A 57,671-nucleotide genomic window follows, 5' to 3' on the forward strand; every position below is an offset into this window, starting at 1 on the left:
GCCGGAATCTCGATACCAAGTCCCATCCGTGAAAATCGCGCCTCAGGCGTGTGGCCATTGGGATCCGCAATCTCAAGCATGACTTCAGGCTCCGCCAAAGGGGCAACCAGACCAGCCAGCGAAACCTCCGTACTGTCCACGCTGACCTCTGTTATATTTAACGGTCCAACAAACACTTCTTGGTTATTAAAAACGGCGCGCGACCAAGGGTTTGCGCCGCCGATTTTCCATGCTCCGAAGGCCTCAACCTGTGCGCAGGCAATGCGATAAGCCTGCGCTGGATCCACGGCCAAATCCACTTGGACCAGTTCTGCAGGACAGCCCTTTGCACGCGCAGCGCGCAAGGCCAAAGCCACCCGATCCAGTTTTGGTTCCATCCCATCTGTCATCGTCATGTCACACTTCTAATCATTGCCGAGAAAATCAACTCAAAGCTTTGTTTATTATAGCTTTATCCGCAGATCGCCGTCGTTTTTCCTCGGTTGGGTCGTTTCATAGTTTCGAACCGACGGCTTAGAGCTTGCACCCTCAATAGGGGACCTTTAAGCTCGCCGCAATTCTGGTCCTTTCGGGAAATCACGGCTGTGGCCAGGGCGCAAGACAATATGGCGCAGTCAGATCCGCGCCTCAATAAAGAGTATTCAGCGATGACATTGCGAACCGCAATTATCGGCTATGGCAAAATGGGTCGCATCCGCCACAACGCGATGGAACGCCACGGCGGTTTTGACGTGGTTGTGGCCTGCGACACAGCCGTCGACCCAAACGCCCGCGTGCCCATGGTCACCGACCCGATGGCCGTCTATGACTATGACCCCGATGTTATCGTCTGCAGCGTTCCCAACATGATGATCCCGGATGTGGTCTGTACCGCATTGGCACGCGGCAAACATGTGTTCTCGGAAAAACCGCCGGGCCGCAACTCACAAGATGTACGCCGTATGATGAAGGCCGAAGCAGCGGCCCCGAATTTGGTGTTGAAGTTTGGCTTCAACCACCGCGTGCATGACGCCATCGAAGAAGCACACAAGCTTATTCAGGCGGGCACCATGGGTGACCTCTATTTCATGCGCGGCGTATACGGCAAAGCGGGCGGGCCGAATTATGCCCAAAACTGGCGCAACGACCCCGAGCAATCCGGCGGCGGTATCCTGATTGACCAAGGCATCCACATGCTGGATTTGTTCCAGATGTTTGCCGGGCGTTTCAACAAGGTGCAAAGCTTTGTGCAGCGGAACTTCTGGACAGATGTACCGGTCGAAGACAACGCATTCGCACTGATGAAAAATGAAGACGGCATTGTCGCCTCGGTGCATTCGTCGGCGACCCAGTGGCAACATACCTTCCGGTTAGAGCTTTATATGCGCAACGGGTTTATCTCGGTGGATGGCATCCTGTCGGCCTCAGGCAGCTATGGCACCGAGGTGCTGACCGTCGCGCTCAACCGTCTGGACCCAACCGGCAACCCGATCCCCAATCCCGAAAGCCAAGAAATCCGCTTTACCGAAGATCACTCCTGGGACAAGGAAATTGCCGAGTTCCACGCCGCCGTTGCCGAAGGTCAGCCGCTGAAATGCGGCACCTCGCAGCAGGCGCTGGATGTGATGGAGCTGGTCGAGGCGATCTATGCCGCCGACGAAGACTGGAGCGCGGCGCTGCGCAAAGACACCCTTAAAGTGATCGGGTAACGACAATGCAAACACCTGTTTTTCTGGATCACCTGCCGGATATTGATACGGTTACAGGCCAAAAGCCTGCGCAATACCGTTTGATGCGCAACAAGGCGCTGCTGGATCTGATGCTGGATGATCAAATATCCTGGCAGACCCGCAGCACCTGCCCGGCCTGCGGCGAACCTCTGGCCAAAAGCCGCAGTTTTTCCCAGTCCATGCTGGAATTCCAACGCTGCTCGGGCTGTAATACAATTTACGCCACCCGTGTGCCCGATCAGGCGACGCTGGACCGGGTGCGTCTGGGGCAAGTGGTTGAAGAGTCCGATCGCGAGTTTGAATTCACCTCTCTGCTCAATTGGGTCAGTTTGACCGAAGCCCGGCTCGAGCGGCGCCTCGACAAGGTGCTTGACGTCCGGTTTGCAACCCAAGCACTGGGCTTTGTCGAGGCCACCAAACGGCTCAGCCATAATCGTGACTGGTCTTTCCTGGCCCTGACCCCGGACAGCGATGATTTTATAGCTCTCCAGGCTGAAATTGCAGTTGCCGCCCCCAAAGCAGTGTTGCTGCCGACAGAACTGGACCGGGTCGCCGATCCGGCTGCCCTACTGCGCGCGGTCAAAGCGGCAGTGTCCCCTGGCACCGTTATTTTTGCCGCAAGCTCCTGCGCAGATGGGCTGGAGTATGAAATCCTTGGGGCGGATTCGCCAAGCTTTGTGCCGCTGGACCGGCTGACGGTCTTCTCGATCCAAGGGTTTGAGACTCTGGCCAAAAACCTCGGCTTCAAAACCCTCGAAGTCTCCACTCCGGGGCGGCGTGACGCGGTGATCCTGGAACGCTATTTCAAATCTGCAGAAAACAGCGATATCCCATTTTGGTCCAGCTTCTTCCGAGAGGCCGACAAAAACCGCCTGCGTGACCTGCAGATCCTGCTGCAGCGCAGTCTGAAATCCGGCGTTCTGCGTTTCGTGCTGGAAACCTGACTATTTATCTTGATCTAAAGGCCCCGAACACATGAGTGATTTTTTCCCAACCGTCCCCTACGACAGCTGCGCCAGCTTTGCTGGGGACTATTTTGCCACCCTGGCCAAAGCTACACAGGTCAGCGACTTGAGCGCTCTGGACAAAGTCGCCACCCTGCTGCGCGACACCATTGCAGCGGGCAATTTCATCTATATCTGCGGCAATGGCGGGTCGGCTGGCATTGCCAACCATTCGCTGTGTGACTTCCTGAAATGCGTGCGCACCGACACCGCTCTGATGCCGCGTTTCATGTCGCTGTCCGCCCATACCGAGATGAACTCGGCGCTGGCCAATGACATCTCCTATGATGAAGTCTTTGCCTATCAGCTGCAGTCCATGGCCCGCCCCGGTGATCTGGTCTGGACCGTCAGCTCCTCGGGCGACAGCCAAAATGTGGTGCGCGCTCTGGAAGTGGCCAAGGAGATCGGACTGAAATCCATTTCCTTCACCGGCTTCTCCGGCGGCCGTTCCAAGGATCTGGCGGATGTCAACGCCCATGTAAACGCCAACAACTATGGCGTGGTCGAAGACATCCACATGGCGTTCATCCACATTCTCACCCAATATCTGCGCATGACCAATATGGATGCGGGTCTGATTGCTGACCGGAAGTTCTGATATGGCATCTGGCCTGCCCGCAGATCTGCATAGCCGACTGTGTGACCTCCTGCCCCAACTGGTGCAGGAGGTTTTTGCACAAGGTTTTGACACCCTGGACAAGGGTGACGACGGGCTGGATCTGGTCACCTCGGTGGATCTGGCCATGCAGGCACGGCTCGAACAGGAGCTGTCTGCGCTGCTGCCCGGCTCGGTTGTGATGGGCGAAGAGGATTTTGCCGCCCATGACGGTGCAGGCCCGGCCTGGCTGGTGGATCCCCTGGATGGCACGGTCAATTTTGTGGCGGGCCTTCCGGCCTATGCGGTTGCTGTGGTGCTCCTGGAGGCAGGCCAGCCTGTGCTGGCGGCAGTCTATGACATCCCCCAGGGGGATCTTTATTCTGCAAAAGCCGGGGGCGGGGCGCGGCTCAATGGTCACCCCCTCACCCCCACCACCCATAAGGCACGGCTGGCGATTGTCTCCTCCGGGCTGCTCAAGGATCTGGCCGGGACCGCCCCCGCGGCGCTGGTGGATCTGCTGGGAGCCTTCAAACTGCGTAACTTCGGCAGCCAGGCCCTGCACCTGTGTTATGCGGCGGCGGGACGCGCCAGCTTGGTTGCCAGCCGTGAGGCCAAGGGATGGGATGATCTGGCCGGTGCGCTGATCGCTCAGGAAGCGGGACTGGCCTATGGCAGCTATGCGCCCTCTGCGACCCCGCGCCCCTTGGATGAAAACCAACTGAGCCTCTGCGCTGTGCCAGAGCTGTTTAAAACATATGCGCCGCTGTTTGCCCGTTCGCGCGGATAATAACAGCCGCCCCGACAAAGGACGATGAGATGAAAACCGTTGCAATGATCCCCGCGCGCATGGGCAGCCAGCGCCTGAAGAAAAAGAACCTGGCACCCCTGGCTGGTCAGCCGCTGATCACCCATGCCATCGAGAAATGCCAGGCCAGCGGGTTGTTTGACGAGATCTACATCAATTCGGAAAACGCCGAATTTGGCCAGTTCGCCCAAGAATACGGTATCAAATTCTACCAACGTCCCGAAGAGCTGGGCAATTCGGTCGCCACCTCCGAACAGTTTGTTTATGACTTCCTGAAAAATGTAGACTGCGATCTGATCATCCAGGTCCACTCCATCGCACCTTTGCTGACCGCCGCAGAGGTCAAAGCCTTTGCAGAGGCGTTTATTGCCTCAGACGCGGATGTGATGCTGTCCTGCATCGAAGACCAGATCGAAGTCGCCTATGAAGATCAGCCGGTCAACTTTACCTTTGCCGAAAAGACCAATTCCCAAGATCTGAAACCCACCCAGCGGGTCACCTGGTCGATCACGGGCTGGCGCGCCAAATCCTATATCGAGGCGGTCGAGTCAGGCTCTATTGGGACTTATAATGGCAAAATCGCCTTTTACCCCGTGGGTGCCATTTCTGGCCATGTGATCAAGACCCAGGAAGATCTGGATATTGCAGAAGCGCTCCTGAGCGTACTGGCCAAACACAAAACCGCCTGAGGATCTGGGTCATGAATGTACTTGTCTCCAACATTATGATGATCAACGAGCGCGACCGGTTTGATGCGATCCTGCGCGACAAAGGACTGACGCCGATCTGGCCCGAGGTGAACCAGTTTATGGATGCGGCCCAATGTCTGGAGTATGCTGGCCAGATCGACGGCTGGCTTGCCGGTGATGACCAGATCACCCGCCCTGTGCTTGAGGCGTTCCTGCCGCGCCTCAAGGTGATCTCCAAATGGGGCACAGGTATCGACAGTATCGATCTGGATGCGGCCAAGGACCTGGGCGTGCCGGTGTGCAACTCCCCCGGTGCCTTCCGCGATGCGGTGAGCGAATATGCCATCGGCCTTCTGCTGGCCGCAACCCGCCGTCTCGCGCGCACCGATCGGATGATCCGCCAAGGCGAATGGCCCAAAGGACGGTTTCCCGGCATGACCGGCAAAACCATGGGCATTGTCGGCTATGGTGCCATCGGCCAGGGTGTGGGCCAGCGCGCCCGCGGACTGGGCATGGAGGTGGTCGCCAATGATCCCTTTATGGCCAAAACCCTGGACCAGGCCCCGGATGGCGCACCGCTGGTAACTTTTGATGCGCTGCTGGAACAGGCCGATGTAATTTGCCTCTGCTGTAACCAGACCGAAGAGAATTATCACCTGATCAACGCCGACACATTGGCCCGCGCCCGCGACGGGGTGATCCTGTGCAACGTCGCGCGCGGCGGTCTGGTGGATGAGGCGGCTCTGGTGGCCGCACTGACCAGCGGCAAAGTGGCCGCCGCCGCGCTGGATGTGTTTGAGGTGGAACCACTGCCCGCAGATCATCCGCTGTTCGGCTTTGAAAACGTGGCCCTGTCAAGCCACAACGCCAATTCCACCGTTCAGGCGATCGAATATGTGCACGGCAACACATTGGACAATCTGTTCAAACACCTTGGGCTATAGAAAACCTCCATGTTAGCACGCGGCATGCATTACCGGTTGCAAAGCATCCGGGCTGAGGGCGGGCCAGAGGCGGATGCCTTTGACCTCGCCTTCTGGCGCGACGCCACTCATCTGGCGTTTTTTGGTGTGGAACTTCTGGTAACCCAAGGGGCCGCAACCCTGAGCCTGCGCCATCGCCTGCCCGATGGTCAGGACCACGAAATTGCGCTGCTCGAATGCCCCTATCCAGGGTCCAGCTTTAGCCCGCCGCTGGATCTTGCGGCCTTGGCCAGCCAGGGCGGCAGCCTGGTGCCGATGCTCGTCAGCCAGTCCGAAGACGCCACGTTTGACGCCTGTTTTGGCACCAACGACCAGGCTCCCTGCCCCAACGGCCATGCAAGTTTTGTCACCGAAGACGCAACACAGCGGCCCGGGCTGCGCGATGTCTGCCACACTCTGGCCTATGGTCTGGGCCTGTCTGCCGTCCGTTCCGACGCAGCAGCGCGGATCCCAACCCATCTGGCGCTCAGCAGCGGCGCGGCCGCCGAGACCGAGGAATGCCGGATCCGCGCAGATGCTCTGGCCTGCTTCCAGCGTCAGAATGTGGTGCTGCACGGTGCCGCAATGCCGCCGGACTGGCCGGTTGCGCTATTTGATCTGCGCCATGTCTACTTACATGGGCTGCCGGTTGGGGAGCTGACCGCATATATGTCGCGCTTTGCCGATCAGGGCGTGGTGCGGCTGGCCCCTTTTGGATCCGCTCCTAAAGTGCCACCCTGGCGTCCCCGCGCCGCCCGACTGGCGCGCCTACGCCTGGGTCTGCGCGCGGTCCGCACCCCATCCCGCGAGATTGTGCGCATCAAGCTGGAACAGATCCAACAGACCCGCCAATTGCACCAACAGCTGATCCAAAGCCAGCGCCAGCTGGAACAGCGCCTGCGTGACACCAACCTGTGGGAACCCGCCCAGATCGACGCAGACCTAACCCGGGCCAGTCGCACGGCTTTGTCCCTGCTGCGCAACCGCCACAAAGGTGCGCGCGCCGTGATCATCGGCAATGGCCCCAGCCTGCGTCCCAGCGATCTGGACCGGCTACAGGACGTGGTGACTTTTGGCTCTAACAAGATCTTTCTTGCCTATGAGGACACGGATTGGCGCCCGACTTATTATTCGGTCGAAGATCACCTGGTGCTGAACAACAACCGCGATCGCATCGAAGCACTGAGCGGCAGCATCAAGCTGTTTCCCGCCAACACCCGCAACTTTGGCTACCACGCAGGCGATACGATCTTTGCGCCTTTTCTGCCGCCGGCCAGTTTTGAAGACCCATTGTCAGATCCTGATTTCCCCGCCTTCAGTCAGGACCTGAGCCAGGGCATCGCCTGGGGTTCGACAATCACCTACAGCCAGATCCAGATGGCCGCCTTTATGGGGTGTTCGGAAATCATCCTGATCGGTGTGGACCACAGCTATCAGCTGCCGTCCAAAAAAATGGGCAACCAATATATCCATGAAGGCGAGCAGAACCACTTTCACCCCGATTACCGCGCCCCCGGTGAAGCGTGGCACCAACCCAATCTTGAGGTGTTGGAACGCTCTTATGCCAAGGCCCGCGACATCTGCGCGGCGCAGGGCGTGCGTATCGTCAACGCCTCGCGCCAAACCCAGCTCGATGTGTTTGAACGTGCCGATTTTGACCAGCTCTTCCCCGCACCAGGAGCCCCCCAATGAGCCCAACGCCTGCTGTTGAGATTTTTGATGACCGCGGCTGCACGCTGGGTGAAGGCCCCTTGTGGCACCCCGAACGCCAGCAATTGTTCTGGTTTGACATCGTCAACAACAGGTTGTTATCGCGCGGTGGCGATCAGGCGCTCACCTGGCAGTTTGACCGCAACGTCAGCGCTGCCGGCTGGATTGACCACGACCATCTGTTGATCGCCAGCGAAACCGGTCTCAGCCGGTTCAATCTGGAAACCCAGGCAGAAGAGATGCTGTGTGAGATCGAGGCAGACAATCCCCTGACCCGTTCAAACGACGGGCGCGCCGACCCTTGGGGCGGCTTTTGGATGGGCACCATGTCCAAAGCAGGCGACATGGGGCAAGGGACACTTTATCGCTGGCGGCCCGGCCCGGATGGCGGCACGCTGCGGGTTCTGGAAACGGACCTCAGCACCCCCAATGCCATCTGTTTTGACAAGCAGCGTGCCTGTGCCTATTGGGCTGACACCAAAACCCGCATCATCTGGCGCCAGCCCGTGGATCCCGAAACCGGCTGGCCCCAGGGCGAAAAATCGGTCTTTGTGAATCTGCTGGCAACCGCGGAGAGCCCGGAACACAAACCCGACGGCGCAGTTGTTGACGCCGACGGCTGCCTCTGGAGCGCGCAGTGGGGCTCTGCCCGCGTAGCCCGATACAGCCCAGAAGGCACCTTCCTCGACGCCATCGCACTGCCCACCGGCCACACCTCCTGCCCTGCCTTTGGCGGACCAGATATGTCGACATTGTTTGTCACAACAGCGCAGCAAAAATTACCGCAAGACCGCCCAGAATGGCTGGGTACAGCCGGGCAAACCCTGATTGCGGCGGGCCCAGAGCATTGTTTGACTGGGCAACCCGAACCTCAAATGCTCCTTTAGTGTCCCAAAGCCCATGTCCGGAACGCATATGAATACCTCTCCTTCTACACGCGCCAGAACCGCCGCCACAAAAACCCATTCTCACCGGTTCTCCCAGGTCCATGGGATCTACCCGCTGCAGCGATATGTGCATGGTTTTGGCACATCGGTGGTCAATGCCTTTGATGTTGATGTCTGGACGCGCGCCACCTGTTTGGATTGGTTGAGCCTGCGCCTGGTGGTCCGCCGCGGTCATGTCCGGATCAGCCTGCGCCAGATCTGCGCAGATGGCAGCCAACAGGATCTGGGACAGCTGGAACAAGACGGCGTGGGCACCCAGATTTTTCCCCGTCTGCTGCTCAGTGATCTCAGCGGGGCACTGCTGCCAGTGGTCGACGCCGAAAGCGAAGATGCCAGCTACGACATCCTCTTTTGCACGGACGACCAGCCGGAAACCTCGGATCTGCGCATCAACTATGTATTCTGTACCTTCAAACGGGCGGAATATGTCCAGCACAATACCCAGGTGTTTCGCGACTATCTGCGTCACCACCGCGCCCATGCAGAGGCACATCTGACCCTTATTGACAATGGGCATGACGGCAGCGCCACAGGAGGGGCTGCGGGCAGCGGAGTTAGCCCCGACGACCATGTCACCGTCTTTGCTAATAACAACACCGGCGGCGCTGGAGGGTTTGGCCGTGGCATCTATGAAACCGTCTATGGCGGATTGGCTGGTCAGGGATTTAGCCATGTCTGCCTGCTCGACGATGATATCTATTTGCATCCGGAAATGTTCGCCCGCAACACCGCCTTTATGCGGTTTTTAAAACCCGGTTACCACGTGGGAGCACCGATGTATCCCACCTCTGAAGCACAGAAAATCCCGTGCCACAGCGCCTGTTTTGGCCATCAATACTGTGCCACAGTGCATCCAAGCGACATCGCTCTCGGAGCTGAGCTGAACACCAGCGACATCCCCGCCTTTTTGAACATGGACCGCACGCCTGACAGCACCGGATGGTGGTGGAGCTGTTTTGCAGTGTCCGATGTGCTACGCATCGGCCTGCCCTATCCATTTTTTATCAAGATGGATGATGTGGAATATTCTCTGCGCTTGCAAAATGCGGGTGTGGAACTGGTGATCCCGTTCTCCTTCTGGGTCCTGCATGATGACTTCGAAGAAAAATACACTGCCGCCATGCAGTACTTCCGCTTCCGCAATCGCTGGGTCCTGCTGGCCCAACAAGACCGGTTGCAGGACACCCAAGACTTTGTACACCAATTCGATCAATTGGTCCGTGGCTTTGTTTCGGGGCGCAAATATGAACATGCGCAGTTGTTGCTCAACGCGATGGATCATTTTCTGCGCGGCCCCAGCTATCTGATCACCCAAGAGAAACAGATCCTCTCAAGTGTTTTCGCCTTGGTCAGGCAAGAGAAGAACGTCCCCATGCCGACACCGCCCGCTGGCGCACATGTGGTCAATGAGCTGCCTCTATCGCGCAATGCACGCAATGCGCGGCTGACCGAACGCACCTGGAACAACCATTTTATGCCGCTAAAAGAGCATGTGGTTATCGACACAACGCGGCCCAACAGCCCAAGCGATTGCCGTCGCGGCCAAGCCGTGAGCTATTGGAATCCACACAAGGGCCTTGGCTTTACCGTTCAGAGAGATTCTGCGCGCGCTTTTAGCCAAATGCGGGCTCTGCGCCAAATGCGTCAGCGGATCTTGCAGGAGTTTCCACGGCTCTTACCACGTTATCGCAGTGTCAAACCACATCTGACATCCCCTGCCTTCTGGGCCAGCTACGGTCCTCATAACACGCAGCCCCTTTTGACGGCCGATGCAAGGACCAAAGCACAAAATGACCAGATGCGCGCCCAGGCCCATCTGGCACAGAGCACGCGCTGCGAGGTATCAACCCTGCGCACTATGGCACCACCCAAAGATATGCCCGCCGCTGCCATCAGACGTGATGGCGTGACCTCAACGGATTTAGCCATCCTGAACAGCCTGCGAAACCGCTATCAGGGGCAACGCTGTTTTGTACTGGGCAATGGTCCGAGCCTCACGGTGGCCGATCTGGACCGACTGAAGGATGAGATCACCTTTGCAGCCAACAAGATCTATCTCTGCTTTGACGAGACGGACTGGCGGCCCACATTCTATTCAGTGGAGGATTTGCTGGTGGCACAGAACTGCCGTGCCGAGATCCTGGCCCTAGATGGCACCACCAAGATCTTTGCCGACCATATGCTCCCCTATCTGCCGCGCCAGGCCAATCACACCTATGCCCGCTGGTTGCCACCGATGGACAACCGCTCGCCGTTCCGTGAATTTTCCAATGACCTGACCAAAGGTATCTGCTGGGGCTCCACCATCACCTATTCCATGCTGCAAATGGCGGTGCATATGGGATTCAAAGAGATCTTCATCCTGGGCCTTGACCATTCCTACGTCGAGCCCAAGACCAAACAGGACGGGGCGCTGGTGTCCGAAGGCGAGATTAACCACTTCCACCCGGATTACCGCAAGCCAGGCGAAAAATGGCACTATCCAGTTCTTGACCGGCTGGAACATTCCTATGAATACGCCAAGGATTTCTGCGATAGCATCGGGGTCAAGGTCTTTAACGCCAGCCGTTTCAGCAAGCTCGAAACCTTCCCCCGTGCAGACCTCGACGAGGTTCTGTCCCAAGACATACCGTCATAAAGACGCACTGGTTCCGTCGCAAAGTTTGAAGTAGGGTGAGCGAGGCTGGCCTCCGGACACAGTTATCCCGCGAGTTTAGCAAAGGTCTGGAAGGCCGAGGCTCCGTTGGCTGGGATTTGCCCCTTTCGGATCATGTGCGCCGTCTCGATGCCGACGATGGTCGCGGCGGCGGAATGGAATGCCTTGAAGCCCATCATCGTGCGCGTAATCCGCTTGATAAAGCGATGATCCTGTTCAAGGATGTTGTTCAGATATTTGACCTGCCTGACCTCCACCGTGTGGCCCGTGCCGGTGAATTTCAGGATTACGTTAACCGCCTGCAGACCAGCCAAGTTCGCGCCGCTCTTGTCGATGACCACCCGATCCGGCAGGCTATTCGAGGCGATCGCTCGCTTGAAGAACCGCCGTGTAGCGGTAAGATTTCGGCGATTGGACAGCATAAAATCAAGCGTTTGACCATCGCGGTCCACGGCACGGTAGAGGTAAGTCCAGCGCCCTTTCACCTTGATGTGTGTCTCATCCACTCGCCAGGATTTGGCTGTGGGGCGCTTTCTTGCCCGGGCCCGATCGGCAATGAGTGGCGCGAATTTCACCACCCATCGGTTAAGCGTGGCGCGGTCAACGCTGACGCCGCGCTCTGCCAAAATCTCTTCGAGGTCTCGGTACGAGACGCCGTAGCGAACATAGAAGAACACCGCAGGCAAGATCACCGACTTCGGATAATGGACTCCCTTGAAATCAATCACGTTACATGCCCCCAGCCAAACTCCTAATAACGCTGACAGATCGGCCATCCTCTTGAAACCTAAAAGGTTGCGACACTGCCCGACAGTATCCGGCACATCGCCCGAAAGTGGCGAAACAATCTGATCGAGAGCGATCACGCCGCGATGAAGCGTCTCCTGGGATATCGGCAGAGCTTCCAGTCCTTGCGATCAGCCAAAGCAACTCTGAGCCGGATTGAGACGATCCCAACCATCAAGCGCGGCCATGTCCATCACAAACAACCTGGCGTCCACGGTGAAATCGCTTTCATCGCAGACCTGTTCGAGGCGGCTTGACAAACGGCCACGTGGCCGACCCGAGTCAAGCCGCCTCGAATAATGCAACAGTCCCTGTCATTCTTTGTTGCAAATAATCCTGGCGCGCCTTCGCGTGCCGATCGCTAAAACCGAGTTATCACAGTCGCATCATTGCCTTGGCGCGGTCATGAGGTTGTGAATTTGAAAGTTCAGAATTGAAATGCCTTTTTGCCGGAGAAACGCCATGTCTTCCGCCGCCAGGTCATTCAGATAGAACACCTGCAGGTCAGACCGTTCCGTCATAAATTATGATCTATCCCAAAAGCCGTGTTCCTTGAAAGCAAAGCGAACCGCACCGCGGTATGTGGGTTGGAATGGTCTCATTCGACGTTGATTTTATTGACTTCCTCATGCCCGAAACGGGCCTGCAATACGTCATAGGCTTCTTTTATCAAATCAGCCTTGGGACGATACATATCGATCACACCCAGAAGCTCAGCCTTTGACAGATACTGCAGATGTTTTGTCGGCTCGTGGATCAAGTCCTGGTAAAGCAGATGCGCAGCTTTAAACTTCTCGACGTCAAATTCAGCTGCCGCTTTCGCTGCAGGTACGGCTTCAAAAGCGTTTTGAATGCTGTTCGTAAAACCCGCGATAGAGGCTTGGGCACAAATAGCGGGTTCAGCCTCAGGCATACGTTGATCATGCGGCAAAGCCAAAACCTCAGAAATCTTTTCCCGCATCGCCTGGATATCACCCACGGGCACGAAATATCCATGATCGCTATTGTTCTCAATTAGGACAGGTAAATCGTACATGACACATGGCACATTCATCATAGCTGCCTCCACAGGAGGATACCCAAACCCTTCGAATAGAGATGGGAACAGAACCAGTTCCGAGCTCGCAATCACTTCAAACTTGCGAGTATCCGAAATCATATTCAGCAGTTCCAGAGTGATACCGCGATCTGCAAGCGCATCGCTCATCTCCTGAATGGCTTCGTCATCGATGTGGTTCGATGTTCCTGCCACCAATGCCAACTTATACCCTTCTAACCCGTCGGGCAGCACCTCCAACAACCCATTTAGATTTTTGTGAGAACTGCTGGCACCGAAACGTCCAAAAACTGTTATGCGATTGTCTTTCTTCGGAAGTGCCGCCTGAACAACCACAGCAGCAGAATCATTAACAGCGGGACGAGTCACTCCGTAATACGGTGTATTAAATGGGTTTTTATAATAGCGCTCAGCAAAGGGAACAGCCGTCGACGCGGAAGACAAAATCACATCAGAGAAGCATCCCATCGCGTACCAGTTTTGAAACCCCTCCAATGGTCGCGGTTCCGGAGACATGGCGTTAAACCAATTGGGACTCTCAAAGTTGACAAAGCCTGTTTTTGCCCCGTCTCGCTTAGCGATGTCAAAAGCCCGGATGACAACATCGTCGATCAGGTCCGGAACCAATACCACATAGTCAAAGGTCCCTTTGGGGTCCGCCTGAAAATCATTTACTACAAACGACAGTTTTTCAACGTTCGGGACCAATGCCAGCTCGTTCAGCCAAGGGGAGTAATTATTGCTCCAAATCACCACTTCATCGCAGAATTCAGCCATACCTAAAGCCAGCATCGTCGCATGATAACGCCCACCTGAGAAATGCGCCCGCGGTGACTTCATAACAACCAGGGCACGTTTGCCGGTCTTCTTTGTGCTCTTGGTACGTCCGATCACCAAGCGTTCGGTCTTTGCGTCCTTGCGCAACAAATGAGCCGGGACCGGCCGTGCGTTTAATGCAGGTGTGAACGAGCTCAACAAAGTGTAGAAACGTTTGCCAGCGCATTCCGCAGCAGAACAGCTCTCTTCAACCGAAGCATGATAACGCTCGGCTGTCGCCTTGGCCCGGTTTAGGGCAAATGTCGGGTGGCAACTGTGACCACTGTCGACAAGATCATGATAATGCGCCTTCTGAGAATGCGCCCAGAAATCCTCATTCGCTTCGGGATTTGGGTTTTTCCCATCAAATCCAAGCAGAAACACATCATCCGCAAAGCTTGTAGCACTTGGCAGCATGTGGATGTTCAGCGTGCTGTCAAACCGCGGCAAAGACCAGACCTGCTCTAGATCTATATTGACGCCGTCGTAGGTCTGATCACACAAGATAATTCGATCCGCAATCTCGGGGTGCCGCAGCGAGACCACGTACCCCATGGCCGCAGAGGTCAGCAGAAAAGCATCCCGATCCTGCAAACAACGGATCAAATCGCGACGATAGCGTGCTGCATAGCGAGACACCCCAAAATGGCTCACGGCATCACCTGCCGTAATCAACGCAGGCTGGATATGATCCAACAGCTCATCACTTGCAATAATCGTATTGCACGCGATGGTCATTGCATTCGAAAAATCAAACTCCATTGCACGGTCAATCGACGGGCCGGTACCAAAAACGGCAGCACATGTTTTGCCCTTGTCTCGCTCGCGCTGTAACAGCGCTGCAAACCGGGCCTGTCCTTCGGCGAGGGCTTCTTTACGTCGCTTAGGTGACAAAAGGAGCCAAGGCGCCCTGCAATAGCTACCATATTCAGCCGCCGCGGTATCCTGCGTGGCAACAGGCAAGATACGTTTGCCCGGGAAAATCTTTTGAAGATACTGGACCTGTGGTTTTGTTAAAGGTTTCCAGACAATCACCACAGACGAATTGACCAACGCTTTAATGTAGTCGTCGGGATCGGAAACGGTTTTGAAACCGTTCCCCGCCTCCAAACACTCCGCGTCAAAATCGGCCGAAGCGGCACACAGTTGAAGGTCCTGATCGCCTTGGCCAAAAACAACCTCTTGAACAAGGTCATTCTTACCGCCCAGATACCAGCAAGCGCGATGATAGTGGTTCGAATACGTCTCGCTATCTTCGAACTGCGGGAAATAGCAAACATGCCCAGGGCGACATGACTGTGCTTGCCCCGACATTTCGGCACGCAACACCAAAAGCTCTTCTAACCCGATACCGCCCGGAACCTCTTCCATTTCAGTGCGTACAGAAGGCGACAGCGCGTTCTGGCGCCGCTCCGAATCGTTCTTGAGCTTAATCGGCACAAAGGAAGAATAGACCTTACCCAATTGGGCCTGTATCGCTTCTCCACCTGCAAGACCGGTTGTCAAAAAGCTGAACTCGCAAACAGCACGCGCGCCCCGTTGAACCCAGCGAATACTGATATCTTCAGCAGGTAAAACGCGACCCCTGTTTGTCCGCAAAGTCATTTGCGTATCGGCGTCAGGGACACTGCCTTCAAACGAGATACGACCAAAAGTAAGGCTGCGCATATGGCTATACTCGCAACGGTCAATATTGAGTTCACCGATTGGATCCGCCTTTATCTCTTCCGCTTTCGCAGCGACAGACGGTTGAGATTTTATCTCGATACTGCGGTGGTGATTAATTCGCCCATGAGCATCGACGTAAAGTATGTGTGCTTCAGCACCTTCGGGCAACGACGAAGCCGGTATTTTGACCCGCCATCCCGGCTTACGTTCTGAAAACCCTGGGTACTGCTTCAAAACGTCTTCCCGGGGTTCGAGGCCGGTTGCCACCACCTGGAAAACAGAAGTTCCAGGAACTGTCAGCAGCAAATCATATTGGTCGATATGAGACAACATCCACCCGTTGACGGTCAGCGTTTCTTGTTCTTCCTCAAAAATAGCCTTTGAAATGCGAACCAAAGCCCGTGCATCTGACCCTGTGATGTTTTTGCCGACGTCTGAAGAAGTTTCGTGTTCGAGTTCTGGAAAAATGCGCTTGAAGAAAGTGTTCATATCGACCTACTCAACTTACTTAAAAGACCAACAATGCTGATCTAAGGCCCTAGCCCTACTTTGCCGTATAGTCTGCCGCACTCCTTTGCCGCAAGCTTCAATGAAGTGAGTTCGTTCGACTGTGATCCAGCTACACATTTCCTGAAGAAGAACGATGTGATTTCGGGCACTCTACGTGCCGCAAGGACACATGCACCCTTTTCCCTTTTCATGCGCGGATCACCACACTTGATCCGCCAAGAGACCGCTGCTAAGTGCAGTACCCAATGCCCTTGGGTGTGCTAATGTTTTAAGGTTTTCAAATGCACAACAGAGACGACATCGTATCAGCCGCCAAAGCACTATTTGAAGCACAGGCTAAGCCAGAGTTCATCCCAGGAGAGAGCTACATCCCGCCCTCCGGGAAAGTAATGGACGGCGACGACTGTGCTCACCTAGTTGATGCCGCTTTGGATATGTGGCTGACAGCAGGACGCTTTGCCAACCAATTTGAAGATCGCTTGGCGAAAGTGTTCGGGCGCAAACTGTCCAAACTGACGGTCTCAGGTTCAAGCGCTAACCTGTTGGCTTTTTCGACCCTAACGTCTTGGAAACTGGGCAAACAACGCATCGAACCCGGCTCTGAAGTGATCACTGTCGCGGCTGGTTTCCCGACCACAGTGTCACCGATTATTCAAAACGGCTGTATACCGGTCTTTGTTGATGTGGACATCGAAACACATAACGTGAATGTCGATCTTATCGAAGCGGCGATCACCGACAAAACCCGGGCCATCATGATCGCCCACAGCCTTGGCAACCCGTTCGATGTTCTGCGCATTGCCGAGATCTGCAAGCAACACGATCTATATCTGATTGAAGACTGCTGCGACGCATTCGGGGCAACGGTCACCTTGCCAGACGGTACCGAAAAAGGCGTCGGCACATTCGGCGATCTGGCCACGCTTAGCTTTTATCCTGCGCACCACATCACCATGGGTGAAGGCGGCGCTATCCTAATGGACAGCATGCGTCTTGCGCGCATCTGCGAAAGCTTCCGCGATTGGGGTCGTGATTGCTACTGCGCTCCAGGCAAGGATAACACCTGCAACAAACGGTTTGGCTGGCAATTGGGTGATCTGCCGGAAGGGTATGATCACAAATACACCTATAGCCATATCGGCTACAACATGAAGGTCTCGGACATGCAGGCCGCTGTTGGCCTGAGCCAGTTGAACAAGATCGATCGTTTCATCGACGCGCGGCGCCGGAACTTTGATGGGCTGACCCAACGCATGAAAGCTGCAGGGTTGGATGAATACTACCATTTGCCCGTGGCAACCCCTGGCACGAACCCTTCCTGGTTCGGCTATTTGATGACAATTCGCGATGGTGTTCCATTGTCTCGCCGTGATGTGACAGCGACCCTGGAAGACCGCAAAGTCGGAACGCGTCTGCTGTTTGCTGGAAACTTGACGCGTCAACCCGCGTTTGCTGAAGCAAACTACCGCGTCAGCGGGTCCCTTGAAGTCACCGACAAGATTATGAACGACGCGTTCTGGGTCGGGGTCTGGCCGGGGTTGAGCGATGCTCATCTGGACTACATGGTGCAGACTTTGGCCGACGTCACGCGTGAGCAATTGGGCTAAAACTTTTTAAGAGGGACCCTTCGTTATGAAAGCAGTCATCCTTGCCGGAGGCCTGGGGACGCGGCTCTCCGAAGAAACCGCGCTGAAACCAAAACCCATGGTTGAAATCGGCGGTCGCCCGATCCTTTGGCACATCATGAAGATCTACACAGCCTATGGCATAACCGACTTTGTGATTTGCCTGGGCTACAAAGGCTACGTGATCAAGGACTTCTTTGCCAATTATGCGCTGCACATGTCCAATGTGACCATGGATCTTGCCAGCGGTGAGATCGAGGTTCATCAAGCCCGTGCGGAACCCTGGCGCATCAGCCTGATTGACACCGGTGAACACACGCTGACCGGGGGGCGTTTGAAACGGGTCGCCCACCTTCTGGATGATACCTTCTGTATGACCTATGGCGACGGTGTGGGTGATATCAACATCACAAAACTTGTGGAGTTCCACAAATCACACGGCAAAAAAGCAACCGTCACCGCGGTTGCCCCTCCGGGCCGCTTTGGCCTGTTGGAGCTGGAAAGCCACAATGTCACGGGCTTTGTTGAAAAACCACGTGGCGAAGGCGGGCGCATCAATGGTGGCTTCTTTGTTCTGGAGCCTGACGCGCTTGAGGTGATCGACCAAGACACCATGTGGGAACAGGAACCGATGCACCGCCTGGTCGAACAGGGTGAAATGGCCGCCTATCTCCACGATGGCTTCTGGCAACCCATGGACACACTACGTGACAAAAATCACCTAGAGAACCTGTGGTCCGCGTCCAAAGCACCTTGGAAACTTTGGTGACCTAACAATTAGCTAGAAAACCAGATTGGCTCTATTCTGAATGCTTCCCCATAATAAAATCGTATCGTCTTCTTTGGCCACAGCGCGGCTTTCGGCCAAAGAAGACATCTTGTCCAAAGTTTCACCTAAAGTCATTTATCTAAATAAATTAGACGACCAGTCACGGAGCGTGCTCAAAGACGCGGGCATCCTTCTCGAGAATGTTCTCCGCATAACTGGCATGAACCATGCGATTGAGAGCGAGAACTGCCAGCAGGCAGGTCTTTCGTTTGTCGGACGAGAAGCGTACGTTGACCGTTTCATTGCCAGCCTAAACAGCCCCGGAGAGTTAGGTGCTGAGGTCGAGGACTTTGACGCGATAAAGAAGGAAATTGATAGCTTTGACCGCTTCACACTATATCAGCGAACTTTGGCGCAAAACGCCACGTTTTCTGTAAAATCCGTTTTCTCTGAAGCATGGCTTCGGGCAACGGCATCGTACGTAATTACATCCGAAAACTGGCCAACGATAGCATATAAATTTTCAGACGAAAATCGTGATTTTTATCTCATTGCAAATGGCGCACTGGGCAACTTGCTAGCGCTGTACGACGAGCAAAACGCATTGCTGCTTATGTTCAAAAGTTACAATGGGCGATGGGGAAAAAATCCCGAAACTTGGGTTGGCGACTTTCTTCTACAACTCGGAAAATACGCAGAAGAAGCGAGTGCTTACGAAACACGTACGAACCGGTCGTATTGCAATTTGCTATATTCAGAAAATATAGCACATTATTACTGGAATTTCATGAACGGTTTGCAGCGCGCGCAGGATCGTGATCCGATGAGCCGCGCGATATTCAGCAGACGTTCCCCTGTAAATTGCCGGGCTGTTTTTCCTCACTCTGCCGTTAAAGGCTCACCTCAGTCTGACGACGAAATCTTCACCCACGTTTTGCAAAATGACTTGATGGTCGGCTTGCACACGGACTACATCGCGTCCGAAGCTTTGGCAAAACGCATGATTACGGTTTCACAGGCACGCGTGGAGAAGGCCAGACAGGAAGAAATCCGCAATGTAGCCTCCGACAATAAAGTTATAATTTGGATACTCTTGCGTAATATCCATCGGTCATGGCGTGGCCAAACAGATGGTTTGTCGCAATTCATCCAGAAGATGCAGGAAAACTATGACGGCTGTTTCTTCATTTTTGACGGTCACACGCGATTGGACGAAGGTGAATCAAACGTTCGCACCCAACAGGCCCTTCAGAATGCCAATCAGAAACACATGTCTGCTGAGGATGAGATTCTTGCGGAGATCCTTCACAAAACAGGAATAGAAAACTATCAAAGCGTTATTGGTTGCGACGTTTACGAGAAAATACTGTGGGCTGAAATCCCGACCTTTTCCGTTCAACCTATGGGGTCCGGCTTTTTATGGACAGGCTGGCTCACTAATCGCCCTGCTGTCCTGCACACTCCCCCCCAAAGTATCCCACAGTTTCGTGCAACAGCTTATATGCGGGAAAACTGTACTCCGAGAATCTACGTCAAGCCTGAATACTACTTGAATGCAGAGGATGGCCCTTATCTATCCAGCAGTTACGATATGGAATGGACAGGCATATGGGAAGCCTCCACAGCTTTGCTGTCAAATCACTTGGGTATTTCTCCCCACAACACTGACTAAAACACTGCAACACACCACCACGCCTAGAAATGTTTCTGGGGGCAAAGCGATCTCGCCTCTGACTGTCATGGGACATTAAACAGGACCTACTCGGTATGGACTTCAGGAGGTTTCGTATGTCTACCCCTATTCTAACGACACGTTTCTGGCAGGGACGCCGTGTATTTATGACCGGGCATACCGGCTTTAAGGGCAGTTGGTTGTCGGCCTGGCTGCTGGATATGGGGGCCGAGCTGCGTGGTTTTGCGCTGGCACCTGTCGCGGACGGGCTGCCCGAGGGCTATCAAAGCTTCTTTGATGAGATGCAGCTGGCATCGCGTATGGAACATCAAGTGGGCGATATTCGCGATGGTGCGGCGCTTAAGGCAGCCATTCATGCATTCCAGCCGGAAATCATCATCCATATGGCGGCTCAGCCGTTGGTGCGCCTGTCCTATGTCGAACCCGTCGAAACCTATGCTACCAATGTCATGGGAACCGTGCATCTGCTGGAGGCGTGCCGCAACCTTGCATCCCTGCGCTCGGTTGTCGTTGTCAGCAGCGACAAATGTTATGAAAACCGCGAACAGATCTGGGGATACCGCGAGACCGATGCCATGGGTGGCCATGACCCATATTCCAACAGCAAGGGCTGTACGGAACTGGTCACATCCTCTTATCGCAACTCTTTCTTCCCAGTTGACCGCCTTGACGACCACGGCGTGGTGATCACCTCGGGGCGCGCGGGTAATGTGATCGGCGGTGGCGACTGGAGTGTTGACCGGCTTATTCCTGACGCGATGCGTGCGTTGATTGCCGAGGAGATGCTGACAATTCGCAAACCGGATGCGGTGCGTCCCTGGCAGCATGTCCTGGAGCCCCTGTCCGGATATTTGCGCCTTGCAGAACATGCATATTCGTCCCCGGAGCTTTGTGCAAAAGGTTGGAACTTTGGCCCTTCAGACGATATGAATCTTCGGGTTGCAGATGTGATTGGCGGGCTTGCCGACGATATTGGCGATCGTTTCCAATGGCAGGTGATTACCTCTGATGCCGACCCTCATGAAGCTACATTGCTCAAACTGGATTGCACCGCTGCGCGCCAACACTTGCACTGGTATCCACAGTTTAATGCCAGCGACATGCTTACGATGACCGCGAATTGGTACAAAGCCACATCGCCTGAGCAACGGCGAAGCATTGTTGCGGAACAGATTTCCGTCATGTCCAATCGTGTGTGCGCCGCATGAATTGGCAAGGCAAACGCATCCTGATTACCGGCTGCACCGGCTTTTTGGGACAGGAATTGCTGAACCACCTGTCCCAAAGTTCAGCAGAGATCTTTGCCCTTGTGCGCCCCAGCTCCCAGACTCAATCGCTACGAGGTGTATTGCCACCCCATCGTATCCTGGAAGCTGCTACCACAACACCAGACATCCTAAAGGCCGTGTCAACGGCGCAACCTGATCTAATCCTTCATTGCGCAGGGCGAGTGTTAACCGATCATCGACCTGATGACATGGATGATCTGCTGACCAGCAATATCATTCTCTTCTCTGCCCTGCTGGAAGCCATGGCCCAACAGGGCACAATCCGGATGGTCAATGTAGGCACCTATTTGGAAAACGCAGAAGACGGCAGCCTAGATCCCAACAGTCTTTATGCCGCCAGCAAACGCGCGGCCCTGGAAATTCTGCGTTATTACCAGCGCAGCAATCCGGCCCAGGTGATCACAGTCAAACCCTCCGTCATCTACGGCCCCAATGACCCTCGCCTGCGGCTTTTGCGTTTGCTCATCGATGCAACCGTGAACAAGCGGGAGCTAAAGCTTTCGCCCGGTCACCAGCTGCTTGACCTTGTGCATGTTGACGATGTGATTTCGGCCATGGAACTGGCCGCACAACGCATATTTGGGGCCGAACCGGACCACTCAATCATAGAAGAATATTTTGCGATTTCCGGAACGCCTGTGAGTCTGCGTGACCTTGTGGCCCAAGTCGAGAAAATCACCGGTGGCGAAATCAACGTATCTTGGGGGGCGGTCCCCTACAAGATAAGTGAGGTGATGTCGCCATATGTTAAAGGGCCACGCGTCCCAGGCTGGTACCCTGAATACTGTCTAACCAAGGGCATTCAGCAGATGATAACCGCTGGCAGCAGCACGTGACCCACCGGTCAACTCATTTGTAATCTGGCACAGAAGTCTTCGTTATGAACGTATTAAAAGATCAGAACTTCGGCATTCTGAACGCAGAACTGGATGCGCAAATCGGATATGTTTGTGTGACAGGCTTTAGCCGGTTTCAGCACGCAACGCCAACACTGCAGATCGACACACACACCGTCGCACAGGCTCAAACAGGTCTGCGGGTCGAAGTCCAAGATCTAAAGGATGGCCTGCCGCTACGCGCCGGTGAGCATGTCAAATGGCGGATCACGTATTATGGGCCAGTCACCACGCTCAGCCGATTGTCGGTTGGGTTTAATCTGTCCCCAGCAGATGAGAATGGCAACACTCCCCGGGTTCACCCTGTAACAGCTGATCTGATCCTCACGCTTGATCACGCCAAGATCTTCACAAGCCCCGATATCACCACACAACCGGTAAACGCTGCCACATGGGTAACGCCCCCTGCGCCTGCGAGTATTCGCTTTTTCAGCGAAATGCACCCCAAGGCCGCAGCTCACAAGTGGTATACAGCCCCCCGCTACGTCCCTGAGCAGAACCTGGTCCGGGTCAAAGAGGCGATCGTTTCCGGATACTCCGCCATTTACACCCGCAACGGGGCGCTTTTGCGGGAGGGGTTTCGCGGCTACCCCTATGACCATGAGTTCTTTCAGCGCCTGCTGCAGGAAGCCCGTGGTCATATCACACCACTACACGGAAACCGGGTCGCCCTACATGGTGCTGGACCACCTCAGAAGATCCCTGGGCGTTGCATGTTCATAGGCACGCGATTTCTGGGGGCCAGCGGATATCATATCGATCTGACCTCTGGAGAAAGCCTGCACAAGGAACCTTTTGGGCATTGGATTTTTGAGTATTTGCCACGGCTGTGGGGCCTACACCAGCTGCAGAACGAAGACGTGCGTTTGCTGATTCCGCAGGATGCTCCCGATTACGCGCTGGCCCAGCTCAACATGCTTGGGTTCTCGTCTGACGAGATCGTGCGATACAATCCCAAACACCCGGCCCAATGCGAGGAACTGGTCGTCCCCAGCGCGCCCGGCTGCCACAGCAAATTTCTATCCGAGCAATTTGCGACCTTCCTCACCTTGTTCTGGAACCGCGCAGACAGTGACACAGGTCTGGCCAAAGCGCGCAAGACCCTGGCCCAGACGCCACGCCATAAACGCATCTACGTCGCCCGCAGTGACGTTCCCGGCAGACGGCCCTTTGCTGCAGAAGCCGCGCTCATTGACGGTCTGAAGGATCAAGGGTTCCATATCCTCGCCCCAGGAACCGTATCCGAAATTGAAAAAATAGCGCTGTTTGCAGACGCGGAACTGGTTGTCGGCCCTATGGGATCTGGCCTGTTGAATCTTGCATACGCCAGGCAGACGCCCAAGGTTGTCGCACTGGTTCCAGATCTGATGGCAGATCGGGCGCTGAGCGACATCGCAACATATGTCCCCATGGAACTGCACTATATCTTCGGCCAAAGCCAAGCGAAAACCCAAGCCGAAGGGTGGGCAGCCCCCTGGAGTATAGACGTTGCCCAAACACTCATGGCTATTACAGAAATCGCAGGCTCCTAAAGACAGCGATCTGCACTTGAATATGCAAGAACCGAATGGCCGCGCGCCATCAGGTGTTGCATAAGGGATATGAGCCTCAGGCGCATAAGGACATCACATGAAAACCGCCATTCTTTTTACGGCAAATGACCCTCAGCTGGCAGCCTCTCACCTGATGACGCAAACATTGCGGGATCCATCTTATGGCGCCTATGATCAGGAAATCTGGGTCCTGTCCACCTCCTTGTCAGACCGGGCCCGGGCCTATTTGGACAAACTGGACATCGGATATCATGTCAGCGAGATGAAATGGGCTGAGGAAGAGATGGACTGGCGGTCTCAGTTTCCGGATCTCAGCGAAGCCGAAGCATTGCGCGAATTTCGCATTTATCGCAATAAGCGCATGAGCAAGATTATATATCTTGAGTGGTTTGCAGAACATGGCCAAGACTATGATGCCGTCGCAATCAGCGACAATGATCTTTACTTCCAGCATGACATCCGCCCTCTCTTCAAGCATGCTGAAAACGGCCGTGTAAACTATACTCAGGAAGATTATCCAATTTTTCCGGGCACAAACCTCTGGAAGAAAGATTTCTGGTATCGCCAGCATACCGGTGATTGGGACTATCAAGGTGGCCGTCACGAGGTCAACATCGGCTTTGTTATCGCTAAGCCGGACGTTATGGCCACTCTATTTGACGAGATCAAGACTCGCTTTCCCAAGCTACCGACCGAGCTTATCCGCGATCACGCCTGGCATGATCAGGATATAACCCGGGTCATCCGTCATGAACGCCCCGATCTATTCACTCAGTTTCCAGAAGACACGATCCTACACCTCTGCGGTGGCGGTATGGATCTGGTTGAAGAGCACATGCCAGGGCATTTTATCAATCGCCTCAACGAAGTGTCACCCACCATCGTGCATTTCGGTGGCGGAGCCTGGAAGCATTTCCGCTCAATCGCTCCGTCCTACACTGTAGAGCACAAAGATATCTTCGATGATGTGACCCAGTATCCTATATCAGACATGCTCTTGTCTCTGGGTAAGTCAACCTATGAGGACGGAATTGTCGAACTGTCCGGTTGGTATGTAGTGCGCTCGACACCTGTGGAGATCGTGATTTCATCCCAGTCCAAAGGTGTTCTTGGCTATGCCGAGACAGGTTTTTCCCGGCCAGACGTGCGCAAAACATACCCCTCACGCCACAATATCTGCGGTGGCTGGCGTTTTACGATGCGGCTGCCAGATTTGCCCGAGGACGAGAAAATCTTTGTCTCACTCTTCGCTGACGGTACGTCAAAACAACTAAACGGAAAGCTGACTCAAACTGCATCCGAATAAACTGAAGATATGCAGATCAACCCCGATCTGCTTATCTCTTCCGCCCCTCAAACCGGCGCCACAAAGAACGCCGGTGCTTTTTCACCCTTGTCCAGCGCCACCTCAAAGCTGCGCGCAGTGTCCAGGGCTTCGCGGATGGTGACATCCATGTCCAGATACCGATAGGTGCCAAGACGCCCCACAAAGGTCACGCCCTTGGTCTGTTCGGCCAGGGCCACATAATCGGCCAGCTGGGCTTTTTCCTTCACCTGGCGGATCGGGTAATAAGGGATGTCTTCGGGTTCAGCGGCGCGCGAAAACTCGCGGTAGCAGACCGAGCCTTCGTGTTCTTCCCAGGGGGAGAAATGCTTGTGCTCGGTGATGCGGGTATAGGGCACGGCCTCTTCGCCGTAATTCATCACCGCGCAACCCTGATAGTCGCCGTCAAACTCAAACCGTTCAAAATCCAGCGTCCGATATCCCAGACGGCCAAGCTCATAGTTGAAGTAGCCATCCAAAGGCCCGGAATAGAAGACATGGTCAAAACCTTCGCCCATGGCGCGGTCAAAAACAGTCTCTAACTTGACGGTAATTCCCGGGTGGTCGAGGATTTTCTCGATCATCGCGGTATAGCCGTTTTCCGGCATGCCCTGGTATTTGTGGAAGAAGTAATTGTCGTCGTAATTAAACCGCACCGGCAGGCGCTTCAGGATGGACGCGGGCAGCTCTGATGGATGCATGCCCCATTGTTTGATGGTGTAGCCCTTGAAAAACGCCTCATAAAGATCCTTGCCCACAAAGCGCATCGCCTGCTCTTCAAAGGTCTGGGGATCACTGATCGAGGTGTCCGCCTGTTCATTCACGATAAAATCACGCGCCTCATCCGGGCGCATCGTTTTGCCAAAGAACTGGTTGATGGTGTGCAGGTTGATCGGCAGGGAAAACACGCCACGCTTGCCCTCGGGATCCAGGCTCGTGGTTTTGACCCGGTTCTTATAGGGCAGAAACGTCTCGAACTTGTTCACATAATCCCAGACTTCGCCGTCATCGGTGTGAAAGATATGCGGCCCATAGACATGCACATTGACGCCGGTCTTTTCATCCCGCTCGGTGTGGCAATTGCCGCCGATATGGCTGCGCGCGTCCACCACCGTGATCTCGTGACCGGCCTCCGCCAGATGCCGTCCGATCACCGCGCCTGAAAGTCCGGCACCAACCATCAACAATTTCTTGGGAAGCATTACAGGTCCTTTTCCGCCACCATCTGTGGCACTGTTTCTTCGGCCTCTTCATCGGCGGATGCGGGTTGTTTCTTGGCCGGGGCTTTGCGCGATTTTTCGTGAGCAATAATCTCACTCAGCAGGGGAGCCACAAAATCCTGCATCAGCTGAGCCGGATCTTGCGGCAGTTGCATATCCGCAATAGGTGCATCCGGACCCGGCAAAGCCTCCAGGAACAGGTCATCACGATCAAAATAGCGCTGCGCCAGGGCGCGGTTTCCGGCCTCATAACTCGCCAGGATCTTGTGACGGTCGTCATGCGGCAACAACAGGCTGCTGCCCTTAACGCCTTTGTTCTGCTCCTGGTCGATCCGCGCGCAGGCTTTGGTCAACACCCGGCGGTATGCGTTTGGCGCTTCATCCAGCGGCAGATGACGCAAAAACTCTGACATCTTCCCCGAAAAGCTCGGGTTAATGGTCCGGGTATCCGAAAACGCATCCGTCGGCGTCAATCCGATGCTGTCGCAGAACATACGAATCGGACCCTCGGGCATCTGCTGTTTCTCAAAGACATTCAGGATCACATTCTCGCGGCCAAACACATCCTCCAGATGGCGCACATAGCGGTCGTAATGGATCCAATGGAAATCCTCACGGCGTGCCATAAACCGATCCAGCGTTATATGCGCAAGCTTGGGGTTCCACTGCCATTTGATGTTTTGCAGATACCAGCTCTCCAGCCACAGATCCTGACGCCGCAGGGAAAAAACCACATTGACGTCAAAGGCGTTACGGAATTTTCCCAAGATTTTTAGATTGCGCTGCATACAGATATCTTCATCGCTGATGATGATTGTATGCAGAGGGCGTTTGTGGGCTGCGACCCGCTCTTGTAGCCGTGTGATGATCTGATCAGGCGTTCTGTTTTTTGAAAACAGATTGTGGATCAACTGCGTGTGTCTGCGCACCTTAAACGGGTACAAAAAGCCGTTGCGGCGCAGGGGTTGGATATTCTGGAACAGATACTGTTGTAACGCAGTGGTCGCCGTTCGATGCGCGCCGATGTGGAAAATTAGTCTTTGCTTCAACGCCTTACCTCGTCAGTGGTCGCACCTGTGACCCCAAGAAACACTTTGGCCAAACACCTACTCCATTTTGTCCAAACGGCGCAAACCAAAACCGCTCGAAACCGCGACGCGTTGCTGTTTGAACAATCAATGCCCCTCGCGGCCCCGCTCCCACTCGCCTCCTGTGTTGTTCCTCTCTGCAAAATCCTCTAGATCTTGCCGGAAGAGTACAAATGAAGGTTTTTCCTACCGATGTCCGCGCATAAGACGCTCATTTTTCACATTGGCGATCATAAAACCGGATCGACCTCCATTCAGTATGCTTTTGCCGAAGGCCGCATTTCTTTGGATCGCAAGACCCTGCTTTACCCGGCGGAATTGGCATCCAATGTGCTCAAACGACGGTTTCTTGCCTGGGACCGGGCCGAGACGGAGACAGAGAAACAGAAAGCCGCCACGCCTTTGCAGGCCTTGGCGGACCGTATCCGCGCATCAGAGGCGGATTATGTTGTAATCTCTGCCGAAGAATTTGAGCGGGTTCCCCCAAAGGTCTTCAAACAGATTGTTGACCTCTTCTTTGCCGACACCGCGGACCAGATCCGGGTGATTGCCTATGTGCGCCCGCATGCGCCCCGCATTGTCTCTTCGTTCTGCGAATGCACCAAAATTGGCGCGCCACGCGCGTTGCGCCAGACCATCGGGGAATTTGCCGAGATGCGACGGGAGACCGGTTCCTTCGACTATTTCCCGCGTTTCAACCTTTGGCGCGAACTTTACGGTGACAATTTCCTGCTGCGCCCGATGATCCGCAGCCAATTGCGCGCGGGTTCGGTGGTTACAGATTTTATCGAACATGCCTTCCCGGACGAGCCGTATACCCTGCGTGGAGATGACGACAGCAATGAATCGCTGGAGCTGACGGATCTGATGCGGCTCAAGGTTTTGCAGCTGAACCTAATGGACAAGAAACCACCCCTGCGCCACCAGATCGGTTGGGAATATCTGCGCCAGGTCAGCCAGCAGCCGCCCGGCCCTGACCGTCAGAAGCTGCGGATGCACCGCGGCCTGGCCAAGGAGATCCGCGATATCTACCTCGAAGATGCCCGTTCCATAGATCGTGCTTTCTTTGACGGTCAGCCTCTGTTGGAAAATGAACTGCATGCCGCTGTGCGTTCGGGACCGCGTCGGGCCCAATCAGTAGATCCCGCAGATTACCTCTCGGCGGCGGAAATCCATTCGCTGCGGGTGATGGCCGGGTTCCTGTCCAATATGCTGGACATGGAAGATGTCAATTGGACCAGCTTCTTTCACCAAACGCGGGTGTCGCTTGCCGTTGAAACCCGCAAAGCCAATTTAGCCGCCGTCTGAGTCACCCGATGCGCGCTCTTCTACATATCGGCCACGCTCAGCCTGATGCCGCCCAATTGCAACAGTTTTTGGCCCATAACTGGGGTGCGCTGATGGAAAACGGCGTACTGTATCCCAGCGTCGAAGCCGAAGGCGTGGCGCATAACCTGTGCTCCCTGATCAGAACGGCTGACCAAAAACCGTCACACAACACATTGATCCAAGCGCCGCACACTGCTTTGGCGCATGCCTTGTGGTCCGCGCATCCAAATGGTCAAGACCGGCCGCCCCATGTGGTGCCACCGGCATTCTCAGCGCTGCCCTATGTGGTGCAGCAGGTCAAAACGATTGAGGCGCAGATTGCGCAACTGAAACCCGAAACGCTTGTGCTGTCCGCACCCGAGTTGGCTTTGGCGGCCCATTACGACACTGCCGCGATGGATCGGATGGCAGCACTGCTCAAGGGGTATGATGTTGCGATCTATTGCGTCCTACAGCGCCCGGATCTGCATCTGCCCCATGTGCACCACGCCCGCATTGCTGCTGGAGAAAAGCTAGATACGCTCGCCGCCTCAATGCAAAATGCCTATTTCGACAGCGTTCATTTCGACTATTCCAAATTGCTGGAACCCTGGCAGAAAAGCTTTCCAGAGGCGCAGATTATTCTGCGCAGCCCCCAGGATGTTGCCGCTTCTGGCGGTCTGGTGCGGGATTTTATCAAACAGGCCAAGGTCCCGGTGCCGACCGACCTCACCCTATCAGATCCTGAACCCACCCAGGCTGACCTTCTGGCTTGGAGCGAGGTTTTACGCCGCGCCAATCACCTGACGGATGATCCAAGCGCGCAGGCTTTGCTGCAGGACGCCATCACAACCACCCAAACCCGCCGGGCCTTGCCGCGGGATGAGCAGATCGACTTTTTCTGCAGCGACCTGCGCGCACAGATGCACGAAGCCTTTGCGCCGATCCACGACCAGATCAGCCAATTCCACAAGGACGGTACCGCGCTGTTTCCTGATCTGGATGCCATGAGCATCTCGCCCGCGCTGTCATTGGATCAAGCGACGAGCGACAGTTTCAAAGCGCTGCGGCGCAGCCATTGGCCGCTGTTCCAACCCGCCCCGCTGCGCGGCCTTTTGCGGGCTTTGAAACAGGAAATATTGCTATAAATCTCTGACATTCGCGCGCGATCATGTTAGGGACGGATGACGCAGGATAGGTCCGATACAGACAGGCCCCACACACAGGCAACCATGAAGATCATTTTCTACATCGGCCACCACAAGGTTGGCTCTACCGCCTTGCAAGCTTTTTTGGCCGAAAACTGGCGCGTATTGATCAAAAATGGGATCCTCTACCCAAGCATCGAAGGCCATGGCTTTGCCGCAAACCTGCGCCAAGCGCTGCAAAAAGATCCGATTGTCAAAGAACCGATACGGGTTCGTGAACCGCATTCGGCACTGGCCTATCGCATGATCGCAGATGTGTCGGGCCGCCCGATCCCACGCCAGTTTTCCGATGTCCCCCCCACGGATCAGATGATCCGCGCCATCCGCAGCCAGGTCACCGCGCTACAGCCAGAAACCGTGGTCCTGTGCTCTGAAGCCTTCTCAAACTTTGGTCAGGTTGACGCCAATTTGGTCACGGTGCTGCGGGACATTTTTCCAGATGCCGAGATGCAGGTCTATTGCGCGCTGCGCCGCCCGGACCAATACATAACCTCTTGGCACGGCCAACGGCTCAAGGTGGGTGAGAAAAACGTGGCACCCCTCCATGAAACCGGTGCCGCGCAGTATTATGGAACGATCCATTTTGACTATGCCATGGTCGTCAACGCCTGGGTCGACCATATGCCCGAGGCACAGCTGACACTGCGCAATTATGCCGACATTCTGGCGGCCGGTGGCTCGATCGAGGATTTTGTCGCCCAAACAGGACTGGCCCTGCCGCAAGACGGGATTTCCCCACCAGGCCGCGCCAACGAAAGCCTACCCTTGGCCGCATTTTCCATCATGGCCCAGGCCACTCAGGCGCTGCAACACAGCGACACGCTGGCGCTGTCGCGGTTTCTGCAAACCAAAGGCAAGGCGCTGTCGCCGGTGGCCAATGGTGACATCGAAGTCTTTGGCGCTGATCATCGCGCCAAATTGGTGGAGGACTTTGCCCCAATCGACGCGCGCTTGGCCGAAATCCAAGGAACGTCTGCGTTTTTTGCGGATCTCGACGCGGCGCTCCAACCTCGTTCTACCCCCATACTCGAGGCGGGGCGCGCCCTCCTTGATGCAATCGATCCAGACAGCCTGCCCAACCCGGAACTGAAAACCTTTATTGAGACTCTAAAGCGGGACCTTTGATCCTGTTTCTGTCAATACCACGCACGGACGCCTTATGATTACGCTGCAAAACTTCCTCGCTCCTGAGCCCGGCATCTGCACCGAGCAGTCGCTTTATCACCGTGAACAGGGGGTGGTTGGGTTTTCCTATGACAGCGGCGCCTATGTGATCCCGCGGTCGTCGCGTTTGTCGTTCAAGACCTATTTCAACATCTTTAATCTGGACAGCTGGCGGGACTGCGCGTTGGACGGGTTGTTCCTGGAACTGAATGGCACAGGCGAAGTTGAGCTGCAGGTCACCCATTCTCCGACGGGGCGGTCCGACGAAGTGGTGCACCGGACGGTCGTCACGTTGCAGCCTGATACGCCGTATGTGGTGGACCTCAGCCGGTTTCACGGCGCAGGCGGGGTTTTGTCCCTGTCCTTGACTGCAATTGGCGACCAAGTGCGCCTGCACGCGGCGCGATTTGCCACCCAAAGCCCGCCGGATACGTTGCCGGATCTGACTGTGTCGATCACCACCTTCAAACGCGAGGCCGAGGTGCAGGAAACCGTCGCCCGGCTGCAAGCGTTTTTGCAGAGCTTTCCCCTGGCCGATCACATCCGGGTTCAGGTGGTCGACAATGGGCAAAGCGCAGAGATCAGTAAAAGCGATCATGTGACCCCCTACCCCAACCGCAATCTGGGCGGCGCGGGCGGGTTTGCCCGCGGCCTGCTGGAGGCCGAAGCCGCCGGGGCCAGCCATTGTTTGTTTATGGATGATGATGCGTCATTTCATATGGAGAACATCGCCCGCACCTATATGATGCTGGCCTTTGCGCGTGATCCTAAAACTGCCGTCGCAGGCGCGATGATCAATACCACCAACAAATGGGCGATCTGGGAAAGCGGTGCCTGGTTTGACGGCGCGTGCCGGCCGCTGTGGGGTGGCACAAACCTGCGCAGTTCCGCCCAGATGATGCGCATGCAGCACGCGGTGAATGATCCCAAACCCGCCACGCTTTATGGTGGCTGGTGGTTCTTTGCCTTCCCGATTGCCGCCGTCAAACACTACCCGTTCCCGTTCTTTGTGCGCGGCGATGATATCTCTTTCTCTATCGCCAATGACTTTCACATTCAGACCCTAAATGGGGTTGTGTCCTTCCAGGATGACTTCACTGAAAAAGAAAGCGCGCAAACGCTGTATCTGGATCTGCGCAACCACATTCACCATCACCTGGTGTTTGACAGCCTCAGCCGCAGCCCATTGGGCACCGCAAAAGTGCCGTTGCGGTTTATTCTGCGCTCGCTTTTGCGGATGCATTACTCCACCGCCGAAGTGCAGCTGATGGCCTGGCGTGATGTGATGTCGGGGCCCGAATTCTTTGACAAAAACATCGATATGAGCGCCCGCCGTGGCGATATCAAAGAGCTGGCCGCCGATGAAGCCTGGCAACCCATTGAAACGCAGCCTCAGGAACGCCGTTTTCGCAACATTGGCCGCCTGCCCCGGTCGTGGCGCACCCGCTTGGGTCTTTTGACGCTGAACGGTCATCTGATCCCCTTTTGGAGCCGCATCGGCAGCCGCATCACATTGGAAATCAAACACCGCGGGCTGGTCTATCATGCGCTGGGGGCGTCGCAGGTCACCTTTGTGAACACCAACCGCGACAAGGCTTATACCCGGAACCACGACAAGCGCCGTTTTTTCCGGATCGTCAAAGAGGCAATTTCGCTGACACGCGAGTTCTGCCGCAACTATGATGCGATCAAAGCCGCGCACCGCAAAGGATACGCTGAGATGGCAAGCAAATCCTATTGGGAAAAGACACTGGACACATCTGAATGATCTGGACCTCGACTCTGTGGGGATTTTCGCAGATCAGGGCCTTTCCTGCTTAAGACAGGATATGCTCATGCAGAGCGATGGCCTCATCCAGGTCTTCAAAATAGAGCGCCTTTCCCCGATCCAGCACCACACCCGCATTGCAGAACTTGCGGATCGCTCCCATGGAGTGGTTCACCATAATGGCCGAGGCATTTTCCATCCGTTCCTTGAACAGAACCTGGCTTTTGCGTTTGAAAGACCGGTCGCCCACGGCAGTGACCTCATCCACCAGATAGGTGTCAAATTTGATCCCCATCGAGGCCCCAAAGGTCAGGCGCGAGCGCATGCCGCTGGAATAGCTGCGCAGTGGCGCATTAAAGGACGGGCCAAGCTCGGCGAATTCTTCAACAAAGGCCACCAGCTGATCGGTATCGACCCCATAGATCCGGGCCACAAACCGCACATTTTCCGCACCGGTCAGATCCCGGTGAAAGGATGAGGACAACCCCACCGGCCACGAGATGGTGCCATCACTCAGGACCTGGCCGCTGTCAGGATGCATCGTGCCCGAGATGATCTGCAACAGTGTTGATTTCCCCGCCCCGTTGCGCCCCAACAGCGCCAGGGACTTACCGGTTGGCAGGGTCAAGGACAGATTGTCGATCACAACTTTGCGCCGTCCCGCGACCCAAAAGCTTTTGGTCAGGTTCTGAATCTGGATCATCGCCTGCCCCTTACCGGCGGTCCCGGATCGAATAATAAACCAGCGCCATAATCGCCCAGATCAGCAACAGGAAGAGACCCACAAGCGCAATCAAAATCACCCGTTGCGGATATTGCGAGGCTTCGGCATGGGTCGGTTTGATATAGGTGGCCAGATACCGGCTTTGCCGCGTCGCCTCATCACGGGCGACTTCCAACGCCGTCAGCGCCGCGCGATAGGTCTGTTCGGCAAATTCGCGGTCCACGCTCAGCCGTTCATATTCGGAGATCAACGAAGGGTAATCCTCACCAATGCCGCCGTTTTCGGTGGTTTCCGCCGAAGCAAAAGAGTTGCGCTCCAGGTTGATACGCTCACGGATCACATCAATGCGTTTTTGCGCCGTGGTAATCCGAGGATCCGAATTGCCCAAGGAGCCGCGCAGCAGATCCACTTCGATCAAGGCCTCGGCCAGCTGCTGCTGCAGATTGTTCATCACCCCCATGCGACCTTGGATATCGGTTTCAGGGTCCACAATCCGGGTGCGGGTGCGAAATTGGATCAATGCCTCCCGCGACAGCTTCAACCGCTCCAACGCCTCGTCCAGATCGGCGAGCGCATAGCGCATCGCATCTTCGCGCGCCCGTTCATTCAGCGCATTGATCCGGGTCTGGCTCAGCTCCACGATGGTTTGGTTGATCGCCTGAGCCATATCCGGATCATAGGCGGTGACCTGCACCTCCATCAGCCCGGACCCGCTATCATAGGAGATGCCAACAATGCGGTGCCAATACCAGGTCAGATCTTCCAGCGTCGGCTCAGGCCACAGGGCAAAGACCCAGTCATGCGGCCAGTGCTGGCCAAAATGCCCCTTGAGGTCCAGCGCCGCATCCACATCCGCAACCAGCTCCTGACTTTGGATATATTCATAAAGAATGTCACTGTCGGAGGCCGTGCTGCCACCGGTGAACTGCGCCAACCCGCCCAACAGATCATTCGCACCAGAGCTTTCCTGACTGCGGACCGCAAAACCAGCTGTTGATCCATATCGATCCTCAGCAATGGTTGTCAGATAGAACACTGCCGCAGCCAATGGCGCCAGCACCAGCAGCACAAAACTGAACAGCAATCCCCAGTGGCGGCTTTTCATTCGGGCCGGCTGCGCCATCGGGGCCCGGCCTTTTTTCTCCAATTCCGCGCGTAAGGAATCGATGACCTTCTCCGCCTGTTTCGCGCGTTCTTCCGCAGCATCCAGTTTGCGGCGCAAGGGTCCGGTCGGTTTTGACGCCCCCCCATCCTGCGGCAAAGGCGTCACGGTACCATCCGTCGTGTCTTGCGACTCCGCATTCTGTACAACAGTGGCGCGTTCTTCCGTCATCTTAACCTGTTCCTTTACAGACGCATTGTGATGCGCCTCTGCCCGTGGGCTGTTTTCAATCTCGGCCCAATCGCGCATAGTATCACCGCTAAGCCAACTGTTCACAATGGGGTTTCATGCCCAATCTCGACTATCCCTCCCAACCTGCCACGGAGACTGCACAAGAAGCGGGTCACCCGCCACAGGCCGCGACCGAATTTGCGCCACCTTTGCGGCCGGTGCGCAGCAGCGCCCGCAGGTTTGCTTCGTTTCGAAACATTTCGGCCTTGATGCTAAGGGAGATGTCGACACGCTATAGCCGCACCCCAGGTGGATATCTGTGGAATGTCTTGGAACCTTTGGCAGCTGTTTTGTTTTTAAGCCTTGGGTTTTCTTTGTTCTTGCGCTCACCTGCATTGGGAACAAGTTTTTTGTTGTTTTATGCCACTGGCTACATGCCATTTGACCTTTACGGCGTATTGTCGCGCACCTGTGCAGCAGCGATCAATTTCTCTCGTTCCTTGCTCAAGTTTCCCGCCGTCAGCTGGGTGGATGCCTTGTTGGCGCGGTTTTTTCTGAACAGCCTGACCGGGATTTTAAATGCGATCCTGCTGCTGGGCGGTATTTTGATCGTCGTCGATCACCGCGCTGTTTTGGATCTGCCCCCCATTCTTCACGCCATGGGGCTAGCAATGATCTTGGGCTTGGGCGTTGGGGCTGCAAACTGCGTCTTGACCGGTCTGTTTCCCCTATGGGCATTGGTCTGGGGTATCGTGAATCGCCCCCTGTTTATTGCATCCGGGATCTTTTTCCTGTTTGACGAAATGTCGCCAACGGCCCAGGCCATCCTGTGGTACAATCCTTTGGTCCATATCGTCGGCCTGATGCGTACAGGGTTTTACCCAACCTATACCGCCGCTTATGTCAGCGAGCTTTATGTTTTGTTCGTCGCACTCACTCTTCTGACGCTTGGACTGATCCTGATCGGACGGTACCACCGCGATATCATCAACAACTGACGCCGCCCTATTTGCTGCGCCGCAGGACCTCAGCATGTGACAAACCCGGTCGGCGCAGCAGCCCATCCCAAAGCGCCGCCCGCAAAAGACGCATGAAGATCGCACGATCCTCCCCATAGTGGCGCGCCTTCAAAAGCCATTTCGGAATCACCGCCAAAAGTGCCGGCCAAAACAAAACGCCTGCCGCCATCCGGTACAGAATCAACAGGTTGCGATGGTAGTAATAGACCTTCCACAATGGTGTTAGACGTCCGCGCTGCACGGCTGTCTTTTCAACGCCGGACTTGCCCTGGAAACTGGTCAGGTCATGTTCAAATCGAACGCTGGGCTCAAACCCGATGCGACCACCCGATTTGGTCAGCCCCAGCGTATAAATCCCATCGTCGCCATAGATGAACAAAGCCGGATCCGGATAGCCGATTTTGCGCACCGCATCCGCCGAGATGAAAAAACCCACAAAGGACGTCACATCAATCTGCAACCCTGACCCTTCATAGTCCGATGGCCGGATGTGAAACCCGGATCGCCCACCGCCAAACAAGGTCCGCAAAAACTCGGGCGCGTGCCAGAACGGGTTGCGCGACGGGCGGTTCATCTCGCAAATCTCACCAGAGGGGAAGTAAACCGCCGCTGCCACCGCGTCCCATTTCCCCGCAGGCAGCGCGTGAAAGGCCGCAAGCCCGCCGGGTTCCGGGCGGCCGTCGTCATCCATCACCACCAGCCAATCGGGGTTATGTGCCTCCATCGCACGGCGCATCCCCATCTCAAACCCGCCGGCCCCGCCTGTATTTTCGGTGCTGTTCATAATATCCAGTCGCGGGTCCGTCTGCGTCGCCAGCCACTCGGACGTACCATCGGTGGAGGCATTGTTCGCCACAACCACCGCCGCCAATTCCGCTTCTGGACTGTCCAGAAGCCGCGCCAATGTGACCTTGAGCTTGTCGAGACGATTGTAGGTCACCACCACCGCCACCAAACGTCGGGGCGTGGAATTGGGGTTCGTCATAAAAAAGCTCCTTGGCGCAATAGATCGGCGTTCAGCAGGGACAAACCCCAAGCCGCAGGCAAATGTCAATCCGTTTGCGATCCAGTATCAATTCGGGTTGCGACCCCCAGGCGACGCGAACACAGCACATCACGCGATGCTCACATTTAGCTGTGCACACAAATATGTGTGATGCCAATTCGACCCCTGGCGAATACCTGAATTTCTGACGTGTTGATAAGAGGTATCCATGCTTCGTGTCCTTTTCTGTGCATTGATTGCCGCGGCTCCGGTTCAGGCAGATGAGCTTGATGCTTTCGCAGCTGAACGCTTGCAAGACGCCGTGCTGCTGTTCGATCAGGAATTTCGCAATGACGAAACCGGACAGTATTTGGATTCGATCCGCCTGGATGACAGGAACGGATCACCATTGTCGTCGATTGCGGCCAGTGGCATGGGTCTGATCAGCCTGGCGATCGGGGATGCAACTGGTGTGATCCCAGACGCCGACACCAAGGCTGAAACCACATTGGAGCATCTGCTCGGCCTAAACACCGACACTGATTTTGCGGTCAAACGATCTGCCAACGGCTGGTATCGCCATTGGTTCAACGTCCATACGGGCGCTGTGCCAAAGGGCAGCAAAGAGAAGTATTCGACCATTGATACGGCCATCCTCAGCGCGGGAGCGGCGATCCTTGGGAACTACCTGACCGACCGAGCCGAACGCAACAACACCCCAATTCCACGGGCGGCCCGCCTGGCGCATCAGCTGGTGATGTCGATCAATTGGACAACGGCGATCCGGGATCCGCAACGGGGCTCGATCCATCTTGTATTCTATGGAGCGGAGGCAGAGCGCCCAACCGACAATGTGGCGACCATCCCATTTGATGAATACGCGCTTTTACCCTGTATGGCGGCCCGGTTCGAAAACCTGACCCGCAATGAAGGCGATGCAACCCTGTTCTGGCACAGCCATTTTGACGATGTAAAAGCGCTGCCAATGCCAAAACACGAAAGCTTTACCCTTTTGGGAAAGCCCAGCGGCAATGTGCCGTCCCATTTCACCCATCAATTCGCGTTTTATCTGTGTGGCGACTACGCACGCGATCCGATTTTCCTGGAAGAATTGCGCGAACTAAAAAAGGCCGACCGCCAATGGTTTGAAAGCAATGGAACACCGGCGGGCTTGTGGGGATTGGGCGCTGGGTCCGAGATTGTTTTTGATCAAAACAACCAAATTGAAAAATACCGCTATGGGGTGGCTCGGTTGGGAGAGAACCCCAATAAGACGGCCTCGCCCGCGATCATGGCGGGATTTTTACCGGTGAACATGGCAGACGGCACACAGACAATCCTGGCCGAGTTGAAGGCACTGTGGGATACCGGTGCATGTCGTTACGAACATGAAGATCTCGAATTCATGTGGAGATGTTCGGCCAAAGATCCCAGTCTGCAAGTCAAACGGCTTGAGGCGATCGATTTTTCAACCTGGATGCTGGGGCTTGCAACCGTCCACCCGGATGTCGGACTGGCGTTTTTCCAGGATTATGCGTTTTGAGCACTTGCCGCAACGGGCTGCGCCACAAGGGTCATGTCACGCAGAACCATGTCCTGCTCAAACTGGTCTGACGCAAGATACGACAGCTCATCGGGCCTGCGAACAGCGATCGGGTCCCAGATATCTGTGGTCTTGGGATGGCCTGGATGGCACATGATCAGCGCCGGTTTTCCTGATGTGCGCGCCGCATCCATCCAGATCCGCATCATATCGCCAAAATCCTGATGCGGATCAAAGTCGTTCACGCCGAAAAACACCCCGTTGGTGGGCACGTGGTGGCGCAACAGCTTCCGCTTTAGCCGCCGCGCAAGGGTCGAAATGATAACAGCGCGACGTCGCGCAATCCCCAAACTCAGCAATCGGGATAAAGGCAGATCACAAGATCGCACCCAGACACCGCGCGGCATGTTCAAAACAGCAGCGATAACCGCGTCGCGAATGCCGGGCAATATGTGCGCATGTTGGTGACCATCGATGAAATCAGGCAGCCTTCCGAAGGTTTCCGTAAAAACCCGCAGCTGCCGCGAAACCTGTTCGGTTATCTCGTTCTGGCGAAGCTTGCGCAGATGGGCCTGTTGGATCAACGCGCCAATCGCGGGCAAAACCCCATCAGGTGCCAGATGCGGCATGAGGCCCACGGGAGCATATTCTGTAAATGTCAGATGCAACCCAATCTGTGCCCGACCATCGGCCGCAGCCTGCAGCAATCTGCCAGCGTTTTGACCCAGCGTGGGGCCGACGCTCATACAACTGACGGCATTCAAGCGGCCAGCCTGAACAAGGTCGATGATCCCGTTGTCCGCGTCCTGATGCAGCCCAAAATCATCCGCACACAGCGTGAAATGCAGCATTGTTACGTTTTCCCCGGCCATTTTCACATGATGTTCAGAGAGCTTGAGCGCCCGTCATTCGACTTTGTAAATGCCATCCTTTATTCGCAAATAACAGGCATTCCAAGATGCCGTCATTTACGCGTAGCCGGGGATTTCAATGTCATTCAGTTCTGATACGTCCCGGTTCGGCCCTTCAGTCACCCCCCCGGTTCTGTCGATCATTGTCCCAATGTATAACGAAGCGGACAATGTAGATGAGCTGTTGAACCGGCTTGTTTCCGTGGTCAGTGAGATCGAACCCCAGTACGAGATCATTTTGATCGATGACGGCAGCCGCGACGCCACCGCCTCACGTATCGTTGAAGCAGCTGAGCAAAACGAACAGATCAAATGCCTTGTGCTCAGCCGAAACTTTGGCAAAGAGGCCGCCCTGAACGCCGGGTTGTCCCATGCCTCAGGACAGGCGGTGATCCAGATTGACGCGGATCTGCAGCACCCTCCCGAGATCATACGCACCTTTTATGTGGAATGGCGAAACGGGGCCGAACTTGTTTATGGTCAACGCACATCCCGCGACGGAGAAGGTGCCGCTCGCAGTTTTATGACCCGCAGCTTTTACAAGCTGTTTGCTGCGGTTTCAGATGTGAAGCTGATGAAAGGCCTTGGGGACTTTTTGCTGATGGACCGCAAAGTGGTGGACGCGCTGTTGTCTCTGCCCGAACGCGAAAGGTTCACCAAGGGCCTTTATGCCTGGGTCGGGTTCAAACGCGTCGCTGTCCCGTTCGAAGTCGCCCCGCGCGCGCATGGTCAATCCGCCTGGAGCATTCTGCGTCTGTACCTGTTCGCGCTTGGGGCCATCACATCGTTTTCAACGGTGCCTCTGAAAATCTGGACCTATATCGGGCTATTCCTTGCGGTCCCTTCCTTTGCCTATGGCGGCTTCATCGTTGCCAAAACGGCGATCTTTGGAGTTGATGTGCCGGGCTATGCTTCGCTGATGGTCGCTGTGTGCTTTTTTTCCGGCATTCAACTCCTGGGGCTTGGCATCATCGGCGACTACATGGGCCGGGTCTTGCAAGAGGTCAAACAACGCCCCTTGTATTTGATCAGCACAAAACACGGTTTTGATCAGACCCGATCTCGCAACCTTGAGATCGCTGAGATCAAGCAGCTGACCTCCTAATCCTGAGCACGCTTCATGCTATCTGACGACCGACGTATCACGGCCCTTTGCCTGTTGGCTATTGCCGCTGTCTGGCTGACATTCTGCTGGCCATGGTTTTTTGACGGTCGGATCATCCCCTATGATGCCAAGAACCATTTTTATCCGATGATCCGGTTTGTCGCCGAAGCGTGGCACGCGGGCGAGGATTTCAGCTGGAGCCCGCATCATTATGGCGGCTTTCCCATGATCGCGGACCCGCAATCGGCAATCTGGACCCCGACGTTTTGGATCCCCAGCTTGATGAGCGCCGCGCCCAGCATGCATCTGGTGGATGCCGTGCATCTGTTACATCTTCTGGTTGGTGCGTTTGCAATTTTCGGCTTCGGCAAGGTCAGCGGCTGGCGGTGGGAAGCCTCGTTGATTGCCGCGCTGATCTACATGATGGCAGGCCCGTCCAGCTTGCGGCTGGAACATATGCTGATGACCGTCAGTTACATGTGGCTGGCGGTGGCACTCTGGCTGCTCAAGGCGGTTTTGGTCCACGGCGGCATGTGGCGCGGGCTGAGTTTTGGTGTGGCAGCCGCGCTGCTGCTGATTGACCGCAACCATGTGGCCTATCTGGGGGCGTGGCTGCTGTTTATCTATTGGCTGACCGCCGTGGTTGGCGATCTCAGACAACATCGTCCAGGGGCCTGGCGGCGGGTTCACCTGCCCATTGCTATCGGCGGCACCCTGGCGCTGGTGTTGATTGCCGTGCCCGTAATTTTGCTGCTGCAACTGGCAAATGACAGCAACCGGCCTGAATTTTCCTATTTGCAAGCCAGTTGGCAATCCCTGCATCCGGTCGCACTGTTTTCCTTTGTCCTGCCCGAGTATTTCGGATCTTTGCGTTTGGACGGGGGCAAACACTGGGGCCCGCCCAGCACCATTTGGGGCGAAAAAGGGTTAAAGATCCACCGCGGGATGCTGCACATGTATTGTGGCATGGTGCCTTTGGTGGTGATCGTGTGGTTCGGGATCCTGAAACGCCAGCTGCTGCGGGGCGAGGCGCGCTTTTTCGCAATCGCCTGCATCGTCTGCGTGCTCTACGCACTTGGTCGCTATACGCCGGTGTTCCGCGTGCTGTACGACACCATTCCCGGCGTCGATCTGTTCCGTCGTCCAGCGGATGCGCTGTTCATTTTTGGCTTCGCGCTGGCCCTGCTGACTGGAACCTTGGTGCAACAAGGTCTGCCACTGCGCGCGACCCGACCCAGCCGCTGGTTGATCAGCGCGGTGGGACTGGCGCTGGTGGCGCTGTTTACAGCCATGTTCGGCTTGGCGCACAGCCTTGACCGTCTGGTCGATTTCGCCAACAGCCTGATCGTTCCCACCGCCGTGGTTGCCGGTAGTATTCTGGCGATAACCTTCACGCGGCGCAGCGGAACGGCACAGCAGCTGTCTTTGGCCGCGTTGGTTGGGATCGTTGCCGCGGATTTGGCCTATCACTCGTCCAACACACGTATCAATGCCCGCCCGCCCGAGGCGTATCAGGTCCTGGAACGGGCCGAGGACCATCCGATCTTTGCGCAGATGCTGCCCTTGCTGGATCAGACGGACCCGCTTGGGATCCCCTGGCGCACCGAAATCATCGGACTGGGCCCCGTGGTCCAGAACCTGCCACAGGTCATCGGCTCACAAGGGCTGTTGGGGTATAATCCACTGCGCCTGTCAGGGTTTGAACAGCACATCGCACCCGACATGCAGAACAATGCCAGTTTAAAACGTAACTTCGGTGACCGGATGACAAGTTATGACAGCCCATTGGCCAACCAGCTGGGCCTGCGCTATGTGGTCAGCGGCGCACCCATGGATCAGATCGACCCGGCGTATGACAGCGATCATTTCGTCCTGCTTGGCACCGCAAAGCATAAATGGCGCACGGCGTATTTCTATGAAAACACCCGCGCCCTGCCCCGCGCAGCTGTTCTGAGCGACGCGGGCACCGTGTTGGAGCGCGAGATCTCGGTACTGGCCTATGAAAACACGCAGGTTACGCTGCAAATCGGAGCCGGAGCCGCCGGAACCCTGGTGCTGCGCGACTTCCACTATCCCGGATGGAGCGCCACGGTGAACGGTGAGACGGTACAGGTGAACAAACACGACGATCTATTCCGCGCGGTTCCCCTGCCCGCCGGCCCCAGCCGAGTTGAGTTCCAGTTTGACCTACTGACACGTGAAAACCTACGTGCCGCAGTTCAGGCGCTGGTCTCGACCCCCTGACCCTGCCATGCCCGTTAAACCGTCATCCTTACTGCGCCAGTTCATCACCTTTTCCGGGGTCGGCGCGATTGCCACAGCCTGTCACTATGTGGTGCTGTTTGTGCTGGTCGTGGACGCAGGGGTGCAGCCGGTCACCGCTTCGTTCTGCGGGGCAGTGGTTGGGGCGATTGTCAGCTATGTCCTAAACCGCGCTTATACGTTTCAATCCACCGCTCAGCACCGCAAAACCGCGCCCAAGTTCTTTTTGATCGCCGCGTTGGCGGTCATCTCGAACACGGCTCTGATCCGTTTTCTTATTGTATCAGTTGGGCTGCCCTACCAGGTGGCTCAGGTGCTGACAACGGCGGTGCTGATCGTCGTCACCTTTGGCCTGAACAAGGTCTGGTCATTCCGCGACTGAACTTGGCCGGGGCGACCCGTTTCAACCCTTTCCAGTCAGTCCAGACCTCAACCATTTTTCAGTCTCGCGCGCTGCAGGAGTTCATCGCGGGCTATTTTCTTGCCGACCGGGTCATCCAGGTGCCCCCCAGCCTTTCAGAAGGCAAAGCGCATGCAATACGGCCACATAGGTCCCCAAGGCCCAGCCAAGGGCGGGCCTTGTGATGTGCGATAAGCTGAAGCAACAGATCAGAAGGATTTCTGAACGTAGAACCCAACTTCACGCGGGTTACCGGCACGTCCGCCGCCGTTTGTGACATCGTTGAAGGTCAGGTAATCCTTGTCAAAGAGGTTGCGCACATAAAGACCGGTCTCCCACCCCGCCGCGCTTTCATAGGTCAGCTGAGTGTTGACCAGCCAGCGATCGTCGCTTTTGTCGGTATTGGTCGGCCGGGCAAAGGACCCATCCGTATAAGAGACATCAACGCCCAGCGACACACCATTGTCCCAGGAATATTCACCGCCGATGGCCGCCGTGGTGGAGGGGGCCAGCGGGAATTCATTGCCGGAAAAGTCATTGCTGCCGTTTTGGAAGTCCAGGAATTCCGTATGCGTGTGACCGACGGAGCCATACATGGTGAAGCGATCAGTTACTTCGCCTTCGGCTGTCAGCTCGATGCCAAACAACTCGGACTCGCCAGCATTCACAACGTCAAAGTCGAAATCGGTGCTGCCGCCATTGGCTCCAAACACCGTAACTTGCTGGTCTTTCCAACGGGTGTAAAACAGATTGCCCGAGGTGCGCAGACGCCCGTCCAGGAAAGAACCGCGATAAGCCAGTTCATAGTTGGTGGTAAACTCCGGATCAAACTCGTTCAGGCCACCGGTGAAGGCGTTGACCTGTGCGCCACCCGCGCGATACCCGCGCTGAACGGTAAAGCTGATCGATTGATCCTCGGTAAAATCATAGGTAACACCTGCTTTGGGCAGAAACGCGGTATAGCTGGTCTCGCCGGAAAAACTGGTATTGGACAGGCCAAAGGCGCTGACATCCGGCGTATAGGTTGTGGTGTTGGTAAAGGCGTAATCCTCATGATCCAGCCGCGCGCCCAGGGTAAAGCTGAGACCCGACAACAGACCGTCGGCGGCGATTTCCGCCTCGCCAAAGATCGCAATATTCTGGACATCTTCCGGATCAAAGGTTTCGCGCGTCACAAATAAGCCATTGGGAACCCCAAACAGAACATTGCCTGCATCCGCCGTAAACTGTGCAGGACGCCGGTTGGAGATATCCGAGTAAAACAACCCCGCCACACCCGTCACGACACCAGTGTCAAAGGCCAGGCGCAGATCCTGTTCAAAAACTTTCGACTCCCCGGTCGCCGAAATAGACCCTAAGGCCGCCGCCGAATTGTCGGCGTCTTCAAAGCGGCGATAATCATGGCGGTAGAAATTGGTCTCAGACTCCAGCGTCCAAGTGTCGTTCAGCTCGTAATTCAGACGCAGCCCCAGATTGCGGTGCTTGGACCCTTCCTCCCCGTCTTCATCCGACAGGATCACCCGGCGGTCCGGGAAGAAGCTGGTGTCGATGTAATCCTCACCGCCCGAGCTTTCGGTTTGCGAATAGGTCAGCACCGCGCGCAAACGATCATTGGGCGTCCATAACAGCTTGCCCCGATAGGTGGTGCTGTCATGGGCGTCGTAGTCGTCTTCGCCGCGGGTGGGGTTTTCGACAAACCCATCATGTTGGAAATGTTCCGCCGAAAACCGGAACGCCAATCGATCATCGACCAAGGGCGTATTGGCCGCCAGCGCAAACCGACGGTAATTCGCCGTTCCTACATCGGTGCGCAGTTTGAATTCCCGATCAAAGGTTGGGTCTTTGGAGCGGATCACAACCGCACCCGCCAGCGCATTGCGGCCCTGTTGAGTGGATTGCGGCCCGCGCAGCACCTCGACCTGTTCCAGATCCCAATTCGAATAGGGTCCAAAAAATGTCGCCTGGTTGCTGGGCAAGGCCACGCCGTCGACCTGCGTCGACACCAGCAAACCATTGCCGCCGCCGACACCACGTTGGTCAATACCTCGGATCGAAAACCCCTGTTCACCAAACGAAGACGTCACGTTTGGCACCCGCTCGATCACATCGTAAATGTCCTGATCACCGCGCTTCTCCAGCGTCTCACCGGTTTCGACCGCAACCGAGGTCGGCGTGTCCTGCAGGCTGCGTTCCACCAGCTCGCCTTTGACAATAATGGGATCCAACACCAGCGGGGCGCCCGCCTGTTGTGCAGCAGCCTGACCCGCAATCAGGGCCAGACAGGAAATCGTGCTAAAGAGCACAGCGCGAGAGTGGGCCATGGGCAGCCTCCGTCAACATGTTCCGAATTTGGCTGACGGCGGTCTCGCGCTTGCTGCGGGCGCACTATGCGCTTTTTTTAATATAAATGGATCATAAAAAGCGGAATTTCTCTTTTACTATCTATGTGTTGCAAATCAACCGCGCCACTGAAGCATCCGGGCTTCACATTGGACCAGAGCTGACCGGATACGGTGCAAAACGCCTGGACGCAGATAGGCCAATCCCCAGCCCCCTGCAGTGATCGCGCCAAACCAGATCACCCAATGGGCAAAGGGCGCGACAAACGGCAGGATCACGGACGGGCTGAGGCACAGCAGCCATAAAGCTCGAGACGACAGCCAAACCCTGCGCGCATCTTGGCGAAAGACCCGTGCCCGTTTGGGGTCTTGTTGCACCAATGCCGCCAGCGCACCAAAAGAGATAAAAATTGCGATCAAGGCCAGCATAATATCACTCCGCCAGGTTCAGCGCGTTCTGCGCCGCGCGGTCCTGCACCCGCTGTTGCACCAGTAAAATCACCGCCAGCGCCAGGCACAGCGCATCTATCAACAAAACCTGCCAGATATTGTTCAATATCGCCTCTCCCCAGGACACACCCCCGGTCTGCAACCGCAACACCGGCAGCATAAGAACGGACCATGCAAACATGCGGCGCAAAACGCGGGACAGCTCCACCGGCGTTGCGGCACGCAACGACAGGACCAGCACCACAAACCCAGACACCAGAAAGCCCGCCAATGTGCCGCGATGCACATCATGGCCCAGGATCGACAAGAAGAACCCGTAAGCCGCGCCGGACAACATCACCGGCAATCCCCAGACAACGGCGGCAAACATCATCCGGCAGCTGCGCCAAACCGGATCGTCTTCGCGTCGTTTCAGCCACAGCTGCATACCACTGACAACAGAAATGGTCATCACTGTCCCCAAGGCCAGCCAGACGGCCCGCGACGCCAGCCCCGAGAAATCACCAAAATGCAACGGCGACATCAACGCAACCGTGGCAGACCCAACCGAGGGTTCATGCCCCACCAAAGGGCGGTCGCGCAAGAAAGCGCCCGTGGCGCCGTCAAACTCCAATGTGTGCGATCTCACCGCCCCATTGCCGCCGTTGCGGTGGAGCGTCACTATCCGGGCGTCACGACGGCCAGCGTCTTCGATCGTCAGGAGACGCGGGTAGGTTCCGGAAATCCGCAACGCATCGGCCATAACCTGATCCAGATCCGCCAGATCGGCCGGGGCAGCGTTTTCAACCTTGGCCGGGGTGGTCACCGCTGCAAAGGCCCGGTCAATATCACCGCCAAAGGCAGACATCGCCACAATCGGCAGGCCTAGGCTGGTGGCAAAGCTGAGGAAAGTGCCAGTAAACGCCAAAAGAATTGAAAACGGCAAACTCCAGACCGAGGCCAGACCGTGGCGGTCGCGCAAGGACACCACACGCCCACCGGGGCGCTCGGTTACAAAGAGGTCGCGCAGAATATGACGATGTATCAGGATCCCGGTGATCACGGCCACCAGCAAAAACACCCCCAATACCCCGGTGGCATAAAGGCCCAGGCGACCAGGGATCAAAAGCCGCGCATGCAAGTCGACAATAAAATGCGACAGCTCATGGGCCCGGCTTTCCACCCGCTGATGAGGCGCAACCCCTTGGCGGGCGGCCAGAATGGAATGGGTCTCTGGATCCAGCAGATAGTCCCGTCCAAAATCCTGGGTACCCCGCCCAGGGATCTTGCGCTTCTCATAGAAAAACACCCGCAGCGAACCATCCCGCGCGTGCTCAACGCGGACCTGCGCGCGAAACGCCTCGGGGACCTGATCCGACAAGCGCCGCACCGTGGCATAAATGGGCTGGCCAAACGGATGCACAATATGGCGCTCTGCATCGGACCAGCGGGCGATCTCATCTCTCAGCACCGAAACAGTTCCTGTCAGAACCACCGCATAAAGGAAAATCGACAACACCGTGCCGCTCCAGCCATGTAGCGAAATCAGGCGTTTTATAGCTTGGTTGGATGGACCGTTCATAAGCTACCCCCACATCCCAGGACAATCAGCACAAGTTCCACAAGGATCGTCCCGATATAGGCCGCCTGCACCCCGCCAGGGCGTTCTGGCAGAACAGGCACCACAATCAAGACCGCCCAAAGCAAAGGAAACAGAACCACCGGCATCACCAGATGATCCACCCCGCCTGCCCCAACCGGCAGACCATGTGGCAGGCTGGCCATCGATAAAATGGCCATTACAAACCCCAAAGGTCCGGCCGAAATCCAACGCGTGCGCCGCGGGTGCGCATTCCATTTCGCAATCAGGCGAAGGTGCGGAAAGACGTCTACCCTACTGTTATCTTGCTCGGTCATCGGGACAAATGCCTCTTTGGTTGTCGGCTTGCACACGGGTCCGGGCGAAACATCCCATTACTCAAACTTCAACGGCAAGGTGAACGTATAGCTGTTCACCTGCAGTTTCTTCGGCGCTTTTGGGAAACGGCGCACACCGGCCACCGCTTTCAAAGCCGCCTGATCAAAAACAGGATTGCCCGAAGAGCGCGCAATACGATGAGACATCAGCTGGCCATCACGCGACACTTTGAACGTGACGGTGACCGTTGCCGGTCCTTTCCGCCCCCGCGGACTGCGCTTGCGACGGGCAACGCTGCTGCGCACCTTCGAGCCCCAAACCGACAGCAGTTTCTGCTGCTGGCCCTTTGAACTGGAGGCCACTTGCGCCGAGCCATTGCTGCCCGCCTCCTGCCGCCCGCCGCTGCCTGCGGCACGTTGTTCAGCCCGCCCGGCTGAGGACTGCTGCGCCTTGACCGCTTGTTTCGGCTCTGGTGTTGGCTCCGCTTTGGGCGCTGGCGCAGGTTCGGGTTTTGGCTCCGGTTTTGGTTCGGGCTCTGGGATCGGTTCGAGCTCAGGCTCAGGCTCAGGCTCAGGCTCAGGCTCAGGCTCAGGCTCAGGCTCAGGCTCAGGCTCAGGCTCAGGCTCAGGCTCAGGCTCAGGCTCAGGCTCAGGCGGCAACGGGGGGGCTGCTGTGTCAATCACTATTTCTTCCTGAACCTGCGGCTGGAACAGGCGCACCTGTGACGACAGGTCCGGTGCCTGTGCCAATTCAAACTGCGGGGATTGCGGCAGGTTAGAGGGGGCGACATCAACGGGGGCCAGATCGGTGACCGGCTGCGGTTTCACCTCAACCGGCCGGTCCCAGCTTTCCACCAATTCCACCACAGTTGGCGCAGCCGCAGCCAGGGAAATCAGGCTTTCGCCCCCTTCGCCGCCGGCCTCACCACCCTCACTGGGGGACAGCGCAAAGCCGCCCACCAGGATCAGCACCGCCAAGCCCGAAAAAACAACCGCTTCGATCCATTTTTTCATTTTGGCGCCACCACCAGTTCCACCCGGCTCAACCCGGCCTCGGCCAGACGGCGCAGGAGGTTTGCAACCGCCCCGGCTTCAACCGCGCCATCTGCGCGCAACAGCACGGGGGCGTCCGCCTCCACCGTCGCCGCCAAAGCCGCTATGGCCGCATCTCCGCGCAAGTCCTCGTAGGCCAGCTGCCCATCCTTGTCCGCATAAAGCACCAGCTCCGCCACTGGCTCCCGTTCCGAGGCCGCCTCGGGCAGCGCCACTTCAAACGGTTCAGGTTTGGCCAGATGCGATGTCATCAGAAAAAAGATCAACAGCAGGAACACCACATTGATCATCGGCACGATGCTCTCACCCCGTGGGCGTTTTGGTGGCGCGGAAAAATCCATGTCGTTATTCCACCAAAACAATTGACGTAAACCCGGCCTTTTCCAGCACCTCGGTTACGTCAACAATCCGCTGCAGGCTGGCCCCGTCGCTGCCCCGTAGGATCAACATATCTGTTGGCTGTTCCATCAGCGGCGCGATGGCCGCGACCAAATCACTGGTCGGGCGACCATTGACCGAAACCGCATCAGGCGACACATCGATCAACCGCGGTGGCCCCTCATAGGATCCGCCCTGTACCGCCAACGGCAGTGGCACAACAGCGTCCAGACCAAAGCGCGACGCCAGCATGAAAAACACCAACAACAGAAACACAACGTCGATCATCGGCGTCAAACTGGGTTTGCGACGCACACGCGCGGGCGGGGCAAATTGCATCCCAATTACTCCGCTGCCAGGCGCAATTCAGGTTCAGGCTTTGCGGCCACAAACAAGCGCGCTGCCGCATCTTCTACGTCGCCTCGGATCCGTTCGATCACTGATTCAAACCAGGTCAGTGCCGCCGACGCCGGGATCGCAACCGCCATGCCCGCCGCCGTGGTCAACAAGGCTTCCCAGATCCCCCCCGCCAATAAGGCCGGATCCGCTTTGGAGCCTGCGGCTTGCAAGGCCTGAAAAGCCGCGATCATTCCAAGCACCGTCCCCAACAGACCCAGAAGTGGCGCAATGGTCGAAATCAGCTCCAGCGCGCCAAGGCCAACACGGGCTTTGGCCAGCTCGTTCTTGGCCACCCGGCCCACTTCCTCGCGGGCTTTTTGTTCAGGTAGTTGCGTCAGCGCCGCCACAGCCGCGGCCACCACTTTGGAGCGCACACCCCGACGGCGATCAACGGTTTTGGCCGCCACATCATGGGCACCGGCTTCAAAGGCCGCAACCGCTTGCCAGGCCTTGCCCTTGGACCAAGCCCCCATCAACGCCAGCCGCCAGATCTTCCACAAGATCAGCGCCAAGGTTATAACCGCAAGGCTGGCAATGGCCCAGATCGACGGACCGCCCTCTTCCAGAAAGATATACGCAGTGTCAAAGGCCGCCTCTGCCTGATCCGCCAGATCCTGCGGGGCCGCTAGAGCGGGCGCAGGCTCTTCAATCGCGCCAATCTCTTCCGCCGCATCAACCTGTTCAACGACTTCAACCGATACAGCATCCTCTGCGACCGAATTCGCAGCATTCGTTTCCGCCACAGGTGCTGTTTCGCTGGATGTGATCACCGTCGGAGTCGCAAGGCTTGGCGCGCTGAGCGACGGCGCTCCTAAGCTTGGGGCCTCAGGGCTCGGACTGGTTAACGTCGGCGCAGATATTTCCGCCCCGTTCACCAGCGGTAGCGGCGTCGAACTCTGCGTCTGCGCAAGAACGGCACCACCGTGCCAAAACAAAAAAACTGCACCAACTGCCAATAGCCTAGCCATAAGATCTCCACTCCAGACACCCAACAATTTCTGTTGATTACCGGTTCAAATGTAGGAAATGGCTTGATCGCGGTGGGTTGCTACCGAACCGCGATCTGGCTTCTGCGCTGCAAGCAGAATGGGTAAAACGCTCGCTTGTTCTGGCTCATACCTATTTCTTACACATTTTGTCAAATACTGCCTGTGCGAAATCGGGTGGACTGCTGCGTTGACCGGTGCCAATTACGTCACCCCGCGGCATCTCGCATTTCACGGCGCATTGAACAGCTGTTTGATAAACAGGATCTCGCCTCGTGCGCCTGGTTGTTTGTAATGGATATGGCCGCGCTTGATTGATCTGATGGTCTGGCAGAGCTTAGGGTCGTCGATCATCCGAACTTGAATGGTTGGAGGAGTGAGGTTTGCAACAGAACCGCCTGAAATTTCCAAACTGAATTTTGTCGTTTGGTTGCCAACAATCCGCCCTGCTGTCAACTTTCCTGCAGGCGATCCCCCTCCCCTGCCCCTTTTGCAACGAGCGTTGGTCCCGCGGCGCGTTGCGCATTTTGATCCAATCCGGTCTTGCTTGCGTAGGCTTATTAAACCAAAGGCAATTTTAGGGGACGCAATGTTTGACCAACTACACCGGCCACGTGAACTCGGACCACAAGATCAAGGGCCCCGAAAACGGATTGCCATTATAGGAGCTGGTATTTCAGGGCTTTCGGCAGCCTATTACCTGTCGGCCCGACACCACGTCACCTTGTTTGAGGCGGCGCCGCGTCTGGGGGGGCATGCGCGCACAGTGATGGCCGGGCGGTCGGGACAGCAGCCGGTGGACACCGGGTTTATTGTTTTCAACTATGCCACCTACCCTTACCTGACGGCGTTGTTTGACGCGCTGAACGTGCCGGTTGCCAAAAGCGAAATGAGTTTCGGCGCCACGATCGACAACGGGCGGCTGGAGTATGGGCTGAACACGCTCGGCACGCTGACGGCGCAGAAACGCAACCTGTTGCGCCCGGCCTATTACCGGATGATCGCCGACATCCTGCGCTTTGGCCGCAGCGCCGAAGCCGCCGCCACCACGGATGAGATGACCATCGCAGAGCTGGTGCGCCAGCTTGGCCTGTCGGATGGGTTTCGCGATGATTACCTGTTGCCCATGTGCGGGGCGATCTGGTCCACGCCCATGCATGAGATTGACCAGTTCCCTGCCCGCTCACTGGTGCGGTTCTTTCGCAACCACGCGCTGTTGGCCGGATCCCAGAAACATCAGTGGTGGACCGTGGATGGCGGCAGCATCGAATATGTCCGCCGCATCGAAACCGTCCTAAAGGGCCGCGATTGCCAGATCCATCTGGCAAGCCCGGTGCAGGCTCTGGAACGCGATGATTTAGGTGTCTCGCTTTATGTGAATGGCGATTGGAGCTCCCGGTTTGATGAGGTGATCCTGGCGTGCCATTCCGATCAAAGCCGCAAGATTTTGGGCAATAACGCCACCCCCCAAGAAGCACGCGCTTTGGGATCGATCCGGTATCAGACCAACCGGGCGGTGCTGCATTGTGACCCGACGCAGATGCCGCAGCGGCGCAGTTGCTGGTCGAGCTGGGTGTATCGGTCCCAATCCGGGCGCATCGGGGTCACCTATTGGATGAACCGTTTGCAGAATATTCCTGAATCCGATCCGCTGTTTGTCAGCTTGAACCCCACAAGCCCCATTGCGCAAGACGAAATCTATGACGAGGTCTCATTTGACCATCCGGTGTTTGATCGCGCCGCAATGGCGGCACAGCAGGACTTGCAGGCGATCCAGGGGCAAAACCGCAGCTGGTATGCGGGCGCCTATTGCCGGTATGGCTTCCACGAGGACGGGATTTCCAGCGCCATGGACGTGGTGCGCGCCATTGATCCGATGGCGGCCCCCGACGCATCCCAAAGCCCCGCATCCCCGGTTGCAGCGCTGAGCTGATGAACCGCGCTGCTGCCCATTACCCGCGTGTCAGCCTTTATGCCGGAATGCTGGCGGCGGCGGGACTGCCGCTTTATATCCATCTGCCGCGTTTCGCCTCGGTTGAACTGGGGTTGGACCTGGCCGCCCTTGGCGCGCTGCTGCTGGCGCTCAGGCTGATTGATCTGGTGCAGGATCCTTTACTGGGCTGGGTGGTTGATCGCTGGCCCAACGCCCAAGGCGCCCTGGCGCTGAGTGCGGCGCTGGGGTTGAGCCTTGGGTTTTTGATGCTGTTCACCTTGCCGTCTGGCCACAGTTCGATCCTGCGGCTCGCCGCCATTCTGGTCTTGCTGTTCACAGCCTACAGCCTTGGAACGATCCTGCTTTATGGGCGCAGCGCATCGCTGGCGTTGACAGCTGACAACTCGGGCCTTCTCCATCTGGCCGCCTATCGCGAAGCGGGTATTCTGGCAGGTGTTGTTGTAGCCGCAAGCGCCCCGGCTGTGTTTGCAGAGCTTGGCGCAGCGCGCGACGGTTACCCGGCTTTTGGCATGGCGCTGGCGGCACTGGCGCTGTTGGCCGCCGTTCTGTGCCGACCGCTCTGGAGGCGTCCGGTACGTGCAGCGCAGGCCCTGACATTTGCTGCATTGCGCCAGTCCGGGGCACTGCGTTTGTTATGTCTGGGCCTTTTGAACAGCCTGCCTGTGGCGATCACCGCGACATTGTTTTTGTTCTTTGTGCAAGATCGACTGGCGCTTGACGCATTGGCCGGGGCATTTCTGGTGCTGTTCTTCCTCAGCGCAGGGATCAGCGTTCCAGTCTGGACGCGGATCAGCCGCAGGGCAGGGGTGCGACGCACGTTGTTGTGGGGGATGCCGCTGGCGATCTTTTCCTTCCTGGGCGCGGCCCTTTTGTCGCCCGGTGACGCCCTTGGCTTCGCCGTGATCTGCGTGACCTCAGGGGCCGCGCTTGGAGCCGATATGGTGCTGTTGCCTGCGCTGTTTTCCATCACGCTGACCCAATCTGGGCTACAGGCCTCGCTGGCCTTTGGGCTGTGGTCTCTGGTCGGGAAACTGGGGTTGGCGCTGGCGGCCTTTGCGGTGCTGCCCATGCTGGCATATTTCGGCTTTGCGCCTGCCACCGAAAACCCACCCGCGGCTCTGGCCGCGCTGACAGCGGGCTATTGCCTGATCCCTTGTATTCTGAAACTCGGCGCCTGGACCATGGTCTGGTCGCTGCCAAAGGAGACCTCATCCTCATGAAACTGCTGACCGCAATTCTGGGATTGCTGCTGCTTGCGATCTTTGCCCGATCCATGTGGGCCAGTTTTCGCAGCCAATCCCCCAGCGATTACGCCGGAACCACACCGGCCTTTGATCTGCGCCAACATCTGAACGGGCCGATCCAATCCGAAGGGGTGATCTATGGTCCCAAGGGGCGCGTCACCAATAGTTTTGTGGCTGACATGGAAGGGGAGTGGGACGGCAACACAGGCCGCTTGCGCGAGGCGTTCACCTATTCCAACGGGCAACAACAGCTGCGGGAATGGCATCTGACGCTGGGGCCGGACAATACGTTCACCGGCACCGCGGATGATATTGTGGGCGTGGCTACGGGAACGGTCTCGGGCTCGACCGTGCAGATGAGTTACAAGATCATCTTGCCAGAGGCTTCGGGTGGGCATGTTCTGAGCGTAACCGACTGGCTTTATCTGACCGAAAGTGGTGCGATTATGAACCGGTCGGAATTGCGCAAATACGGGATCAAAGTGGCAGAGCTTTTGGCGACAATGCGACCCGCAGAATAACGGCGGTTGACAGCTGTCAACCGGGCGAAAGTGCGGTGGTGATTGGGATGCGTTGACAGCTGTCAACATCCGGTCACGCCGCCCTTTGATTTGCGCCATTGACCAAAGCCATCACCATCGGAGCCGGAGAGAAACAGCCCAATTGCGCCTTGGCCGTCAGACTGCGCAAATAGCCACCTGGATTTCGGATCGCACTGAAACGCTGCAGAATACAGGAGAGTGTAATTGCTGCCGCTTCCGGGCCCATCTGCTGACAGGCTTCTTCCCAAGCTGTGCGATCAATTCCCATCATTGTGCTGAGAGTCGACGCCGCACCGACCAGGTCTCGCCAGCTTCGTGGCGGGCTTTCGCAATAGGGGAGCACATCGGGACAGGCTTCCAATACAAGAGCCAAAGGCAGCTTGATGGTTTTCTCAGCAGGCACGGGTTGTGGCTTTTGTGCTTCGGTCGTTGTTTGGCTCAGTTCAGAGTCTAAGTTATCTTTTTTTGAACTCTGATAGTGCCGCTCATTTTGACTGTCATTGCCGCTCAGATCTTCTGAAACTTCGGTCATCTCACCTTGGATATACGCAAGGATGTCCACAAGCTTTTGTTCAATTTCACTGAGGGTTTCTGCGGACAATTTGCGCCGCATTTGCCGGTTCAGTTCAGCAAGCGTGGCGTGCACCATCTCCCAATCGCCGGTGATGTTTTCTTCAACGGCAAAGCTTGCCAGCTTCACCACATCCCGCCGCAACAAGGCGATGCGTTCGCGTTGCAGCTTCAACTCGGCCTGTGCGCGCCGTTGTGTTTCGGCCCGTAGCTGGATCTCTGCGGCTTGGTAGAGCAGGGGGGAAAGATCAAACCCAAAGGCGCGGGTTACATCGCCGCCAGACCCGCGACGGGCATAGCGTTTGCCATTGGGGCTGTCGTGGCGGGCAATCACTCCGGCCTCAACAAGGGCGGCCAGATGACGCCGCAAAGTGCTCTCGGCCATGCCATGACAGCGGTCCGCGAGGCTTCGGTTCGATGGGAACACAATAAGCTGTGCGCCGGGTTCAAGGGTTTTGGCGGGCAGGAACGTCAGGAGCGCGTTCAAGACCATCAGGCTGCGGTCGCCCAGGTCATAGGACAGCCGCGCAGTTGTGAGGTCGCGGAACAAAGTCCATTTATCCAGGGCTTCAGCAGCGGTCAGAGATGCGCTCTGCCGTTTGGCCGTGACCCGGGCCACAAGCCCAGCCGTCACCGGCCGCCGCCCAAAGGGCGTCGATGTGAGATGTTCCATATTTTATCACGAGACAAAACTTTTTCGCCCACCCGGACCGGGTGCGAGTTGACAGCCGTCAACACTCTGGCCTAAAATGGAATTGCTACATAACCATTGGAGGCCTCTCGGGATCTAATCCTGGGGGGTCTTCGTTTTTGGGGTTCTGTCTGCTTTGTGCCTCCTGTTTGTTTCCTGCTCGATGAAACCGGGCGCATGGCCCGGCCTTCGTCACCCGGTGCTGTTCTTACGTTCGAACTGCCACTGGGTGTGAAGCTCACTGATGTTGTCGACCAACCATTCCTCGAACCCTTCGCTGGTCTGCGCGTTCAGGGTTAGGGTGGTCTTGCCTTTGCCGCGTTTGACCTCTCCGAGGGCCTGTCCACCAGCGCCGGTGAGGGCGGATTTCTGTGGCGGCGGGGCAGGGGGGCGTGCGGGGGTCAAGGCGGTCAGAACCGCGTCAAACCGGTCATCAGACCCGTCGCCCAAAGCGGCAGTTACCGCAGTGTCCAGATTTGATTTCTCCAGAAGGTCCGCCAGCTTCAACCACCGATCCCGGCCCACCGAAGGTGCGGCGCCAATGGCGTTGATCAGCGGCTCTGGGATACGGTCTGCAACGGAAAGCATGCGTGAAATCAATGTCTTATCCACGTGCAACGCGTCACAGATCACTTTGCGCTCGTACCCCATTTGCCGCATCTGTCGGGCGAAATTCACCCGTTCGATAAAGCTGAGGTCGCGCCGGGCGCTGTTTTCCTGACCCTGGGCCACGATCAATTCGCGATCATCCAGGACCCGGATCAGCGCTTTGACCGGACGTTCCAACCGCCGCAGTGCAGCAACCCGGCGACGGCCATAGACCACCTGATAGCGTTCCGGGTAATTTGGATTGGGCCGCAACAGCACCGGCACCTGTTGGCCGTATTCCTCGATCGAAGCGATCAGCTCTAACAGGCCGCCGTCTTCGTCCAGACGGTCGCGGATGCCACCGGCATCGATCATACGCGGGTCAATTTCCTGAACCGCGCGGGATTTGAGGTCCGAGATCGATTGGCTGACCGCGCCGATGGCTCCGGAGGAGTATCGCGGTTTGGCCACATCCACGCGGGTTTGCGCGGGGGGTGTTTCAGGCGCTGCGGATTGGTCCATCAGACCTTTGAGTAGATTTTTACGCGCCATGCGTCCGCCCCCATGCCTGCTGCACCAGCGCTTCAATCTCGCCGTTGACCGCGTTCAGGCTTTCGATCGCGCGTTCATATGTTGCGCGGGTGAACTGGCCTTTTTCGACCTCATACAGGGTCTGTTTGGTGATGCCTGCGTCGGAAATCGCGGTGGATTTCAGAACTGGGTGGTTCAGTACGTGTTCCCCAAACATGGAGCGCATGAAACTGACCATTTGGTTCTGTGGACCATCACCCGGTTCATAGCGGGTGACCACATAGCGCAGCCAGTCATAGGACATATTGCCCCCGGCCTCGGAGACCACGCCCAACAGGTTCGATGTCATCAACAGGAACTGGCACATGGACATCACATCCAGCATCTGCGGGTGAACCGTGACCAGAACAGCTGTGGCGGCCGAGAGGGCCGACATGGTGAGGAACCCAAGCTGGGGCGGGCAGTCGACAACAACAACGTCATAATCTTTCTCCACTGGTTGCAGCGCGTCTCCAATCCTGGTGAAGAAAAGGTTACCATCTCGTTGGACCAGCGCACGGGGGGTCTCGTGCTCGAACTCCATCAGGTCCAAATTCCCTGGAATTATATCGAGATTGGTGAAGTAGGTCTTTTGAATGACCTGTTGCAGAGGCACCGGGTCATCATAGCGGATCGCATCATAGAGCGTTCCGCCGTCCAACAGATCAAATTCAGGCTGGAACCCGTGCAGCGCCGACAGGGACGCCTGCGGATCGAGGTCAATCGCCAGAACACGATAGCCATCCAGCGCCATTTTCTGGGCCAGATGGGCGGCCGTTGTGGTCTTGCCCGAGCCGCCTTTGAAATTGATGACGGTGATCACCTGCAGATGGTCGCCGTCGCGGCGACCGGGCAGATAGGTGCCAGGGGATTTTGCGCCAGCTTCCAACAGTTCGCGCAGCTCTTG

At 56.5% G+C, this 57,671-nt stretch carries 49 protein-coding genes and 1 pseudogene (2 of these 50 cut by a window edge); 29 read left to right on the top strand and 21 right to left on the bottom strand.

The window, feature by feature from the left end; all coding sequences use genetic code 11:
* Window positions 1-395: the 5' portion of a hypothetical protein gene (locus GFB49_RS14090; protein WP_153216564.1), read on the bottom strand. It extends 361 nt beyond the left edge of the window; only the first 395 of its 756 coding nucleotides appear in the window; it begins with the start codon at window positions 393-395; its stop codon lies off the left edge, out of view.
* 252 nt (window positions 396-647) lie between these two features.
* Between GFB49_RS14090 and GFB49_RS14095 the strand changes: the two genes are divergently transcribed.
* The 9 genes from GFB49_RS14095 to GFB49_RS14135 are packed head-to-tail and all read left to right on the top strand — an operon-like array spanning window position 648 to window position 11,062.
* On the top strand, window positions 648-1,688 hold the full coding sequence (locus GFB49_RS14095; protein ID WP_194269354.1) for a Gfo/Idh/MocA family protein: 1,041 nt from the start codon (window positions 648-650) through the stop codon (window positions 1,686-1,688).
* 5 nt (window positions 1,689-1,693) lie between these two features.
* Complete coding sequence (locus GFB49_RS14100; protein WP_153216566.1) at window positions 1,694-2,653, top strand: class I SAM-dependent methyltransferase; 960 nt, start codon at window positions 1,694-1,696, stop codon at window positions 2,651-2,653.
* A 31-nt stretch (window positions 2,654-2,684) separates the two neighbouring features.
* Window positions 2,685-3,311, top strand: coding sequence for an SIS domain-containing protein (locus GFB49_RS14105; RefSeq protein ID WP_153216567.1), 627 nt, complete (start codon window positions 2,685-2,687; stop codon window positions 3,309-3,311).
* 1 nt (window position 3,312) lies between these two features.
* The gene (locus GFB49_RS14110; protein WP_153216568.1) at window positions 3,313-4,098 is read left to right on the top strand and encodes an inositol monophosphatase family protein; all 786 of its coding nucleotides are present in this window, start codon (window positions 3,313-3,315) and stop codon (window positions 4,096-4,098) included.
* 29 nt (window positions 4,099-4,127) lie between these two features.
* Window positions 4,128-4,805: an acylneuraminate cytidylyltransferase family protein gene (locus GFB49_RS14115; RefSeq protein ID WP_153216569.1), complete on the top strand. Its 678-nt coding sequence runs from the start codon at window positions 4,128-4,130 to the stop codon at window positions 4,803-4,805.
* A gap of 11 nt (window positions 4,806-4,816) precedes the next feature.
* Window positions 4,817-5,749, top strand: a complete 933-nt coding sequence (locus tag GFB49_RS14120; RefSeq protein ID WP_153216570.1) for a phosphoglycerate dehydrogenase — start codon at window positions 4,817-4,819, stop codon at window positions 5,747-5,749.
* A gap of 9 nt (window positions 5,750-5,758) precedes the next feature.
* The gene (locus GFB49_RS14125; protein ID WP_153216571.1) at window positions 5,759-7,459 is read left to right on the top strand and encodes a 6-hydroxymethylpterin diphosphokinase MptE-like protein; all 1,701 of its coding nucleotides are present in this window, start codon (window positions 5,759-5,761) and stop codon (window positions 7,457-7,459) included.
* Window positions 7,456-8,364, top strand: coding sequence for an SMP-30/gluconolactonase/LRE family protein (locus GFB49_RS14130; RefSeq protein ID WP_153216572.1), 909 nt, complete (start codon window positions 7,456-7,458; stop codon window positions 8,362-8,364). The genes GFB49_RS14125 and GFB49_RS14130 overlap by 4 nt, the downstream gene beginning before the upstream one ends.
* A gap of 28 nt (window positions 8,365-8,392) precedes the next feature.
* Window positions 8,393-11,062 carry a 6-hydroxymethylpterin diphosphokinase MptE-like protein gene (locus GFB49_RS14135; protein ID WP_194269355.1) on the top strand — a complete coding sequence of 890 codons (2,670 nt, stop codon included), beginning with the start codon at window positions 8,393-8,395 and terminating at the stop codon, window positions 11,060-11,062.
* 62 nt (window positions 11,063-11,124) lie between these two features.
* Here GFB49_RS14135 and GFB49_RS14140 read toward each other — a convergent pair whose 3' ends face one another.
* Window positions 11,125-11,808 carry an IS6 family transposase gene (locus tag GFB49_RS14140; protein WP_343032591.1) on the bottom strand — a complete coding sequence of 228 codons (684 nt, stop codon included), beginning with the start codon at window positions 11,806-11,808 and terminating at the stop codon, window positions 11,125-11,127.
* Between the two features lie 81 nt (window positions 11,809-11,889).
* Here GFB49_RS14140 and GFB49_RS14145 point away from each other — a divergent pair.
* Window positions 11,890-12,123, top strand: a pseudogene (locus GFB49_RS14145) (DDE-type integrase/transposase/recombinase); the annotation flags it as partial.
* Between the two features lie 341 nt (window positions 12,124-12,464).
* On the opposite strand, the gene GFB49_RS14150 reads toward GFB49_RS14145, so the two are convergent.
* Window positions 12,465-15,896 (bottom strand): glycosyltransferase, encoded by a 3,432-nt coding sequence (locus tag GFB49_RS14150; RefSeq protein ID WP_153216574.1) that lies wholly within the window; start codon window positions 15,894-15,896, stop codon window positions 12,465-12,467.
* Between the two features lie 302 nt (window positions 15,897-16,198).
* Here GFB49_RS14150 and rfbH point away from each other — a divergent pair, with 302 nt between their 5' ends.
* From rfbH to GFB49_RS14185, 7 genes are all read left to right on the top strand, one after another.
* Window positions 16,199-17,524 (top strand): lipopolysaccharide biosynthesis protein RfbH, encoded by a 1,326-nt coding sequence (gene rfbH / locus GFB49_RS14155; RefSeq protein WP_153216575.1) that lies wholly within the window; start codon window positions 16,199-16,201, stop codon window positions 17,522-17,524.
* Between the two features lie 25 nt (window positions 17,525-17,549).
* Window positions 17,550-18,311, top strand: coding sequence for a glucose-1-phosphate cytidylyltransferase (gene rfbF / locus GFB49_RS14160; protein ID WP_153216576.1), 762 nt, complete (start codon window positions 17,550-17,552; stop codon window positions 18,309-18,311).
* 109 nt (window positions 18,312-18,420) lie between these two features.
* The gene (locus GFB49_RS14165) at window positions 18,421-19,983 is read left to right on the top strand and encodes a hypothetical protein (protein ID WP_153216577.1); all 1,563 of its coding nucleotides are present in this window, start codon (window positions 18,421-18,423) and stop codon (window positions 19,981-19,983) included.
* 116 nt (window positions 19,984-20,099) lie between these two features.
* Entirely contained in the window at window positions 20,100-21,212 is a 1,113-nt protein-coding gene (gene rfbG / locus GFB49_RS14170; protein WP_153216578.1) for a CDP-glucose 4,6-dehydratase, read from the top strand.
* Complete coding sequence (locus tag GFB49_RS14175; protein ID WP_153216579.1) at window positions 21,209-22,129, top strand: NAD-dependent epimerase/dehydratase family protein; 921 nt, start codon at window positions 21,209-21,211, stop codon at window positions 22,127-22,129. Before rfbG ends, GFB49_RS14175 begins: the two co-directional genes overlap by 4 nt.
* Window positions 22,130-22,173: 44 nt before the next feature.
* Window positions 22,174-23,721: a glycosyltransferase family 61 protein gene (locus GFB49_RS14180; RefSeq protein WP_153216580.1), complete on the top strand. Its 1,548-nt coding sequence runs from the start codon at window positions 22,174-22,176 to the stop codon at window positions 23,719-23,721.
* A gap of 97 nt (window positions 23,722-23,818) precedes the next feature.
* Entirely contained in the window at window positions 23,819-25,048 is a 1,230-nt protein-coding gene (locus GFB49_RS14185) for a hypothetical protein (protein ID WP_153216581.1), read from the top strand.
* A 47-nt stretch (window positions 25,049-25,095) separates the two neighbouring features.
* Here GFB49_RS14185 and glf read toward each other — a convergent pair whose 3' ends face one another.
* Complete coding sequence (glf, locus tag GFB49_RS14190; RefSeq protein ID WP_194269356.1) at window positions 25,096-26,268, bottom strand: UDP-galactopyranose mutase; 1,173 nt, start codon at window positions 26,266-26,268, stop codon at window positions 25,096-25,098.
* A complete protein-coding gene (locus GFB49_RS14195; RefSeq protein WP_153216582.1) occupies window positions 26,268-27,335 on the bottom strand; it encodes a hypothetical protein in 1,068 nt (355 codons plus the stop codon). Before GFB49_RS14195 ends, glf begins: the two co-directional genes overlap by 1 nt.
* 231 nt (window positions 27,336-27,566) lie before the next feature.
* Between GFB49_RS14195 and GFB49_RS14200 the strand changes: the two genes are divergently transcribed.
* The 4 genes from GFB49_RS14200 to GFB49_RS14215 all read left to right on the top strand — a co-directional run bounded on the left by GFB49_RS14200 (window position 27,567) and on the right by GFB49_RS14215 (window position 32,822).
* Window positions 27,567-28,682, top strand: a complete 1,116-nt coding sequence (locus GFB49_RS14200) for a hypothetical protein (RefSeq protein ID WP_153216583.1) — start codon at window positions 27,567-27,569, stop codon at window positions 28,680-28,682.
* Between the two features lie 8 nt (window positions 28,683-28,690).
* A complete protein-coding gene (locus GFB49_RS14205) occupies window positions 28,691-29,830 on the top strand; it encodes a hypothetical protein (protein WP_153216584.1) in 1,140 nt (379 codons plus the stop codon).
* Window positions 29,831-29,914: 84 nt separating this feature from the next.
* Entirely contained in the window at window positions 29,915-31,015 is a 1,101-nt protein-coding gene (locus GFB49_RS14210; RefSeq protein WP_153216585.1) for a hypothetical protein, read from the top strand.
* 34 nt (window positions 31,016-31,049) lie between these two features.
* Complete coding sequence (locus GFB49_RS14215; RefSeq protein WP_153216586.1) at window positions 31,050-32,822, top strand: glycosyltransferase family protein; 1,773 nt, start codon at window positions 31,050-31,052, stop codon at window positions 32,820-32,822.
* A 49-nt stretch (window positions 32,823-32,871) separates the two neighbouring features.
* Here GFB49_RS14215 and GFB49_RS14220 read toward each other — a convergent pair whose 3' ends face one another.
* Together GFB49_RS14220 and GFB49_RS14225 are read right to left on the bottom strand one after the other, a co-directional pair.
* A complete protein-coding gene (locus GFB49_RS14220) occupies window positions 32,872-33,525 on the bottom strand; it encodes an ABC transporter ATP-binding protein (protein ID WP_153216587.1) in 654 nt (217 codons plus the stop codon).
* 10 nt (window positions 33,526-33,535) lie between these two features.
* Window positions 33,536-34,984, bottom strand: a complete 1,449-nt coding sequence (locus tag GFB49_RS14225) for a KpsE/RkpR family capsule polysaccharide export protein (RefSeq protein WP_343032585.1) — start codon at window positions 34,982-34,984, stop codon at window positions 33,536-33,538.
* An 11-nt stretch (window positions 34,985-34,995) separates the two neighbouring features.
* On the opposite strand from GFB49_RS14225, the gene GFB49_RS14230 reads away from it, so the two are divergent.
* Entirely contained in the window at window positions 34,996-35,877 is an 882-nt protein-coding gene (locus GFB49_RS14230) for an ABC transporter permease (RefSeq protein WP_153216588.1), read from the top strand.
* A gap of 7 nt (window positions 35,878-35,884) precedes the next feature.
* Here the strand turns inward: GFB49_RS14230 and GFB49_RS14235 are convergent, their stop codons facing one another.
* Window positions 35,885-36,883 carry a glycosyltransferase family 2 protein gene (locus GFB49_RS14235; RefSeq protein ID WP_153216589.1) on the bottom strand — a complete coding sequence of 333 codons (999 nt, stop codon included), beginning with the start codon at window positions 36,881-36,883 and terminating at the stop codon, window positions 35,885-35,887.
* Window positions 36,884-37,112: 229 nt separating this feature from the next.
* Between GFB49_RS14235 and GFB49_RS14240 the strand changes: the two genes are divergently transcribed.
* Window positions 37,113-38,426, top strand: coding sequence for a hypothetical protein (locus GFB49_RS14240; protein ID WP_153216590.1), 1,314 nt, complete (start codon window positions 37,113-37,115; stop codon window positions 38,424-38,426).
* On the opposite strand, the gene GFB49_RS14245 is transcribed toward GFB49_RS14240, so the two are convergent.
* The gene (locus GFB49_RS14245; RefSeq protein WP_194269357.1) at window positions 38,414-39,277 is read right to left on the bottom strand and encodes a ChbG/HpnK family deacetylase; all 864 of its coding nucleotides are present in this window, start codon (window positions 39,275-39,277) and stop codon (window positions 38,414-38,416) included. The genes GFB49_RS14240 and GFB49_RS14245 overlap by 13 nt on opposite strands.
* Window positions 39,278-39,416: 139 nt before the next feature.
* Between GFB49_RS14245 and GFB49_RS14250 the strand changes: the two genes are divergently transcribed.
* Genes GFB49_RS14250 through GFB49_RS14260 form a run of 3 tightly spaced genes read left to right on the top strand, consistent with a single transcriptional unit; the run spans window position 39,417 to window position 43,086 of the window.
* Window positions 39,417-40,442 carry a glycosyltransferase family 2 protein gene (locus GFB49_RS14250; RefSeq protein WP_153216592.1) on the top strand — a complete coding sequence of 342 codons (1,026 nt, stop codon included), beginning with the start codon at window positions 39,417-39,419 and terminating at the stop codon, window positions 40,440-40,442.
* Between the two features lie 15 nt (window positions 40,443-40,457).
* The gene (locus GFB49_RS14255; RefSeq protein WP_153216593.1) at window positions 40,458-42,686 is read left to right on the top strand and encodes a glycosyltransferase family protein; all 2,229 of its coding nucleotides are present in this window, start codon (window positions 40,458-40,460) and stop codon (window positions 42,684-42,686) included.
* Window positions 42,687-42,693: 7 nt separating this feature from the next.
* A complete protein-coding gene (locus GFB49_RS14260; protein ID WP_153216594.1) occupies window positions 42,694-43,086 on the top strand; it encodes a GtrA family protein in 393 nt (130 codons plus the stop codon).
* A gap of 227 nt (window positions 43,087-43,313) precedes the next feature.
* Here the strand turns inward: GFB49_RS14260 and GFB49_RS14265 are convergent, their stop codons facing one another.
* The 9 genes from GFB49_RS14265 to GFB49_RS21035 all read right to left on the bottom strand — a co-directional run bounded on the left by GFB49_RS14265 (window position 43,314) and on the right by GFB49_RS21035 (window position 51,061).
* Complete coding sequence (locus tag GFB49_RS14265; protein ID WP_153216595.1) at window positions 43,314-45,425, bottom strand: TonB-dependent receptor; 2,112 nt, start codon at window positions 45,423-45,425, stop codon at window positions 43,314-43,316.
* A 135-nt stretch (window positions 45,426-45,560) separates the two neighbouring features.
* A complete protein-coding gene (locus GFB49_RS14270; protein WP_153216596.1) occupies window positions 45,561-45,872 on the bottom strand; it encodes a hypothetical protein in 312 nt (103 codons plus the stop codon).
* A 4-nt stretch (window positions 45,873-45,876) separates the two neighbouring features.
* Entirely contained in the window at window positions 45,877-47,454 is a 1,578-nt protein-coding gene (locus GFB49_RS14275; protein ID WP_153216597.1) for a PepSY-associated TM helix domain-containing protein, read from the bottom strand.
* A complete protein-coding gene (locus GFB49_RS14280; protein WP_153216598.1) occupies window positions 47,451-47,672 on the bottom strand; it encodes a hypothetical protein in 222 nt (73 codons plus the stop codon). The genes GFB49_RS14275 and GFB49_RS14280 overlap by 4 nt, the downstream gene beginning before the upstream one ends.
* Window positions 47,673-47,846: 174 nt before the next feature.
* Window positions 47,847-48,803, bottom strand: a complete 957-nt coding sequence (locus tag GFB49_RS14285) for an energy transducer TonB (RefSeq protein ID WP_153216599.1) — start codon at window positions 48,801-48,803, stop codon at window positions 47,847-47,849.
* A complete protein-coding gene (locus tag GFB49_RS14290) occupies window positions 48,800-49,183 on the bottom strand; it encodes an ExbD/TolR family protein (RefSeq protein ID WP_153216600.1) in 384 nt (127 codons plus the stop codon). The genes GFB49_RS14285 and GFB49_RS14290 overlap by 4 nt, the downstream gene beginning before the upstream one ends.
* Before the next feature lie 4 nt (window positions 49,184-49,187).
* On the bottom strand, window positions 49,188-49,559 hold the full coding sequence (locus GFB49_RS14295; RefSeq protein WP_153216601.1) for an ExbD/TolR family protein: 372 nt from the start codon (window positions 49,557-49,559) through the stop codon (window positions 49,188-49,190).
* A 5-nt stretch (window positions 49,560-49,564) separates the two neighbouring features.
* Window positions 49,565-50,362 (bottom strand): MotA/TolQ/ExbB proton channel family protein, encoded by a 798-nt coding sequence (locus GFB49_RS14300; RefSeq protein ID WP_425505225.1) that lies wholly within the window; start codon window positions 50,360-50,362, stop codon window positions 49,565-49,567.
* A 474-nt stretch (window positions 50,363-50,836) separates the two neighbouring features.
* Window positions 50,837-51,061 (bottom strand): hypothetical protein, encoded by a 225-nt coding sequence (locus GFB49_RS21035; RefSeq protein WP_194269358.1) that lies wholly within the window; start codon window positions 51,059-51,061, stop codon window positions 50,837-50,839.
* 133 nt (window positions 51,062-51,194) lie between these two features.
* Here GFB49_RS21035 and GFB49_RS14310 point away from each other — a divergent pair, with 133 nt between their 5' ends.
* The 3 genes from GFB49_RS14310 to GFB49_RS14320 are packed head-to-tail and all read left to right on the top strand — an operon-like array spanning window position 51,195 to window position 54,324.
* Window positions 51,195-52,538 (top strand): NAD(P)/FAD-dependent oxidoreductase, encoded by a 1,344-nt coding sequence (locus GFB49_RS14310; protein ID WP_153216603.1) that lies wholly within the window; start codon window positions 51,195-51,197, stop codon window positions 52,536-52,538.
* Entirely contained in the window at window positions 52,538-53,779 is a 1,242-nt protein-coding gene (locus GFB49_RS14315; RefSeq protein ID WP_153216604.1) for an MFS transporter, read from the top strand. The genes GFB49_RS14310 and GFB49_RS14315 overlap by 1 nt, the downstream gene beginning before the upstream one ends.
* Window positions 53,776-54,324, top strand: coding sequence for a DUF3833 domain-containing protein (locus GFB49_RS14320; RefSeq protein WP_153216605.1), 549 nt, complete (start codon window positions 53,776-53,778; stop codon window positions 54,322-54,324). Before GFB49_RS14315 ends, GFB49_RS14320 begins: the two co-directional genes overlap by 4 nt.
* 73 nt (window positions 54,325-54,397) lie before the next feature.
* Here GFB49_RS14320 and repC read toward each other — a convergent pair whose 3' ends face one another.
* From repC to repA, 3 genes are all read right to left on the bottom strand, one after another.
* The gene (repC, locus tag GFB49_RS14325) at window positions 54,398-55,588 is read right to left on the bottom strand and encodes a plasmid replication protein RepC (protein ID WP_153216606.1); all 1,191 of its coding nucleotides are present in this window, start codon (window positions 55,586-55,588) and stop codon (window positions 54,398-54,400) included.
* Window positions 55,589-55,798: 210 nt separating this feature from the next.
* A complete protein-coding gene (gene repB, locus GFB49_RS14330; RefSeq protein WP_153216607.1) occupies window positions 55,799-56,746 on the bottom strand; it encodes a plasmid partitioning protein RepB in 948 nt (315 codons plus the stop codon).
* Window positions 56,736-57,671, bottom strand: the 3' portion of a protein-coding gene (repA, locus tag GFB49_RS14335; RefSeq protein WP_246149732.1) for a plasmid partitioning protein RepA. Its footprint extends 312 nt past the window's final position; 936 of the gene's 1,248 nt are visible here — the last part of the coding sequence; the start codon falls outside the window, past its right edge; it ends in the stop codon at window positions 56,736-56,738. The genes repB and repA overlap by 11 nt, the downstream gene beginning before the upstream one ends.

Source organism: Tritonibacter litoralis (assembly GCF_009496005.1).
GTDB classification, from domain to species: domain Bacteria; phylum Pseudomonadota; class Alphaproteobacteria; order Rhodobacterales; family Rhodobacteraceae; genus Epibacterium; species Epibacterium litoralis.

Excerpts from the sequence above, each read along its gene's own strand:
- GFB49_RS14095 (WP_194269354.1), top strand. The coding sequence starts at position 648 with ATGACATTGCGAACCGCAATTATCGGCTATGGCAAAATGGGTCGCATC.
- GFB49_RS14100 (WP_153216566.1), top strand. The coding sequence starts at position 1,694 with ATGCAAACACCTGTTTTTCTGGATCACCTGCCGGATATTGATACGGTT.
- GFB49_RS14105 (WP_153216567.1), top strand. The coding sequence starts at position 2,685 with ATGAGTGATTTTTTCCCAACCGTCCCCTACGACAGCTGCGCCAGCTTT.
- GFB49_RS14110 (WP_153216568.1), top strand. The coding sequence starts at position 3,313 with ATGGCATCTGGCCTGCCCGCAGATCTGCATAGCCGACTGTGTGACCTC.
- GFB49_RS14115 (WP_153216569.1), top strand. The coding sequence starts at position 4,128 with ATGAAAACCGTTGCAATGATCCCCGCGCGCATGGGCAGCCAGCGCCTG.
- GFB49_RS14120 (WP_153216570.1), top strand. The coding sequence starts at position 4,817 with ATGAATGTACTTGTCTCCAACATTATGATGATCAACGAGCGCGACCGG.
- GFB49_RS14125 (WP_153216571.1), top strand. The coding sequence starts at position 5,759 with ATGTTAGCACGCGGCATGCATTACCGGTTGCAAAGCATCCGGGCTGAG.
- GFB49_RS14130 (WP_153216572.1), top strand. The coding sequence starts at position 7,456 with ATGAGCCCAACGCCTGCTGTTGAGATTTTTGATGACCGCGGCTGCACG.
- GFB49_RS14135 (WP_194269355.1), top strand. The coding sequence starts at position 8,393 with ATGAATACCTCTCCTTCTACACGCGCCAGAACCGCCGCCACAAAAACC.
- GFB49_RS14150 (WP_153216574.1), bottom strand. The coding sequence starts at position 15,896 with ATGAACACTTTCTTCAAGCGCATTTTTCCAGAACTCGAACACGAAACT.
- rfbH (WP_153216575.1), top strand. The coding sequence starts at position 16,199 with ATGCACAACAGAGACGACATCGTATCAGCCGCCAAAGCACTATTTGAA.
- rfbF (WP_153216576.1), top strand. The coding sequence starts at position 17,550 with ATGAAAGCAGTCATCCTTGCCGGAGGCCTGGGGACGCGGCTCTCCGAA.
- rfbG (WP_153216578.1), top strand. The coding sequence starts at position 20,100 with ATGTCTACCCCTATTCTAACGACACGTTTCTGGCAGGGACGCCGTGTA.
- GFB49_RS14175 (WP_153216579.1), top strand. The coding sequence starts at position 21,209 with ATGAATTGGCAAGGCAAACGCATCCTGATTACCGGCTGCACCGGCTTT.
- GFB49_RS14180 (WP_153216580.1), top strand. The coding sequence starts at position 22,174 with ATGAACGTATTAAAAGATCAGAACTTCGGCATTCTGAACGCAGAACTG.
- GFB49_RS14185 (WP_153216581.1), top strand. The coding sequence starts at position 23,819 with ATGAAAACCGCCATTCTTTTTACGGCAAATGACCCTCAGCTGGCAGCC.
- glf (WP_194269356.1), bottom strand. The coding sequence starts at position 26,268 with ATGCTTCCCAAGAAATTGTTGATGGTTGGTGCCGGACTTTCAGGCGCG.
- GFB49_RS14200 (WP_153216583.1), top strand. The coding sequence starts at position 27,567 with ATGTCCGCGCATAAGACGCTCATTTTTCACATTGGCGATCATAAAACC.
- GFB49_RS14205 (WP_153216584.1), top strand. The coding sequence starts at position 28,691 with ATGCGCGCTCTTCTACATATCGGCCACGCTCAGCCTGATGCCGCCCAA.
- GFB49_RS14210 (WP_153216585.1), top strand. The coding sequence starts at position 29,915 with ATGAAGATCATTTTCTACATCGGCCACCACAAGGTTGGCTCTACCGCC.
- GFB49_RS14215 (WP_153216586.1), top strand. The coding sequence starts at position 31,050 with ATGATTACGCTGCAAAACTTCCTCGCTCCTGAGCCCGGCATCTGCACC.
- GFB49_RS14220 (WP_153216587.1), bottom strand. The coding sequence starts at position 33,525 with ATGATCCAGATTCAGAACCTGACCAAAAGCTTTTGGGTCGCGGGACGG.
- GFB49_RS14230 (WP_153216588.1), top strand. The coding sequence starts at position 34,996 with ATGCCCAATCTCGACTATCCCTCCCAACCTGCCACGGAGACTGCACAA.
- GFB49_RS14235 (WP_153216589.1), bottom strand. The coding sequence starts at position 36,883 with ATGACGAACCCCAATTCCACGCCCCGACGTTTGGTGGCGGTGGTGGTG.
- GFB49_RS14240 (WP_153216590.1), top strand. The coding sequence starts at position 37,113 with ATGCTTCGTGTCCTTTTCTGTGCATTGATTGCCGCGGCTCCGGTTCAG.
- GFB49_RS14245 (WP_194269357.1), bottom strand. The coding sequence starts at position 39,277 with ATGCTGCATTTCACGCTGTGTGCGGATGATTTTGGGCTGCATCAGGAC.
- GFB49_RS14250 (WP_153216592.1), top strand. The coding sequence starts at position 39,417 with ATGTCATTCAGTTCTGATACGTCCCGGTTCGGCCCTTCAGTCACCCCC.
- GFB49_RS14255 (WP_153216593.1), top strand. The coding sequence starts at position 40,458 with ATGCTATCTGACGACCGACGTATCACGGCCCTTTGCCTGTTGGCTATT.
- GFB49_RS14260 (WP_153216594.1), top strand. The coding sequence starts at position 42,694 with ATGCCCGTTAAACCGTCATCCTTACTGCGCCAGTTCATCACCTTTTCC.
- GFB49_RS14265 (WP_153216595.1), bottom strand. The coding sequence starts at position 45,425 with ATGGCCCACTCTCGCGCTGTGCTCTTTAGCACGATTTCCTGTCTGGCC.
- GFB49_RS14270 (WP_153216596.1), bottom strand. The coding sequence starts at position 45,872 with ATGCTGGCCTTGATCGCAATTTTTATCTCTTTTGGTGCGCTGGCGGCA.
- GFB49_RS14275 (WP_153216597.1), bottom strand. The coding sequence starts at position 47,454 with ATGAACGGTCCATCCAACCAAGCTATAAAACGCCTGATTTCGCTACAT.
- GFB49_RS14280 (WP_153216598.1), bottom strand. The coding sequence starts at position 47,672 with ATGGCCATTTTATCGATGGCCAGCCTGCCACATGGTCTGCCGGTTGGG.
- GFB49_RS14285 (WP_153216599.1), bottom strand. The coding sequence starts at position 48,803 with ATGAAAAAATGGATCGAAGCGGTTGTTTTTTCGGGCTTGGCGGTGCTG.
- GFB49_RS14290 (WP_153216600.1), bottom strand. The coding sequence starts at position 49,183 with ATGGATTTTTCCGCGCCACCAAAACGCCCACGGGGTGAGAGCATCGTG.
- GFB49_RS14295 (WP_153216601.1), bottom strand. The coding sequence starts at position 49,559 with ATGCAATTTGCCCCGCCCGCGCGTGTGCGTCGCAAACCCAGTTTGACG.
- GFB49_RS14310 (WP_153216603.1), top strand. The coding sequence starts at position 51,195 with ATGTTTGACCAACTACACCGGCCACGTGAACTCGGACCACAAGATCAA.
- GFB49_RS14315 (WP_153216604.1), top strand. The coding sequence starts at position 52,538 with ATGAACCGCGCTGCTGCCCATTACCCGCGTGTCAGCCTTTATGCCGGA.
- GFB49_RS14320 (WP_153216605.1), top strand. The coding sequence starts at position 53,776 with ATGAAACTGCTGACCGCAATTCTGGGATTGCTGCTGCTTGCGATCTTT.
- repC (WP_153216606.1), bottom strand. The coding sequence starts at position 55,588 with ATGGAACATCTCACATCGACGCCCTTTGGGCGGCGGCCGGTGACGGCT.
- repB (WP_153216607.1), bottom strand. The coding sequence starts at position 56,746 with ATGGCGCGTAAAAATCTACTCAAAGGTCTGATGGACCAATCCGCAGCG.